The sequence below is a fragment of the Croceicoccus sp. BE223 genome (genome assembly GCF_031457155.1).
Classification (GTDB): Bacteria; Pseudomonadota; Alphaproteobacteria; order Sphingomonadales; family Sphingomonadaceae; genus Croceicoccus.
This window is the reverse complement of sequence record NZ_JAVDWB010000007.1, coordinates 115,076-167,266: the sequence shown is the minus strand read 5'-3', so window position 1 is coordinate 167,266 and position 52,191 is coordinate 115,076. Positions and strand designations below refer to the sequence as shown.

The following is a 52,191-nucleotide window of genomic DNA, read 5'->3' as shown; positions in this document are numbered from 1 at the left end:
CGATGCCTGTGTCATGCGTCAAGGGTTGAGACGTTGTTTTCTGACAACGTGCGCGGCAGGCGCAGCATCAGCACGAGGCTCCAGACGCTGAACAGCGCGCAAGCGCAGAAAACCGCGATATAGGCCGACGGCCCAGGGAACGTAGTCCCTTCGCTTCCTATCACCTGCGAACTGGCCATGCCCAGCGCGATCACCTGTAAGCCCACCGCCTTGCCGAACGCACGCACTACCTGCGTCAGGCCCGTTGCCTCGCTCGTCCTGTCTTCGGGGACGGCACCGATGACAAGTTGCGGGGTGAGCACCAGCAAAACCGATCCGCTAGGAACGATCAGCACCACGATCATTACGACGCTGGGCCAGAAATGATCGGAGACAAGCGCAAGACCTGCCCATCCCGAGACGCTGGCCGCCGAACTCGCGATCATCAGTGTGCGCACCGGTATCTGCTTGCTCAGCGCGCCGCTGCCCAAGGCGGCGACGCTGGCCAGGACATTAGCTGGAATCTTGATGACCGCGGCAAAAGTCGCGCTGATGCCAAAACCGATCCCGGTCCAAATCGGTTGCTGCAGGAAAGGAAGGAAGATGGCAGGGCCAAGCAGCGGCCCCAGCGAGATGGCAAGAATGTTGAGATTGGCGAGCCGCACCTGACGCCGGCCCAACAGCCGGATGTCGATGAGGGGATTGGGATGGCGTAGTTCGTACCAAGCCCAAACCGCCATCAACCCTATCCCCGCAGCGATCAGCGATAGGATGAACGGTGTCCAGCCGTTACCCGCTCCTTCGGTCAGGCCATAAAGCGTCGCCGCAATGGCGGGTGCGAAAAGTATCCCGCCGATGATGTCTAGACTAGTACGATCCGTCGCAGGCCGGGAGCGAGGGATGATGGCGAGGACGAGGACGATGGCCAAGGCTGCCATTCCCGCACTGATGACAAATAGGCCCTGCCAGTGCCAGTTGTCCACCACAAGGCCGCCGACGATGACGCCGATCCCGGCTCCCACCGTGTACGTCGCGCCGATGATGCTGATCCCAAGGCCGAGATGTCGTTCTTCCACCGTCTCGCGCAAAATACCGAAGCCGAGCGGCAGGATCGCCATCGAGACACCTTGGATCGCACGCCCGGCAATGATCCAGTCAAGATCGGAATGCAGTGCGCTCAGCATCGAGCCGGAAAACGCGATGACCAGCATCCAGACCATGACACGTCGCCTGCCGTACAGGTCGCCGAGGCGCCCCGAAAGCGCCGCACTGGCCGCGGCCGTCAGGGTAAAGGCGGTCAGCAGCCATCCCACCGCGACCGGATCGCCATACTCCTCGTACAGCCCGGAAATCGCGACGTAGATCATGCCGGATTCCAGCGAACAAACCAGTTCGGCGATGACCAGAGCCGTGAAAAGCAGCCAGAGGGGCGGCCGGACCGGATCGGTTTGTTTTGTCATTGCCATTTCCCATGTCGACCGCAAGACGCCTGCTGGTCCATGCCGGTGTCGGCTGAAAGCTAGGGCCGGGCGGAGGGATCGAATAAGACGAATTGGCCAGAACGGACGCGAATATTCCATAATCGCACGACGGTAGCGCATCCGCAGGCCATGGGCGTTGCTGATCGGCGCGGCGGATCTGCGTGAGCCATTGAGGCTGCTTGCCCCGCAATCGGCGCAATCGAATGGCTTTGATGCGGACTGGCTGACGATAAATTGAACTGCAACGAGCGGGACCGGGGCAGTTGCGTCTCGTTCCGGGAGGCGTTTGGCAATGAGGTTGCGGAAATGTGGCACCGGCGGGACGGCTGTCTGGATCTTGGGGTCCTGGTCATGCAAAAGGCCTGCGCGGATCCGGCCGCGCGTCCGGATTTGCACTTCCTGCTGCGGATCCTGACCCGATCGACAAGGGGCTGCCGATGACCGCGCCGGGGTGTCTGGCAGAACGCATTCATCACGCTCTGACCACTGGAAATGGCCCTGCCTTGCGATTGGGCGCGCAATGCATCGACTGGCCCGGCCTCTCGGCGCGCATTGCGCTGATCGACGATGCGCTGCACGCATCCGGCATCGGCCAGGGGGCGACGGTCGCGGTGCTGGGTCGCAACGACCTGCCGAGCGCGGTGGCCATCCTGACACTGGTAGCGACGGGTCGCTGCGCGGCAATCGTCAATCCCTTCCGTTCGGGCGAGGCGGTGCTGGATTCCGCCCGCCGCACGTCGGCTGCCGCAATGATCCTTGCCGAGGACGAGCCTACTCTCCGATGCGCCGAAGGATCCGACACTATACTGGTCCTTTCGGACGACGGTTCCTTCAGGGGCGATGCGCGCATCGCTGGCAGGGGCACGCTTCTTCGCGGACCGCACGACGGGATCATGATTTCGACCAGTGGCACTACGGGCGTGCCCAAGTCCCATCACATACCGCTGACGACCCTCTCGCGCGCCTTAGTCGAGATCGAGGCGTTCAACGCGGGGTTCGGCGATCGCCGCAAGGGTGATGGGCAATGGCCTTCGCTGATCCAGTATTCGTCGCTGTCGCACATTGCCGGCGCCCTGACCTTGCTGCGCGGTGCGGCGCAGGGGCGCCAGACTATCGTCATGCGCAAGTTCGATGCGGAGGTCTGGGCCTCCATCGTCGAGGAATGGCAACCTTACACCACGGGCCTTCCGCCCAGCATGATGCGCATGGTCCTGGAGGCCGACATCGCGTCCGAACGGCTGTCCTCACTCGTCAGCGTCTGGTCGGGCAGCGCCCCGGTGCGGGCTGAGGACCGCGAGGGGTTTACTGCGCGCTACGGCCTGCCGGTACTCGGCAATTACGGAGCGACCGAATTTTGCGGGGCCATCGCGGCATGGTCGCTGGACGACTATCGCGAATTCGGCCGGACCCGCTCCATGGCCGTGGGCCGGATCGACCGGCGCAATACCGAGGTGCGGGTGATCGGCGCGGACGGAACGCCCTGTACCGGTTTTGACCACGCGGGCGTTCTGGAATTCCGCCTCGCGAGGATCGGCAACCAGTGGATCAGGACCAGCGATATCGGCAGTATCGACCGCGATGATTTTCTCACGCTGCATGGCCGCAAGGACGATGCGATCCTTCGCGGCGGCTTCAAGTTGTCGCCCGGGATCATCGCCGACATGATCCGCAGCCATCCGCTCGTGCGCGATGTCGCGGTGGTCGGCCTGCCCGACAGCCGCCTGGGCGAGGTGCCGGTGGCCGCGCTGGAACTGCATGAGAGTGCCGCCCTCTCGCAGGAGGAAGTCCGGGATTATGTGCGCAGCCGCCTTCCGGCCTATTTCGTGCCCGCCAAGGTCCGCACCGTTGCGGCACTGCCGCGCAATGCCGCGATGAAGCTTGACCGGCGCGCCATCGTCGAATTGTTCGAGGACTGATCCGCTCAATCCGGCATGGTGATCCGGCGCACCGCATCGACGATGGCGGCGCGGACGGCGTCGTGCTTGGCGTTGGAGAGGTTGCCTTCGGGTGGATCGGTGCTTGCCACGGAAAGCCGCAGGACCAGCAACAGCACCAGGTCCGGCGCGATCCCCGGCCTTATCTTGCCCCGCGCCTGCGCGCTCGCGATCGCGCTCAACTTCGCCTCAGTCGCAAGGCGCACGGCATTGTCGATCTCTCGGTTATCCTTGGGCCTTTCGAGGGAATACCAGAAGTGCAGCCGCAGGACGCTCTGATCGTTGGCAAAGTAATCGTAGAGCTGGCCTGCATATCCGGGCATGTCGTCGGCATCGATGGGCACAGCTTCTACCGTGTCGCTGATCATCCGGGAATAGACCGAGTTCCAGAGCGCTTCCTTGTCGCCGAGATAGGCATAGATCGCCTGCTTGTTGCAATTCGCCGCCGCGGCGATGCGATCGACGCGCGCTCCTGCAAAACCATGCTCGGCGAACTCGCTGCGTGCGGCCGCCAAGATCCGTTCAGTGGTTGCTTCACGTTTTCCCATGCGCCCGGCTCATATCAGTCTGGAACTGCTACGCCACCTTGACACGTCGGATTTGTCGCGTCAAAAAGAAACCAACCAGTTAGTTTAAGGAGTGATTCATGGATCGGGACGATATTTTTATTGGCGGCAGGTGGTGCCGGCCCAGTACCGACCAGCGCTGCGACGTCTTTTTTTCGTTCGATAACTCGCGCGTCGGATCGGTTCCATTCGCCTCCTTTGGCGACATTGATCGGGCGGTCGAAGCCGCGCGTCGCGCTTTCGACAGCGGGCCGTGGCCGCGAATGACGCCCGAGGATCGGATCGCGGTCCTGTCGCGCTTCGCCGAACTGCACGCGGAACGTTGTGACGAGTTCGCTCGCTTCATTTCGGGCGAGAACGCCTCGCCCCTATGGTTCACGCGCGCCGTGCAGCAGGGGGTCGCGGTGCAGAACGCGGCCTATCTTGCGGCGGCGCGGGAATACCCTTGGGAACTCCGCCGTCCTTCCTTTGGCGGGCATGGCGAAACCGTCTGGCGGCGCGAACCGGTCGGCGTGGTCGCGGCCATTATCCCGTGGAATGCACCGCACCAGTCCGCGCTGACGAAGCTGTTCCCTGCGCTCCTGGCAGGCTGTCCGGTCATCCTCAAACTTGCCCCGGAAACCGCGCTCGACGCGCAGGACCTTGGCGAGATGATGATGGAGGCGGGCCTTCCCGAAGACGTGCTGAGCATCCTCGTCGCCGACCGAGAGGTCAGCGAATATCTTGCTGTCCATCCCGGGGTCGACAAGATAGCGTTCACCGGCTCGACCGGCGCGGGGCAGCGTATCGCTGAACTGGCTGGTAAGCAGCTGAAGCGGGTCGGGCTCGAACTCGGCGGCAAGTCGGCGACCGTGCTCCTGCCGGATGCGGACTTGCCCGCCGTTGCCAAATCGATTCGCTATTCGGCGATGATAAACACCGGGCAGTCCTGCGTCGCGCAGACCCGCGTGCTGGTGCCGCGCGGGCGTCAGGCAGAGCTTGTCGAGGCGCTTGTCGCCGACATCGGGTCGGCGACAATCGGCGATCCGCGCCACGACAGCGCGTTCTTCGGCCCCCTGGTGGCCGAACGCCAACGTGAGCGTGTTGCCCGCCATATCGAGAAGGGCATCGCCGAGGGGGCGAAAGTCGCCCTGGGCGGATCGGGCATGCCTGCGGGCATCGAGCACGGCGCCTTTGTGCGGCCCACCATCTTCCACGACGTCGACAATGCCATGTCCATTGCCCAGGAAGAAATTTTCGGTCCTGTCCTTTGCGTTATCCCATACGACAGCGAGGACGACGCCGCCCGGATCGCGAACGACACACCTTACGGGCTTGGCGGCGCGGTATGGTCGGCCGAGCCCGAGCGCGCGCTGGGCTTTGCGAGGCGGATCCGCACCGGCACGATCTCGATCAATGGCGCCCATCCCGATTTCTCGGCACCGTTTGGCGGCTTCGGGCATAGCGGGATCGGCCGCGAATTCGGCAGCGCGGGCCTCGACGCCTACGTCGAGCACAAGGCGATCACGATCTAGCACGGGGCTCTCGTTCCGCCGGTTGGCGAGGATCATCCAACCTGAAACCAAACCAATACAGCATGGCCTGATGCGCGTGCAAACAGGATAGTGCCCTCTCGTGCAAGAACCCGGTGCGTCAATCTAGCGCAGGATACGGGCCATGTCGGAGAGGTCGCATGTTGTCTTTTGCCTTCGCACTAGCCGCCGCGGCAATGCAGCCCATTGCCGCGGCTCCGTGCGCGGCATCTGAGACTGGCATCGAAAAGATCTGTGGGATCCCGATCCCCGAAGACCTCGTGCAAGTTCCTGGCACCCGATGGGTTATCGCCACCAGCATGCCCCGGGACGGCACGGCGGGCGGCCTGTTCCTTGTGAATACGCGCACTAGGGAGGTCGAACCGCTGACGTGGGCACAGGGGAGGGGTGACTTCGCCTCGAACGCCAATGAGACCACCGGCGTGGCAGGATGCGCCGCGCCGAATCCGGCCCGGCTGATCGCCCACGGGATCGACATCGCCCCCGGCGTAGGCGGTTTGCATCGGCTCTACCTGGTCGCCCATGGCGGGCGCGAGTCGATCGAGTTGTTCGATATCGACGCGAACGGCGCCGTACCCAGTCTGCACTGGGCGGGGTGTGTCCCCATGCCCGAGGGGCTGGAGGCTAATTCCGTCGCCGCGCTTCCGGACGGAGGGTTGCTTTTCACCAGCCTCTACGACGAAGGTCCTGCGGACTGGCCGCGGCGCATGTCAGCCCTAGATGCGGCCAGGCCCGCGGGCGCGGTTTACGAATGGCACGCGGCGAAGGGCATTGCGAAGCTGCCTCTGCCGCGGATATCGGGGCCCAATGGCGTGGCGGTCAGCGCCGACGGCAAGGTGGTGTACGTCGCCGCCTGGGGCGAGCGTAGCGTTCGCCGCTTCGACCGCGCGGGAAACGAGACTGCCGCCCCGATCGCGCTGACCTTTTTGGTAGATAACCTGCGTTGGGCGCCTGACGGGACGCTTCTGGCAGCGGGGCAGGAAACAACTGTGGCACGCCTCTTCTCATGTAGTTCGAGGAAGGCGCAGCCCGCTTATTGCTCCACCCCTTGGGCGGCGGCGGGGATCGACCCGCACGAATTCACCTCCATCCGACAGTGGCGGGGCGAGGGAAATGCATTCGGCGACACGACCTCGGCGATCATGGTAGATGGCAGGCTCTGGCTTGGCTCACTCGGCTCGGATTGCATCGCCGTCCTCGATCCCGACGCGGGTCAGGCGCGATGACGCTCTTCGGGGTACGGGTCGTCGGACTCGACGATATCGGCGGCCCGATGGGTGCCAGCTTGCCCCTTGCTGACAAGGAATAGCGACTTGCACGCAACCCATCCTGGCGAATGGCGCCTCAATTGGCGGCTGGTCGCCGCAGGCGCCGTTGGCATGTTCGTGACGACCGTGCCGCCGGCATCCATCGGTGTCTTCATCGAACCGCTGGAACGCGATTTCGGGTGGAGCCGTACCGCAATCACCTCGGCGGCCGCGATGACGATGATCGTGGCGGCGTTCTTCTCGCCGCCGCTTGGGAGGGCGATCGATCGTTATGGCGCCCGCATGCTGGGCTTCATCGGCATGTTGATCACGCCGCTGGTCTTTGCGGCGGTCGCCTTGGTAACCAGCGATGTGTGGATGTACCTCGCGATTTGGTTCGTCATGTCGCTGGCCATCACGTTAGGCGGCGGACAGCCTTGGACGACCGCGGTATCCCGCGGCTTCGTAAAGGACCGCGGATTGGCGTTAGGCCTGACCATCGCGGGCGCAAGCATCGCTGGTGCGGCCACACCTCCCACCGCTGCGTGGCTAGTCGAGAATTTCGGCTGGCGCAGCGCTCATGCGATCATGGGCATCGCCTGCTTCATCGTTTTCGTGCCGATCTGCTTAGTGCTGATCCGGCACAAGGCCGTGCCGCTTGCCATGACCGAACAGTCCGGAGCGGACGGCAAGCCTGCAGAGCTCTCTGGCATGACTCCTCAGCGCGCCCTTCGCTCGCCCCTGTTCTGGCAAATGCAGATTGGCCTCGTGCTGGGCTGCCTCATCGTCAACGGCATCGCCGTCAATCTGATACCCATGCTCACTTCTCGCGGAATGACAACGATCGAGGCGGCCTCGGCGATGGGCCTGCTGGGCGTGGGCGCGTTCATCGGCAAGTTCATCGTGGGATGGCTGATGGACCGTTTTTATCCGCCTGTCGTCGTCGGCGTCACGCGCCTGCTGGGCGCGGTGGCGGCGTTGCTGCTGTTCTTTTCGGGCGATGCCATCGGCACGGGCGAGGCCTACCTCGTCGCCTTCATCGCCGGCACTGCCGTGGGCGGTGAAATCCCGATTACCGCCTTCCTCAGCGCACGCGCTTTCGGCATGGCGCATTTCGCCAGCCTTTACGCATGGACGTTCGCGGCCAACCGACTTGCCAGCGGCCTGGGACCGATGCTGCTCGCGTTTCTCTACGACCTTCGCGGCGACTACCAGATGGCCCTGATCGCATCGACCGTGCTGCTGGTGGCCAGTGCGCTACTCATCTTCACCTTGGATGCCTTCGCCAGTCGGGAAAGGCGGCTTGTGGAGGCCCCGGCGCACGGAACCTGAAGCAACGGGATTGCAGAAGATTCGCAAGTGACGGCTCGATCGCGCTTCATGCGTTCATCAGTCGTGTCGCGCGCGGAGATCTGACCAGAATAGCCTTCGGCATTCAATTCGGCCGCAGTTCGAACCCCGGCGTCGACCGAGGCACGATCCCAGCTGATCGCGCAATTCTACACGCGCGACATGTTGCGCGGGCAGCTCGGCTGCGATGGCGCGCTGCCTTATAGCTCGAGCGGGCTCGGACCGCCTAAGCCAACAAGTTTGTTCCGTGATGGGCCGGCCCGGTCGATGCATCGGGGCCGGAACGCGGGCAAGATGAGGGCATGGTCGCCGGAGCCGACCTTACCCGCCGCGACGAAAAAGCCACGGACCGCGCAGGCGATCCGGGGCTCTCGATTGCCGCAAGGGCCGGGGGCTAGTCGATGGTCAGCGCGACATGATCGATCTTGCCGGTGAAGCGGCCCTGGAAGCTGTCGTAGTCAGTGACCGGCACGCCGGTATCGCGGCCGACGTCGAAATTCTCGCCAAGACCGGCCGTGCGAACGATGGTCTTGTCGATCCGCCCGCTGCCGATGACCTTGCCGTTGGCGGTGATCGTGACCGTGCCGCCCGATCGGACGCCTCCGTCTGACTTGAAGCCGAAGACGATCTTCGCCTTGCCCGCGGGAACGGCCTGGGTTGCAGCGATGCGGGTGATGTCGGAAGGTTTGGTCGAGAATGCGTGCACGACGGTCGGCACGCCATCGTCCATCAGGAAGCTCCAGCCCGCGAAGTGGCTGCCATCGGCCACGATCACGCCCGAAGTCTGGCCGGAGTCCAGCACGACATCGGCATCCACCGTAAAGCTGCGACCCGCATAGTTGGGCGACCCGTTGTAAGCGATATAGGTATCGGCGGCCCAGAAATCGTAGCGCTGGCTTTTCATCGAGCCGCGCTTGGACCAAGGCCTGCGCGCACCGCTGAAGCGGCTGTCGAGGGGGTAGACGTTGTTGGCCAGCGCCTCGCGGTGGAAGGTCGCCTTCAGCTCCTCAAGCTTTGCGGGATATTTTTCGGCAAGATTGGTTGCCTGCCCGAAGTCCTTGTCGAGATTGTAGAGTTCCCACTTGCCTTCGTAGCCTTCGGGCGGAACGTCGGCCCAGGGAACGCGGCCGTCGTCGCGATTGGCGAACCAGCCGTCTTGGTAAATGCCCAGCTTTCCGCCCATCTCGAAATACTGGGTTCGCGGGGCATTGCCGTTGCAGGTCTTGAGCGTGCTGAGCAGGCTCTGCCCGTTGATCGGCTTCTGATCGAACCCGTTCACCTGGGTGGGGGCAGGAATGCCGACGGCTTCATAGACAGTCGGTGCGATATCGACGAGGTGGCCGAAGCGATTGCAGATCGAACCCTCGTTCGCTTCGCGCCCGCGCCATGACATGACCATGCCGTTGCGCACGCCGCCAAGATACGAAGCATTCTGTTTGACCCAGCGCAGCGGCGTGACCATTGCCCAGGCCCAGCCGACCGGATAGTTCTCGTAGGTCTTGGGGCCGCCCATTTCGGGGATCTGGCTGTGCAGCCACTCGGCCCCTTCCTCGATCCTGTTGGCCAGCGAGCCGATCTCGCTGAGCGTGCCCTCGGGCCCGCCTTCGCCGCTCGCTCCATTATCGCCTTCGACGAAGATGATCAGAGTGTTGTCGAGCTGGCCCATGCGATCGAGTTCGTCGATGATCCGGCCGAACTGCGCGTCCTGGTAGGCCAGCGCGCCCGCCGCCACTTCCATCATGCGCGAGGCATATTCCTTTTGCCTCGGGTCCAGCGAATCCCAGGCCGGAATTTCCGCCGGGCGGGGTGTCAGCTTGGTACCTTTGGGGACAACGCCCTGGGCCAGCTGGCGGCGCAGGGTTTCCTCGCGCATCTTGTCCCAGCCCTGGTTGAACTGGCCCTTGTAGCGATCGATCCATGCGCGCGGCGCCTGGTGCGGCGCATGCAGCGTGCCGGGCGCATAATACATGAAGAACGGCTTGTCGGCGGCTGCGGCCTTCTGATTGTGGATCCAGCGGATCGCATCGTCGGCCAGGCGCTTGTCGGTGGGATCGGTGTCCCCTGCGGTCATCTCGAGCTGATCGGTGCCGCGGTACAGCGTCGGGGTATACTGGTCGGTGTCGCCGCCGACCCAGCCGTAGAAATACTGGAAGCCGAGGCCCGTGGGCCAATGGTCGAACGGTCCAGCGGCCGTCGCGTCTTCCTTCAGCGTATTATGGTGCTTCCCGAACATGGCGGTGGAAAAGCCGTTCATCGACAGGACGCGCGCCATGGTCGCGGTGTCGTTCGAAATTTCCCCGCGATAGCCGGGAAAGCCGGTGACGAGGTCCGAGAGGTAGCCGTTGCCGGTCGCATGGTGATTGCGCCCGGTCAGCAGCGCCGCGCGCGAGGGCGAGCAGATGCCTGTCGTGTGGAAGCGGTTGTAGCGGACGCCGTCTTTGGCCAGCCGATCCAGCACCGGCGTGGCGACCGGGCCGCCAAAGGCGCTGGCGGTGGCAAAGCCGACGTCATCGGTCATGACCACAATCACATTGGGTGCCCCTGCGGGAGCGGTGACCCGGAACGGTTCGTCGGGAACCGAATTCTCCACACGCTCCGCGATGGTCCCCTTATAATCACCGGCGCGGATGGGCAAAATCGTGCGATCGGGTGTCTGCGCCACGGCGGTCTGTGCAATCAGCAGGCTGGCGCACCCGGCGAGCAGGGTTCGTTTAAGCATCGGTCATCCTCGTCGTTGGCATTTTGAAATCGACCGGGCTGGACAGCACCCCGGTCGTCGTTACCCGGGCGCTGGCACTTGCGTCCGGTGATGAGAGCAGCACCGCGTGTGCGGCGAGCAAGGCGACATCGACCTTCGTTTCCCAGTCCGGATAGGGGGACCCGTCGCCGAAGCTCCCGACGGGGGGAGACATCAGCGCATTGAGATAGCAGAGCGTGGATTGCTGCATGCGATAGCGGAAGATCGCGGCGGGCATGCCGACCGCTTCCTGCAGCAATCCGGCGATGTACATCGTGATGGGCGCGACTTCGACGACGAGCGGGTGATACTTGTCGTAGCGATCGGCGGCCATGATCTGGTGCAGCAGCGAGGCATAGGCGAAGACGCCGGCATCGCCCTTGCGCGAGAGCGGGCGTAGGCAGATGTCGTGCAACCGGCGTGCGTCGGGCTCGCCGCCGCTTGCCATCAGTGCGGACATCGCCCTTGCGCGCTCCTGCTCGAATTCCAGCGCGCGCTTCCGGATGATGCCGCAGACAAGGCCATCCTTGTCGGCAAAGTGATACTGGACGGCGGAGCTGTTCGCCTGGCCGGCCTCCACCGCGATGCGGCGCAATGAAACGCGATCGATACCCGCTTCGGCAAAGAGCCTCTCGGCAATTTTGAGGATGGTGGCCCGCGTCTGCCGCGAATCGCGCCGTTCCCCGATACCCGGCGCGCCGTGGCGGCCGGTTCTATCTTTGATCACGCGCGGCAACGACTTTTGCATGCAGACGTCTTAAATCACGGCAGTGCCTTTGCCGAACTATTCGTCGAGTGAATTTGCGGCGGTTAAGTGGAAAGGCTCCTAAAACTTGGCGAGCGACAAAGGTTCAATTTAAGCCAGCTGGACGAAGTCTACCTCCACAACAGGTTTTTGCAGCAATGCTAATTTCGGTCGGACATACGGGAATATTCGCCGTCATATTGCCAGCCAACGGTTCGATTGCGGCAGGGCGAATTTTTATAAGCCTTTCGAACCAGTTACCCCAGACGGCTCGTAGAAATCCTGTAACGTTTCCAGCCTAAACTAGGAGCTACCGCGAGGTGCATTGCGGCCAATATCCCTTCAATCGTTCGTTTCAGGGATTGGTTCGCCGGTCGTGGTCGACCTAGCCTTCCTCAAAGCGTGCAAGGGAGCATGCTGACAGCAACCCATGAATCGGGTGCGTTAAAGGGAGGGAACATGCCTAGATCGACACCATCGCTGCGTTCGATTTTCATGGCCGGCACTGGCTGCGTAATGGCTATCGCTGCCAGTCCGGCTATTGCCCAGCAGGCCGGGACAACCGATCCGGAAGTAAGCGTAGAGCGCCCCGGAGCGCCGATCCAGCAGCAGGCTGAGGCGGAAGCCGGGAAAAATGTTGGCGGGCTCGAGGAAATCGTCGTGACCGCACGCCGTTCGGCCGAGCGCGCGCAAGACGTGCCGATCGCGATCACCACGGTCACCGCCAACGACCTGACCAAGCTGTCCGTGCGCGACGTGATCGAAATCCAGAAAATGACTCCCGGCCTTTACATGAATTCACAGAACAGTTCGGGCCGCGTGAAAATCACCATCCGCGGACAGAGTGAGGCGGACAACCGGCTGACGACGGACCCCTCGGTCGGCGTCTATATCGATGGGGTGAATTACGCCCGCACCTACGGCTTGCGCTCCGCCTTCGTCGACCTAGCGCAGGTCGAGGTTCTCAAGGGTCCGCAAGGCACCCTGTTCGGCAAGAACACGACCGGCGGCGCAATCAATATCACGACGCAGCACCCCAAGTACGAAGCGGGCGGCTATGTCGACATGCTTTACGGCAGCTACAACAATATGCAGGCGGTTGCCGTGCTGAACGTGCCGCTCGTAACTGACAAGCTGGCGATGCGTGCTGTCGGGCAGGTCGTTTCGCGCGACGGTTATGGTACGCAAGGCGATGGGCGTGACATCGGCGACGACAGGGTTGTGAATGGCCGCCTGTTGCTGCGCGCCGATCCGGCGGACAACGTGCGCATCCTTCTGTCGGGCGACTATGTCAGGCAGCGCAACAACGGCACCAACGTCATCCTGACTTATGATGCCATGCTGGCTAACGGCAATATTGCTGGCGGGGCGCTTGGCGAGGTTGCCTATGAACTCGGGCTCGACCCCGCTTCGGCCGCCGACCGCTTGGTCGCCTATGGCGTCTGGCGGAGCTATTTTGACGACTACCAGGGCAAGGATGGTCTTCACCAGAGCGGGTATGCGCGCGACCCCCGCGGCATTTACGACAATGTCGATCACTGGGGAACTTCGGCCGATATCGCCGTGGACATTGGCGATGTGACGGTGAAGTCGATCACTTCATATCGCGATCTCGACCGCAACTATGTCCAGGATCTCGACGGAACCCCCTTCCTGATCCTGCCCACCAACCTTGGCACCGAGGCCATCAATTTCAGCCAGGAGATCCAGGTCTCCGCCATTGATGGCGAAGGGATCGATTGGCAGGTCGGCGGTTATTACAACCGTGAGAGTGGGACCGAATTCTCGGCCTCCGAACCGAGCGCCAACGTTGGCCGCGGCCAATCCAGCATCGCGGAAACCTACAGCCTCAACAAGAGCCTTGCCGGGTATGGCCAGGTTGTGGTCAATTTCTCTGAGCGGTTCCGCATGACCGGCGGGCTTCGCTATACTGACGACTATCGCGGCATCGATTCGCGCAGTCGCCGTGATCCAACCCTTTCGATTGCCGACAACCCGGCCGCGACAGGCGTCTGTCGGCAGCTTGCAGTCGCGGCAGGCGGGCCCGTCTATCCGAACTGCACATACAAGACCGATGTCAGCTTTCAGGAACTCACTTGGCTTATCAGTGCTGACTTCAAGCCGACGCCGGACACGCTGATCTATGGGTCGGTCAACAAGGGCTATCGCGCGGGGGGCTTTACCGCGCAAGGTATTGCCGGACCCTACGCGACTCTCGCCGCGCTGGAGGCCGCGGCGACCCCGTTCGAGCCAGAGAAAGTTATTGCCTACGAGACGGGTTTCAAGGTCGATGTTCTGGGACGCAAACTTCGCGTCAACGGCGCTGCCTATTATCAAGACTATACCAACATCCAGCAGCAGATCCGCGACCTGATCCAGGGGCAGCCGGTCACGCTTATCCGCAATGCGGCAGCAGCTACGTTGTGGGGCGGCGAACTTGAAATCATTGCCGCGCCAACCCCGACGACCGACCTGAACTTCGGTCTGGCCTATCTCAATGCCAATTACGACGAGTACATCGCGCGTGATTCGAGCGGCAATGAGATCGATCTTTCCGGGCAGCCTTTCCCAGCACCGGAATGGACTTTCAACATTGGCGGTACGCAGTCGCTCGCCCTGGACGATGGCGAACTACGCCTGAGCGTCAACTACAGTTGGGCGGACGACGTGGCCTTCCGGACGGATGCGACCGACTTGGCAACGGTCAGTCAAAAAGCCTTCGGTCTGCTCGATGCGCGCCTGACCTGGGTCATCGATTCGCAGGACTTGGAAGTCTCGGTCTTCGGCAAAAACCTCACCAACGAGCGCTATCGCCAAGCCGCCACGAACCTCGAATCTCTGGGATACAACATAGCCTTCCCCGGCGATCCCCGGGTGTTTGGCATACAAGCCCGCAAGAATTTTTGACCGATTGGCTGGGGCGGCGCCGACGCGCCGTTACCAGCTTTTCGCACCCGGAGTTCGTGGCGTTTCAGTTACATACCGCGGTGCAGAATGAAATCTCCAGCAGTTTCTGGGTAAAATATAGCATTTTTTCAACAGGGTCTTGCCATATAACTGACGAACCATTATTTATTGCATCAAGGCGATAGGGCGATTCCGTTCGATGGTCGCCAAAGTTGCACCAGATCCCGAGGAGAGGATTCTTATGGCCATGAATATGGAAGACATGATCATCGCGAGCGTCGACGATCACGTCATCGAACCGCCCACTATGTTTGATCAGCACCTGCCCAAGGAGCTGCGTAAGTTTGCCCCCCAGTACGTAACCGACGAGCTCGGCAACGCTTCCTGGTACTGGGAGCACGAGGACAAGCGTACTTTCGCTGTCGGCCTCAATGCCGTCGTCGGCCGCCCGAAGGAAGAGTACGGGATGGAGCCGATGAACATCGACCAGATGCGCAAGGGCGTCTGGGATGCCGATGCGCACATCGACGATATGAACGCCATGGGCCAGATGACCGCCCTCATGTTCCCGACTTTCGCCGGTTTCGACGGCGGATGGTTCTGGGACGCGAAGGACAAGGAAAACTGCAAGCGCGTGATGAGCGCCTACAACGACTGGCACATCGATGAGTGGTGCGGGCCGCACAAGGGTCGCTATTTCCGCGGTGCGATCCTGCCGTTGTGGGATATGGAAGCTACGATCACCGAAGCCAGGCGGGTCATCGCCAAGGGTGTCGAAACCTTTTTCTTCCCCGCCAATCCGGCAGCGCGAAATCGCCTGCCTTCCGTGCACAACGAATACTTCGAGCCGTTGTGGAAATTGTGCGACGAGCATGGTATTCCGCTGTCGTGTCATATCGGCACCGGTGCCGCGCCCGAGGCGAATTCCGATGAATCGCCGATCTCGGCATGGATCACGGCAATGCCGATCGCGATCGCCACAGACGCATCGGACCTGCTGCACCTTAACGCGCTGCAGCGTTATCCCAACCTCAAAATCGCCCTTTCCGAAGGCGGTATCGGCTGGGTGCCCTATATGCTCGAGCGCGCGGACTTTACCCACAAGCATCACGGCCCGTGGGTGCGCATGGATTTCGGCGGCAAGCTTCCCTCCGAGATTTTCCGCGAGCACTTCCTGACCTGCTTCATCGACGACCGTTTCGGTTGCGAAAACTACAAGGCCGTGGGCGAGGACATTATCGCATATGAATGCGACTATCCGCACTCCGACTGCACTTGGCCTTTCGTCCCCGAGGATCTGTGGGACAACGTCAAGGACATGCCGGCCAATGTGATCGACAAGGTCACTCACGCAAACGCGTACCGCTTCTACAACATGGATCCTGTGGCAATGTTCGGCCGCGAAAACTGCACCGTAGGTGCCCTGCGGGCGAAGGCCGGCCATGTTGACGTCGGCGCTGTTTCATTAGGCGGCAAAGACGCCCGCGAACATGGCGAGGACGGCCGCGCCATCACCTCAGGCCAAGTTGCCAAGACCTTCGTTCCGCGCACCGCCGGTGAGGTCAACGAGAGCCGCCGCAGGCGCAAGGGTCTCGCCTGATAGGATCCGTCCCTCCTTAGGGCGGGACGAACCGGCAAACAAAAGGGCCCCTGGGGATTTCCGGGGGCCTTTTCATGCCTGACGTTCCTCCTGCCGGTCCCACGTCAATGCTGCCGCAAATGGGGCATGTCTGGGTGATTATGCGCTAATTCCCCCCTGCGCCATCGGTTCTGGTATGGGGTGGGCGATTGTCGGACGGAGGCGGGATGGCCAAGATAGAGTGCATGGATAGAACGCGCGGTTGCCCGGCATGACCCTGGATGAACTGAAAGCCCGGCTGCGCCTGCCGGTCGTGTGTGCGCCAATGTTCCTCGTTTCCGGTCCGGAGCTGCTGATCGCGGCGTCGAGAGCCGGGATCCTTGGTTCGCTGCCTGCCGCCAACGCGCGGACCAGCGATGAGCTGGAGGAATGGCTGATCGCCATAGAGGAAGCCCTGGCCGATGGGGGCGACCGGCATCCCTATGCCATCAACCTCATCGTGCGCAGTGCCGATTCGCCCCGTTTCGCCGGCGAACTTGCACTGATCGAGCGATTTCGCCCGCCCGTCGTCATCACCTCGGTCGGCAAGCCCGGCGCGGTGGTGGAGCGGGTGCACACCTATGGTGGGCTGGTTTTCCACGATGTCGCGACCATGCGGCACGCCGAGAAGGCGATTGAAGGCGGCGTGGACGGCCTGGTCCTGCTGACGGCAGGGGCTGGGGGGCACACCGGCACGGCCAATCCCTTTGCCTTCGTCCCGCAGGTTCGGCGCATCTTCGATGGGGCGATTCTGCTGGCGGGCGGCATCGGCGACGGGCGTGCCGTACGTGCCGTCGAAGTGCTTGGCGCGGACTTCGCGTATGTTGGCACCCGTTTCGCTGCCAGCAAGGAATCGCGGGCAAGCGGGCAATACAAGGACCTGTTGGTCAGTCAGCAGATGGCCGACGTTATAACGACCGACCGGATTTCGGGCATGAGCGCGACTTTCCTGCGCGGCTCCATGGAAAGGGTGGGGCTCGACCCCGACGATCTTCCCCCGCGCGCGGGATTGCTGAAGCCGACGATCCCGGAAGATATCAAGGCATGGCGCGACGTTTGGAGCGGCGGCCACGGCACCGGCCTAATTGAAGACATACCCTCCGTGCCGCAGATCGTGCAGCGGATGGAGGCGGATTACCAGGCGGCGACAGGCATTGCCCGTACCCGGGCACAGGACCAAAGATGACGAACGAACAAGTGCTCGAACGCCACGTTGGGCGAGAGGCAATTTTGGCTGACGTGGTCGATCCCGAACGCATGGAGCGCCTTGCCGCCCTGCTCGACAAACGTTGGACCTCGGCCGATCCGATCCCGCCGCTCGGCCATTTCCTGCTGTTTCGTCCCGCCGAGCTCCAGTCGCGCATCGGACCGGACGGGCACCCCTTGCGCGATCCGGAAGGCATGCTTCCTGCCATCGATCTCCCGCGCCGGATGTGGGCGGGCAGCCGCATCCGCTTCGTCGGCGACATGTGCCCGGGCACGGTGGTCACGCGCAAGTCCAGGCTGCAATCGGCGGTGCCCAAGTTTGGCAAGACCGGATCGATGGTGTTCTGCACCGTCACGCACGAGATCCGCGACGAGGCCGGCAACCTGCTTATCGCCGAGGAACAGGACATCGTCTACCGCGAGGCTCATGCGGGGCCTGATCTCGCGGCCCGTCCCACCGTGCCCGCCAACTTCGTGCCTTCGCATACCGCGACCATCATGGCCGATCCGGTCATGTTGTTTCGCTACAGCGGGCTGACCTTCAATTCGCACCGCATCCATTACGATCGGGAATATGCCGCCCGGGAAGAGGGCTATCAGGGGCTCGTCGTGCACGGGCCTTACCTCGCCACGATGCTGTTCGATCACTTGCGCAAAGTCGCGGGCGGGCGTCGCATCGCCGAATTCGCCTTTCGGGCGGTTTCGCCCAGCTTCGATGGCGAGGAACTGACGCTCGGTGCCCTTGTCGATGGCGACCGCGTAAATCTCTCGATCGCCAATCCGTCGGGATTGGGCATGACCGGAAGCGCGAAGCTCGCCGACTGACCGGGCGTTTTGGGGGATGCGGCCTCAATCGCTGCATTGCGGTAATTGTGGCCGCGCCCGCGCCTGCCCAAGCCATGCACATCCATAACGGGAGACAGGCAGTGACAGACCGCACGAACCGGATCGAAGCCGGCAGCGTCGCGTTAGTGACGGGGGCCAGCCAGGGCATCGGCGAAGCGATCGGACGGCGTCTTGCCCGCGACGGCTGGCATGTCATCCTGACGGCGCGACGCAAGGAAAAGCTCGACGCCGTGGTCGCCGCGATCGAGGACGAGGGCGGCACTGCCGAGGCGGTCGTCCTCGACATCCGCGATGCAGACGCCATCCACGAAACCGTCACTGAGGCCGGCAGCCGCCATGGCCGGCTCGACGGGCTGGTCAACAATGCGGGGCGCTTTTCGGGGCGCGACATCCTTAGCACCTCGCTCGAGGAGTTCCGTCTCAACTTCACCATGAACGTCGAGGCGCCATTCCTGGCAATGAAGGCCGCGCTTCCTTTCATGATCGCACGTGGCGCTGGTTCCATCGTCAATATCGGCTCGGTCTCGGGGCTGCGTGCGACGGAGAACACCAGCGGCTACGGTTCTTCCAAGGCCGGCCTGTTCCATCTTGGCGCGATCGCCGCGATGGAAGTGGGCAAGCACGGGATCCGCGTAAACACCGTGACGCCCGGCAGCACGTGGTCACCAAGTTTCGCAAAATCGGTGGAAGGCAGGAGCGAGGACGAGTTGGCGGCGATGCAGAAATCGGGAACGATCCTGGGACGCTTCGGCATGCCCGAAGAGATCGCCGATGCAGTAGCGTTCCTGCTTTCGGACGAGGGCCGCTTCGTCACCGGCGCGAACCTTCCGGTCGACGGCGGGGCCTACTGGTTCCGCGGCGGCAACCGCATGGTCGGCAAGCGGGTCTGAGGAGAAGGAATATGCCGAGCAGATTCGAAGACGAGATGGCAATCCGCGCGCTTGTTTCTGCCTATGCCGACGCGGTGAACAGGCGCGATGCTGAAGGCATGGCCGCGGTACTCGCTTCTGACGGCATCATTGAGAAGCCAGGCTACGGCGATCCGGTGCAGGGGCGCGACAAGATATTGAAGCGCTATCGCCGGCTGCAGCGGGAGCGCGAATTTCTGTGTCAGCAGATCCACAGCGGTGTGGTCCACGTCGACGGCGACAGGGCGAGCGCGCGCTGGTGGTTTTCGGAAACCAAGCTCGCTGTCGGCGGCGAAAACTGGCTGACGATGGTCGGCGTCTATCAGGACGAGTGTGTGCGCCTGCCGGAAGGCTGGCGTTTCTCGCGCCGCGTGCAGACCACGGTTATGGAGCGTATCCTGGTTGGCGGAATGCAGGTGACCATCCACGATCTTCCCGAATTCGCGAACATGCCGGGGCTGCCCGCGCTATGACTGCCGCGCAAGTTCCCGCATCGCCGGACTGGTTTGCCCGGGCCCTGGCGCACGAACCCGAAGGCGGGTTCGTCACCGTGGAAAATGCAAGGGTGGAATGGGCCGCGTGGGGTGAGCGCGGCAAGCCGGGCCTGCTCCTCCTCATCGGCAACGGTGCGCATATTGGCTGGTACCGACATATCGCGCCGATCCTGGCTGACGACTACCGCGTCGCGACTTTTGCGTGGACGGGCATGGGCCGGTCCGACCGCCGCGAACGATATGTCCCCGACACGCTGGTGGCCGAGGCGCTGGCCGTGGCAGAAGTGGCCGGGCTCTACGAAGCGGCCATGCTGCCTTTCATGGCGGCACACAGTTTCGGCGGCTTTGTCGGCATGCATGTCCTCTCGCGTCACGGAGAGCGTTTTTCAGGCGGTGTTTTGGTCGATTCGCGGCTGCGCGTGCGCCAGTCTTGGGGCGGCGATGCCGAGCAGGTTGGGCCGTTTCACGTACACCCCACGCGAGAACAGGCGATCGCCCGCTTCCGCCTGAAGCCGGATCAGCCGGAGATGCACCCCTTCATACTGACCATGCTGGCCGAGGAATCGGTCGTGCAAGTAACCGACGGCTGGCACTTCCGGCAGGATCCCGACATGCGTCGCAAGACGCCGATCGGCGACAACCTCTTGCCGCTGATCGCCAAGGCGAAATGCCCGCTGGCCTTCATGCGGGGCGAATGTTCGGTCAGCGTCAACGACGAGATATGGGCCGAGCAGAAAGCTTATGCACCGCACGGCACTCCTTTTCTGGAAGTGCCCGATGCGCATCATCACCTGATGCTGGACCAGCCCATCGCTTTCATCACCGGCCTTCGCGCCTTGCTGCTGGGCTTTCGGGGCCGCTGAATTGATCGTCGCATGGCCGCTTGCGACATGCACTGCACCCTGCTGGCGCGGCCCTGTTCCCGATCTAGGGAAGATGGCCTTTTATTGGCGCGGTTCGGAATTGGATGCCGGTGCGGCCCTCGTTCAAGGAAGGGTTCATGACTGAACACACCGAAGAGACGCTCGCCCAACGGATTGAGGCGGTCCTCGCGCTCGACCCCGCTGCAACCGCTGTCGAATACCAGGGCAGCGCGATCAGCTGGGCCGAACTCGAGGCCGCCGCCGACGATGTCGAGCGCCTTCTCGAGGAAGCCGGTGTCGAGCGCGAGGCGCCTGTCGGATGGGCGGCGCGCAATCGACCCACCGCCGTTGCCACGTTCATCGCGCTCGTGCGCGCCGGGCGCATGGTCGTGCCGCTTCGCCCGGCTTATAACGTCGCCAGTTTCCGCGAAGACATCCTCGCACAGAAGCTGAAAGCCGTGATCGGCGATCCAGACGACTGGTCGGACGAAGGCGTTGTGGAGGCCGCCAAGACAGCAGGCAGCGTCGGCGTAGAGGTGTCGCACTATCCATTCAAAGTCCGTCTGGTTCCCGGGCTGGAAAGGCCCGGATCGGGTCCGCACCGCGATCCCATGCCCGACTACGTGCTCGAGCGCCTGACCAGCGGCACGACCGGCGCGCCGAAGCGCATCCCGGTCAAGCAGGACATCCTGATCCCCTCCCTTTCGGCGGGAGACCAGAACAAGCAGGATGAATCGAAGGAGCTGACCCTCAAGACGTCGCCCGCGCTGCTGTTCAAGCCGTTCAGCCACGCAGGCGGCCTGTTCGGCCTACTGTTCTCGCTTTACCAAGCGCGTCCGATCGTCCTTTTTGAGAAGTTCAACGTTCCCGAATGGGTCGACGCAGTGGCTAAGTACAGGCCCAAGGCGGCCAGCCTCGTGCCCGCGATGATCCGCATGGTCCTTGACGCCGACGTGCCGCCCGAAAAGCTCGACAGCCTGATCGCCATTCGATCAGGCACCGCCCCACTCGAAATCGACGTGCAGGAACGTTTCGAAAGCCGTTTCGATTGCGCGATCCTCGTCGACTATGGCGCGGCGGAATTCATCGGCGGCCTGGCCGGCTGGACGCTGAAGGACCACAAGCAGTATTCCAAGGACAAGCGCGGAAGTGTCGGTCGGGCCAAGAGCGACGTGAAGATCCGCGTGGTCGACCAGCAGAGCTTCGAGCCATGTCATGCCGATGAGATCGGCATCGTCGAAGTCAAGTCGGAGCGCTACGGGCCGGACTGGATCCGCACCAACGACCTAGCCCGTATCGATGCCGACGGCTTCATCTTCCTAGAGGGCCGAGCCGACGACGCGATCAACCGTGGCGGCTTCAAGGTTCTGCCCGAGGAGGTGGCGCAGGTTCTGCGCAAGCATCCAGGCATCGCCGACGCCGCCGTCGTCGGGATGAAGGACGAACGTCTCGGCCAGGTTCCCATCGCCGCCATCGAACTGGCCGAGGGCAGGACTGAAGCGCCGGCTAAGGAGGAACTGGACGCGTTCCTCAAGCAAACGCTGCCGTCGTACATGGTCCCCGTCGAATATCGCGTGCTCGACGAACTGCCGCGCACCATCTCGATGAAGGTCAGTCGGCCCGAGCTGAAGGCTCTGCTCGGCATCTGATCGGCATTCCTGAGGACGGAGGGGCTGACTTGCCTGATGGCGCGGACAAGGGGGGGGGGCCTTCGCGCGCGCGGGGCAGGCTCTTTTCGTCCGATCGTCTGATCCCGGTCGTCATTGCCAGCGCGCTGTTTATGGACCTCATGGACACGGCATCGCTGGCGCTGGCGCTGCCGACCATCGCTCGCGATTTCGCGATTTCAACGACGGACCTGCGCATCGCGCTCACCGTCTATGCGATGACGGTGGCGGTAATCGTTCCGGCATCGGCCTGGGTCGCGGGGCGGTTCGGCGCGCGGCGGGTATTCGTTTGCGCGATGATCGTCTTCGTGACGGGATCAATACTCTGCGGGCTATCGGACAACCTCGAACAAATGGTTGCAGCGCGCGTGCTGCAGGGCATGGGCGGCGCCATGATGACCCCTGTGGGCCGCGCTATTATGGTGGGATCGATCGACCGATCATCGATGGTCAAGGCGATGGCGTGGTTTACCATGCCCGCGATCCTCGCGCCGATGCTCGGCCCTCCCCTTGCCGGCGTCCTGATCGAGACAGCAAGTTGGCGATGGATCTTCTTCATCAACCTGCCCGTTGGCTTGCTCGGCATCGTCGCAATTCTGCGCTTCGTACCCAGTGTTGCACCCGAACCGCGCCGCAATTTCGATTTGCTGGGCTTTGTGCTTTGTGCAGGCAGCGTGCTGGCCATCCTGGGCGTGCTTGAAAGCGGCCTCTTGTCCGGCCATTCGCTGCCGGTGCGCATCGCGGGCGTGTTGGGGGCGGTGACGCTCGTCGTCGTCTATGTCCGGCAGGCGCTGCGCTCGCACCATCCGCTGATCGACCTGCGCGTGCTGCGACACAGGACGCTGGGCCTCAACCTCGCGTCGGGCGGACTTCAGCGCGTCGGTATCGGGGCAATCACGATCATGCTGCCGATGCAGCTTCAGGTGGCGCTTGGCTTCTCTCCCTTGGCGGCGAGCCAGGTTCCCGCTGCGGGTGCGATCGGATCACTGTTTTCGCGCTTTGCCTGCCCGCCGGTTCTCCGCCTCATCGGCTTCAAACCGACCATGGTGGCGAGCGCATTGGTCCTTGGCGCCTTGACCTTGGTGCCGATCGCGTTTCGGTCGGAAACGCCGCTCGTGGTGATGTCGGTATTCATGATCGGCTTCGCCGTGGTGCGCGCATCCTTCTTTATGTCGGGCAATTCGTTGTCCTACGCCGATGTCGAGGGGGCAGAGATCGGCCACGCATCAGTGCTGTTTTCGATCACGCAGCAGGTGACGCTGGGCCTTGGCTATACGCTGGGTGGCGCGTTGATCGCGGGCGCCGGCGGGGCGCGGGAAATCGGTTCGTACGCCGTTGGCTACGGGGCGATGGCTTTCGTCTCGATTGTCGCGGCTCTCATCGTCATGCGCCTGCCCCGCAACGTGGGCGAGGACATGCGACGCGAGGCTTCGGCATGAAGCCCATCGCCATTTCTTCCCGTTCAGGCAGCATCTGTGGCATGCGCGTCGGCAAATTCTAGGAGTAGACAATGTCCGATCTGATCAAACTCGAAAAGGAGGGCACTATCGCTGTTCTCACCCTGACGCGCCCCGATGCGATGAACGCGCTGGGGGAAGAAGGCGACGGCGAGGCGGTGGCCGCCGTCTGTGCCGAACTGGTGGCGGACCGCACGATCCGCGCCGCGATCCTGACGGGCGAGGGCCGGGCTTTTTCCGCCGGCGGCAACGTCAAGGCGATGCTGGCGGGCGAGGGCAACTTCGCGGGCAATCCCGCCATGGTGCGCGAAGGCTATCGCGGCAACATCCACAAGGCGCTGCGGGCGCTTTACGCGCTCGACATTCCGCTGATCGCGGCCGTCAATGGCCCGGCGATCGGCCTCGGCTGCGATCTTGCCTGCCTTGCCGACATCCGCCTCGCATCGACTAGGTCGTCGTTCGGCGTGACCTTCCTCAAGGTCGGTATAATTCCAGGCGATGGCGGGACATGGATTTTGCCGCGTATCATCGGGATGAGCCGGGCGGCAGAGCTGTTCTACACCGGCCGGGTGATCAAGCCCGAACAGGCGATGGAATGGGGCCTCGTGTCGCGCGTGGTTGAACCTGAAGTGTTGATGGACGAGGCGCGGTCATTAGCCACCGAGATCGCCGCGCAGCCGCCCTACCAGCTTCGCGCCACTAAGACGCTGCTGCGCCAGGGGCAGAGCATCAGCTACGACACCGCGCTGGAAATGGCGGCATCGACGCAGGGCCTGATGCACCATACCCAGGATCACAAGGAAGGTGCGCGCGCTGTTCTCGAGAGGCGCGCGGCGAAATTCACGGGCGAATGAAATCCGTCGCGGTGGGGCAAATCAGGGCGGTATCCGCCACGGTGCTCCGTTCCGATCAGAATCAGACGGGCGGCACCAGGCGATAGCCGCCACTCGCCTCGATCCACTGGCCGGTCACCCACTCTGCTTCAGGTGAAGCGAGATAGCAGGCGAGGCTGGCGATATCCTCGGGCTGGCCGAACCGCTTCATCGCGGTCAGCTCGCTGACGCGGGCGGCGAATTCGGGGACGGTCAGCATGTGCGCCGTGTTGTCGGTGCGGGTATAGCCCGGTGAAACGACATTGGCGGTAATGCCGTACTGGCCCAGTTCCACGGCGAGCGAGCGGGTCATCGCCAGCAGCGCAGCCTTCGACATGGCGTATGCGCCGTTGAGCGCCCCCGGACGGTCTGCCGCGCTCGATCCGATCGAGACGATCCGCCCGCCCTGCGTCATCCGCTTGGCCCCTTCGGCGGCGGCGAACAGCGCGCCCTTGGCATTGATGGCCATGACGCGGTCGTAGGCATGCTCGAAGATCTCGGTCAGCGGTGCGGCGGACGTGACGCCCGCATTGTTGATCAGCACATCCAGCCGGTTGTCCCCGAGCAGTTCTTCGCTCGTCACGTCCCACGCCTTCCACATGGCGTCGATATCCGACGTTTCGGCAAGATCTGCCTGGATGGTGAAGGCGATCCCGCCCTTGTCGACGATCTCGCTGGCGACCTCCTGCGCATCATGGCTGCGGTTGCGATAGACGATGGCGACGGTCGCCCCCTCCGCGCCGAGGCGGCGGGCGATGGCGGCACCGATGCCGCGGCTGGCCCCGGTGACGAGGGCGCGCCTGCCTTCGAACCGGCCGGGAATGATAGTGTTGGATCCGTTGTTCATTGCATGTCTCCGAATACGGGGACGGGTCTAGCGCATCCGATCCGAACAGCGCCCATACGGACGCTGCGCGATCAGGCCCGCGATCACCGGAATGCAGGCTGTCGCCGGCTAGAGGCGTCCCCCGTCAATCCGCAGGTTGGCGCCCGTGGTGAAGGCGGAATAGTCGCTGGCGTAATACAGCGCGGCAGTCACGATCTCGCGCGGGTCCGCGACGCGACCCATTGCGGCGCGCTTGCGCACCTTTTCCGGGTCCGACCAGTGGCGCGAGATGTCGGTGGCAAAGGCGCCTGGCGCAATCACGTTCACGCGAACGCCTTGAGCGGCATATTCCATCGCCACTCCGACGCTGATCGCATTGAGCGCCGCCTTCGCGCCCGCATAGGCGGAAACGGACGGCTGGGGGCGTATGGCCGAAAGGCTGGAGACGTTGATGATGCTGCCCCCGCCTGCGTCGGCCATGGCCTTTGCAACCAGTGCGGTAAGGCGGAAAGGCCCTTTGAAATTGACGTCGACGACCTTGTCGAACAACCCTTCCTCGAGGTCTGCCGAGCATGGCGAGGCGGGCGACATTCCCGCGTTGTTGATCAGAACGTCGATCCGGCCGAATTCGGCCATTGCAGAGCTTACCAAGCTATCGATTTCGTCCCAGTTGCCGACATGGCAAGCGATCGCCATCGCGCGGCGGCCCATGGCGCGGATCATGTGCGCCACTTCCTCGCAGACCTCGATCTTGCGACTGGCCACGATCACGTCTGCACCGGCTGCCGCGAATGCCAGGCTCATGGCGCGACCCATGCCGCGGCTGCCGCCCGTGACCAGTACCACCTTGCCGGTCATGTCGAACAATTCGGATGGTGCGGGCATTGTGTCCGCGTCCATCCCGGCAAAAGGGTTGTCGCTGGTATCGACAGGCGGGGTCACGCCAAAGCCTCTTCGTCCAATTCCAGGTAGACGCGCAACTTCTGCATCGCGGCGCCCTTGCGGCCGGGAATATGTGCCGTCGGGAAGAGACCGTCTGCCGGTTTCACGCCCTTCAGCAGCCGCTTGGCGAGCTTTATCTCGTGAACCTCGGTCGGTCCGTCGACTAACCCCTGCGCCGCAGCTTTTATCCAGTACTGACCCAGCGGAAGTTCGTTCGAAATGCCCAGTGATCCGTGCAACTGAATCGCGCGACCGACGATGTCGCGCAGGATCTTGGGGCTCATGATCTTTGCCGATCCGATGCCGATCTGGCCGGCCTCCTTGTCGCCTTGATCGATCGACCATGCCGCGTGAAGGACCAGCAGACGGAACTGCAAAAGCTCGACGTAGGTATTGGCGATCGACTGCATGGTCGACTGCTTCTTCGCCAGAAGCGATCCCTGCGTATGTCGGCTGACGGCACGTTCTTTCATCATCTCGTAGGCCTTGGTCGCCGCCCCCAGGGTGCGCATCGCATGGTGGATGCGCCCGCCGCCCAAGCGAACCTGGGACACCTCGAACGCCTTACCTTCGTCGCCAAGCATGTTTTCAGCCGGGACGCGGACGTTGTCGTAGTGGATGAAGGCATGCGCACCGTCCTCAGGTCTTTCGCCAGCAAGGCCGGTGTTGCGGACGATCTTGAAGCCGGGCGTTCCTTGCGGCACGAGAAACATCGAGAAGCGGTCCGATGCCGGGGCATCGGGCGCGGTCACGGCCATCACTATCATGAATGATGCCCATCGCGCCTGCGAACTGTACCATTTGTAGCCGTTGATGACCCAGTCGTCGCCATCCTTGACCGCGGTGGTTGCGAACACGCGCGGGTCCGATCCGCCTTGCGGCTCGGTCATCGAATAGCACGAGGTTATATCGCCCTGCAGCAGCGGCTGGAGATACTTCGCCTTCTGTTCCTCCGTCCCGAAATGCGCGAGGATTTCGGCATTGCCGCTGTCGGGTGCCTGGCATCCGAAAACGCGCGGGCCCCAGTTCGTGCCGCCCAGAATTTCGTTCATCAGCGCAAGCTTCACCTGACCGTAGCCCTGGCCGCCCAGATCGGGGGTCAGATGGCATGCCCACAGGCCCTGTTCCTTGACCCGCTGCTGCAACGGCCGCACCGCAGCCATGGCGCGCCTGTCGGTCACATTGTGATGGTGGCCCGGTTCGTCAAAGACAAGGTCGAGCGGCTCGACTTCCTCGGCAACGAATTGCTTCATCCAGTCCAGCTTGTCCTGGAACTCGGGCTCGGTCGAAAAATCCCACATTTGGACGCTTTCCTCTCTCGCTTTTTCTGGTCACCCCTCGCGGTCGATCAGCCGCACCGCCTGCGTAAGCAGTTCCGGAACGCGCGTCCGGAACGCACCATGTCTTTCGTTGTCTGATTGCCCACGCACGTGTCGCGCAAAGCTGCCTTCCAGGATCACGGCAAGGCGGAAGAGCGCCAATGCCATGTAAAAGGGAAGTGCCGACACGTCGCGCCCGCTGGCCATGGCGTAGCGCTCTGCCGCATCGGCCCGGCTGCGCATGGCTGTCCAGTCAATGTAAGACGCCCATGTCGGGCCGCTCGTCTCGTCCTCCCAGCTGGACAGCAGGTGGCCGAGGTCCAGCAGCGGATCGCCGATGGTGGCCAGTTCCCAATCGATCACGGCCGCAACGCGCGCCGGCACGTCCGGCGCGATCATGACATTGGCGAAACTGTAGTCGCCGTGCATGAGACCGGGCGTCGAAACCGAAGGCCGGTTGGCGCGCAGCCATGGCACAAGCTGATCGAGATCGGGCAAGTCGCGTACGCGGTTGCGCTCAAACTGGGAAAGCCAACGATCCACCTGCCGGTCGATAAAGCCCTCCGGCTTGCCAAAATCGCTAAGCCCCGCTTCGTGCCAGTCCACCCGCGCAATGCTTGCCAGCGCATCTATCACCGCATCGCCCAATGCGCGACGATTGGCAGGATCGTTCGCAAAGGGACCAGGCATCGGGTCTCGCGGGGTGAACCCGCTGATCCATTGCATGACGAGGAACGGCCCGCCGATAACGTCAGAATCCATCGTGCCCTCGATCAGCCGCGCGCATGGCACGTCGGTCTGTTTGAGAGCGCGCATCAGCCTCAGTTCACGCGCGAGATCATGCGACGTCCTGTCGTTGGAAACAGCCGGCGGGCGGCGCAAGGCGAACTGCCTGTCTCCGCGCGTCACGCGCATAAGGCTGTTGCTTGCCCCGCCCGAAACCCGTTCCAGCGTGAGGGACAGCGACGGCCCGCCCAGCTCCCGGTCGAACCACGAACGCAGGGGCTCTGGGTCGGCAACCAGCGCCTCGTCGCTCAGCCGGGTCGAAACGATCACGCCGCGTGGAACGAGATTGCGTTGGCGTTGGTGAACTCGATCAGGCCTTCGATGCCGTTTTCGCGGCCAAAGCCCGAACGGAGGTTGCCGCCGAACGGTTCGTCAGAAAGCTGGGTGCCAGCACCTCCGTTGATTGCGCAGCGGCCGGTGTGGATCTGCTGGGCCATTTCATAGGCGCGGCCCACGTCCTTCGAATGGAAATAGCAGGCCAGCGCGAACTCGCTATCGTTGGCAAGCTCGATCGCTTCCTCATCGGTATCGTAGCCGATGACGCAGGCGATCGGGCCGAAAATCTCCTCCTGCGCAATCTGCGACTTGTTGTCGACGTCGTCGAAGAAGGTCGGTTCGAAATAGAAGCCTTTGTCGAGATGGGCAGGCTTCTTGCCGCCCGACATCAGCTTGGCGCCGGAATCGATGCCGATCTGGGTGTACTTCTCGGCGCGCTCCTGCGCGACCTTGCGGATCATCGGGCCCATTTCGGTGGAAGCATCGGCGGGGTTGCCGATGACGACTTTTGCTGCCTCTTCCTTGAGACGCGCGACATATTCGCCACGGATCGAGTTGTGGACCAGCTGACGGGTGTTGAGCGCGCAGCCCTGGCCGCAGTGCGAGGTAAAGCCGCGCAGGCCCTGGTTGACCGCGGCGTCGAGGTTGGCATCAGGTCGAACAATCATCGCCGACTTGCCACCCAGTTCAAGGATGAGGCGCTTCAGCGTCGGCGCGGCCTGTTGCATGATTGCAGCGCCGACCGTGTCCGAACCGGTGAAGGTGATCAGGTTGATGCGCTTGTCCGAGGTGAGGAACTGGCTGACTTCGAGCCCGCCGGTCATGACATTGAACACACCCTTGGGCAGCCCGGCTTCGTGGGCGATGTCGCCGAACAGCGTGGCCGCGAACGGAGTATATGGCGAGGGCTTGAGGATGACCGTGTTGCCCATCAGCAAGGCCGGCACCGACTTTACTAGGTTCAGCATGAAAGGGTAGTTGTAGGGGGTGATCACGCTGACCACGCCCACAGGGTCATAGCGCACGACGCTGGTGCCCAGGATCGATCCGGTCACTTCGGGCCGGCTCATCTTGGTGAGATCCTCTGCCGCACGCTCCGTGTAATAGCGGAAGTGCTTCATGCCGGTCTGCCACTGGGCGCCGTTGGCAAGCGAATAAGTCGCGCCTGCTTCGGCGATGAGGAGCGGCACGATCTGGTCCTTGCGTGCTTCGAGCGCGGCGTAGAACTTCTTCATGTAGTCGATCCGCTCGTAGCGGGTCAGCTTGGGCCAGGGGCCGTGGCGAAACGCATCGTAGGCTGCCGCAACCGCGTCTTCCGCATTCTCCATCGAACCGAGCGGAGCCTTGCCGATGATTTCCTCGGTCGCGGGATTGATGACGTCTTCGGTACCCGCGCCGCCATCGACGAACTCGCCGCCGATATAAAGCCTGGTCTGGAGATTGAGGGTCATGAGATTTGTCCTTCTTTTCGATGTTCTGGCAGGGCTGTGGGCGATCAGACCTTCGAGGGGTCTGCCGCCATCCGGGCTGCGATCGTTTCGCTGGTTGGCTGTGCGCCGCGCAGTTCGATGAGGTCGATTTGCGCCTCGCGGGCGAGCGTGATGACGTTGAGAATGGTCTCGGCTGGGATCTCGGGTTCGATCTGAGCGCCTGACTGGCCGTAGAAGCCTGCATCCCGCGCTGCCGCACGGGCGCGGGTGCGCGCCTCGTCCGACCAGCCCCGGCTGAAGGTGCCGCGAACGTTGCCCGATCGATAGGTCGTAACCCGGATGCGATCGTCCGCAAGTTCGGCGCGCAGCACGACCGACAGCGTCTCCAGCGCCGATTTCGTCGCCGCGTAGAGCCCCAGGTGTGGATAGGGGTGATTGACGGATTCGGAGCTGATATTGACGATGTCGCCCCCGCCGCGCGCGCGCATCAGCGGGATGGACTCGCGGCAGCAGTAAAGTGGGCCGAGGATGTTTACTGCGACTTCCTTCTGGACGTCTGCGTCAAGGGCATCGACGATGGGATTGGGCGTTGCCAGTGCGGCATTGTTGACTAGAATATCGAGCCCGCCAAACCGCTTGGCGATGTCGGTGAATATGGTGCGAAGGGCATCCGGATCGCCGATGTCGGCGGCATAGGGCAGTGCGCGCGAACCGATTTGCGAGGCCGCCTTGTCCAGTTCTTCCCGGCCGCGTGCCAGCATCACGACATGCGCGCCTTCGTCTGCGAAGCGTTTCGTGATCGCGTAACCCATCCCGCGTGATGCGCCGGTCACGACAGCCACCTTGCCTTCCAACCTCATTATGCTTCCACTCCTTGAGGTTCGCGCAGGATGCCCGCATCCTCGAACCGCCTGATGTCTGATGATGTAAAACCGATTTCGCCGAGGATCTCGTCGCGGTGCTGGTCGATCGCGGGCGGTGCGCGGCGCGGGGCAACAGGCGTCTCGCCCATCGACCAGAACGCGCCGGGGTGCCGCAGTTCGCCGTAGACCGGATGCTGGTAACGCGCGACTAGACCGCGTTCTTTCAACGCGCCGTCGTGTAGGAACGCCTGTCCGGCCCCTGTCGGCACGCGCACCGCGGCAAAGCCCTCCGCACGCAGCGCGGCCAGCGCATCCTCGCACCTCGTGTCGGCCAAGGAACCGGGCGCGGGGGCCGATGCGTCCGGCCCCGTATGCGCGATCCAGCCGTCGGCGCATCGCGCCAGGCGGCGCCCTGGCGCAAAACCGGTCTGTTCGGGATCAAGGTCGGGAATTTGCGCGGTCAGCGAGCCATCGGGGCGCATGGCGACATCGGACATCGTCAGCACGCTTGCTCCCAGCAGCGACGCGGCGACCGGACTGCCCACGCCGGTGCGTTCGCGGCGATAAAGCGCGGCCATCATCCCGAACGCGAGCGAGGCGGCGCACATGTGGTCCATCATGCCGAAGCGCAGCCACGCCGGACGGTTGCCAGCCCCGGCGTGGGCGCGTTCCCAGCCGGCAGAGGCCTGGAACAGCTGGTCGTAACCGGGCCAGAAGCGTCGCTCGCCCTCAGGGCCATAGGCGCTGACATGTCCGAACACGACGCGTGGGTTGATGGCCGACAGATCGGCCCAAGTGAGGCCGAACCTGCGCGCGGTGGGCAGGCGGATGTTGTGGTGGACGATGTCCGCCCCTTGCACGAGGCGGGCGATGATCTCGCGCGCCGCGGGATTGCGCAGGTCGACCGCAAGCGAGCGCTTGCCCCTCTGGCAGCCGAGAAACGCCGATTCGTTGGCCCGCATCGGATCGCCGGTCGGCGGCTCCACCTTGATGACATCGGCGCCAAGGTCGGCAAGCAGCATCGTCGCCAGCGGCCCGGCGAGGTAGTTGCCGAAATCGATGACGCGCAAGCCTTCCAGCAGGGGCGCGGCCGCCGATTTGACGGGGTCGGGAAATTCGACCGGGCAGCGCGGTTGCAGCACCCGCGCACGATCGGCATCTGGGCGCGAGACGGGGCGGCCCGCGTCGGCGGGCGGCGTGATCGTGACGGGTGCGCCGGGCGCGCGGATCGTGCCCACGTCGGGGTCGTCGAATTCCACGACGTAGCGGTTGGCTGCAGCCTGCGCATCGGCATAGAGCTCGCCCATCGGCATCGCCGGCTGGGCCGGGATGTCGGATGCCCACAGATCCTCCAGCCATTCCGCGCTGGGCCTGCTCCGGAATGCGCGGACGTTCGCGCCCCAGTTCCGGTAACGGAAATGGGCAGGCCACTTCGCGTTCTCGGCGGCCACCGTATCGGGCCCCATCTCGTCCATCAACCGCTTCATGAGGGGCGTCTGGTCGGCGTTCTTCATGATGTGCAGCCACACGCCGTCGCCGCATTCGAAGATCGAGGGAAGCATACGCTTGTCGATCCGCCCGGTCAGCCCCTCCGTCGGCCTTTCGGCATCGCGCCACAGCATCATCGAGGGCAGCAGCGCGCCTTGCATGATCGTGGTGTCGGCAGGCCCCGCGGGCATCCCGCGCAGGCGCGCCACCAGTCTGGCCGCGATCCCCGTGGCGGCCAACCATGCCGCGCAATAGCTGCCGAAGGGCAGGCGCACGAAGGCAGGTCCGTCGCGGTGCGTCGCTGGCTGTTCGTCGAGCAGGCCGATCGCTGCCATGACCAGGAAATCGTCTGCCGGCAGATCGTCGTGGCCGATACCCGTTGGCGCGGCGGCAATGCAGCACGTGACGAGGTGCGGGGCCATGGTATCGATAGCGAGACCGGGTTCGCGGATCAGCACGTCGGCGCCCGCCAGCAGGCCGGACAGGCGATCGCCCTCTATCTCCGGGTCCAGCGCGATGCTGCGCTTGCCCTGGTTGCGCGCGGCAAAACCGGCGCTGCCCCGCTCGGCCGATCCGCCGGCGGGCTCCACCTTCACCACCTCGGCGCCCATCTGACCCAGCATCATCGCCGCCACCGATCCGGCGATACCGCTGGCGCACTCAATGACGCGAAGGCCGACGAACGGCAGGGTCTGCGCCGGAACGGTCATTGTGCCCGCCACGCCGGTTCGCGCTTTGCGGCAAAGGCGCGCGCGCCTTCCAGCGCCTCGTCGCTCGCGCGCCAGCGCTGCATCGCGGGCGCCTGTTCCTGGCGGGCCAAGGCCTCCGGGAGCGATGGGTAGTCCAGCGAGGTTTCAACCATCTGCATCGTCGTGGCGAGCGCACCCGGCCCGCAGCGCAGCAGCGTGCGGGCAAGTTCGCGCGCCGCGTCGTCCAGCGCATCGATACCCACGACCCGGTTGACGAGGCCGAAATCCAGCGCCTCTGCGGCGGTAAGGCGGCGACCCGTCAGTGCGATGTCCATCGCCCGCTTGGCCCCCACCGCTCGGATCAGCCGATGCGGACCGCCGCCGATCGCGACCATGCCGAAGCCCGGTTCGGGCAGCGACAGGCGGGCGGTATCGACCATGACGACAAGGTCGCAGGCCAAGGCCAGTTCCAGACCGCCGCCATAGGCATCGCCGTTGATCGCGGCGATCAGCGGCTTCGTCCTGCCGAATCGGCTGGCGATCCCGCCATAGCCGCCCGGCGGCAGCGCCAGCGGGCCTTCCCCGCGCGAGCGCCGCTCTGCCGCGGCCTTGAGGTCCGATCCGACGCAGAAGGCCCGGCCCGTCGCGGTGAGGATTGCCACCCGCAGGCTTTCGTCCGCCTCGAACCTATCGAAGGCATCCTGCATCGCGAGGTGCATCTCGGGCGAGATGGCGTTCAGGCGGGCAGGGCGGGCAAGAGCGACAGTCAGGATCGGTCCGTCCACCGAAACCTCTATTCCGGCGGGATCATCCCCCATGCCCGAGGCGGCATTCACTTGCCCTTCCACTGCGGCTTGCGTTTCTCGGCAAAGGCGCGCGGGCCTTCGAGGAAATCGTCGGATGCGCGCAGCGCGTCGCGACCGGGGAAGGAATGGTCGATGACCTCGCTGAGCGGGCGGGCGAGGCCGCACATCGCGGTTTCCTTGGTGGCCCGAACGGCCAGCGGCGAATTCTCCACGATCTCGCTGGCCCAGCGGCGCGCAGCCGACATCAGTTCGGAATGGGGCACGACTTCGTTCACGAAACCGTAGTTCGCGGCTTCCTGCGCGGCCATGCTGCGACCCGTAAGAAGCAGGCCCATCGCCTGTTGCCAGGGCAAGGCGCGGGGGACGCGATGCGCGCCGCCTGCGCCGGCAAGCTGGCCGAACTTCACTTCGGGCAGGCCGAACCGGGCATGGTCTGCCGCGATCACGATATCGCAGGCGAGCAGGATCTCGAAGCCGCCGCCCAGTGCCGAGCCGTTGGCCGCGCCGATCACCGGCTTGAACAGGTCGTGCCGCTTGGCCAGACCGCCGAATCCGCCCGACCACTTGTCCTGCGTCAACTGGTCACCGCGGGCACGCGCCTTCATGTCGTTGCCGGCGCAGAATGCCTTGTCACCCTCGCCGGTAATGATGGCGACCCACGCATCGTCGTCGCTGGCGAAATGGTCAAAGGCCTTGCCCAGTTCGATATTGGCAAGGTTGTCGAGCGCGTTGCGCGCCTCGGCCCGGCGTATTGTCACGATCGCGACATGGCCTTCCATCTCGTAGCTGATGCGTTCGAAATCGTTCACGAGTAACCTCTCTACCTTTCTGCACACTATTACGAACTGACGCTCCGTCAACTGGCGGACACAACGTCGCCGAGCCCGCCTAAAATTACGAAAGCCCCGGAATTGCAGGCTTTCGCCGCCGGGTAAGGTGACTGATTACATAGTGCCGCCTAACCCGAATGCTTTGCTCGGCGCACGCCTGGCTAGTCTGCGCATCAATCGAGAATGGACAAGGAGAAGGCATGCCGGGCCGCTGCATCAGGACCGACACCGTGCGCGCGATCGAGGCCTACAGGATCGTCGAGCAGGCCGTGCCCGAGCCGGGAGCGGGCGAGGTGCGGTTGCGCATCGCCGCATGCGGAGTCGGCCATGTCGATGCTCTGCACGCGACAGGCCGCTACCAGATGGCGGCGACGGTGCCTTTCGTGCCCGGAGTCGAAGTCGCAGGCATCGTCGATGCATTGGGGCCGGATGTGGAGGGTCTGGCCGTGGGCGAACGGGTGCTCTCGATGGTGACAGTGAAGGATGGCTTCTCGGATTACACGCTTGTGCCAGCGCGGCATCTTGCAAAGCTTCCGGCCAGCATGGGCCTTGCCGAGGCGGCGAGCATCAGGGTCAACGCGCTGACCGCGCTCTATGCTCTCAAGGACAGGGGCCAGGTCCGGGTCGGGGAGACGGTGCTGGTCTTCGGTGCGGCCGGGGGGGTGGGAAGCGCGGCGGTGACGATCGCGCAGATCCTTGGTGCGAGAGTCATCGCCGCGGCGTCGACGGAAGAAAAGCGCCTTTATGCGCGGGCGCTGGGCTCTGCGGCGTGCGTCGATACCGCTCCCGAGGGCTGGCGCGACAGGCTGGCCGATGCCGCGGCAAGGGTGTCCGGCGAAGCGAACGGGCGCGGGCAGTTGGATGTAGTGTTCGATCCCGTTTGCGGACCACTGTTCGGTCCGGCGTTCCGCTCGCTCGGCTGGAAGGGTCGCCATCTCGTCATCGGTTTCGTTGCCGGCAAGATACCCTATCTGAAAGCCAACCTTCCGCTGCTGAAAGGTGCATCTCTCGTCGGCGTCGACATTCGCAATTTCAATCTGCGCGAGGCCGATGCCGCCGAAGCGAACCGCGATCTCCTGCGCCAATGGCTTGCCGACGGAACGTTTCCCCCGCCGCCCGTGCAGACATTCGCGTTCGAACGTTTCCGCGAGGCGCTGCTGAATGCCGCCTCCGGCAAGACGCCAGGCAAGACCGTGCTCGTGATGGACTGATCGGCCGGGCGCAGCCACAGGGCTGCGCACGTCGCAACCCTCAGTCGCGGCGCAACAGGATAGATCCGGCCAGCGGACCGCCGCCAGCAGCCGCCACGCCGACATTGACGTTGCCCGGCACCTGCCGTTCGCCGCCTTCGCCCCACATCTGGATGCAGGTTTCCCAAAGCAGGCCAAATCCGTGCATGCGTCCGCCCGAAAGCTGGCCGCCGCCAGTGTTGACGGGAAGTTCTCCGTCCAGTGCGATGCGATGGCCGCCATCGACGAAAGCCCCGCTTTCGCCGTGGCCGCAGAAACCCAGCGCCTCGAGCCAGATCAGCGTCTGGGGGCTGAACCCGTCATAGAGATTGGCGACCCGCACGTCCTTGGGTTTGAAGTCGGTTTTCGTCCACAAGTGGGGCCCGTTCTCGAGCGCCATCATGCCCCACTTGGGCTCGAACTGGTCCCAGCTGTAGTGGTTGCCCACCCGTCCGGAAATGCTCTCGATGATTAGCGGTTTCTTGCGTGTGTCCCTCGCCGCATCGAGGCGCGAGACGATAATTACCGTCGACGAGTCGAGCAGCGCATCGCAATCGTACAGGCCCAGCGGGTCGCAGATCATGCGCGCGTTCAGATAATCTTCCATTGTCATCGGATCGCGATAGATGGCGCGCGGGTTCCTGGCCGCGTTCTTGCGCGTATTGAGAACCAGGTGGCCAAGCTGTTCCTTCGTCGTGCCGAATTCGTGCATGTGACGGCGGAACATCATGGCCGTGCAAGCTACGGGCGAAACGACGTCAAACGGGCGGTGGTACATCCACTTGCCACTGACGCGCTCGTACCCGTCAGAAGGTTTGCGCGGGTGGGCACGGTCGTGAAGCTGCTGGGTATACTGGGCAAGGGTGCGATAGCACAACACGTGCCGTGCCTGCCCCGACATCACCGCGCCCACCGCGTCGAAAATAGAGGTGAACTGCGCTGGCCCTTCCACGCCGCCCGAGAAGAAATTGAGGTCGATGCCCAGCGTTTCCTTCAGCTCGGTCACGTCGATCGGGGAATCGTTCTTGGTGGAGGCCCGCAGCGGGAATGTGGCGATGCCGTCGATGTCCTTGAGCGTCAGGCCGGCATCGGCCAGTGCCTCGTCGATTGCATCGAGCATGACGTCCATGATCGGGCGCGCGTTGTCGCGGCCCGGGGCGCAAAGTCCGACGCCGGTGATTGCTGCCTCTATCCGGCCGTTAGCGATTGGCATCAGTATTCCTCATCGGACGTGTGCTTGGGGTCTGTGCCCTACTTTCAGATATGGCGGCACAAGGACCATATGTATTGCACGAGATATCGGTGCATCTCTCCATTTCCGGGGCACAGAAGGCGGATTTGCGGGGTTTGGGCGAGATCGGGCCTGAACCACGTCGGTTGCACTGTGGCGCGCTATGGAGTTAGCAACCGGCCCGACGATACAGGATCCCGACGCCATGACACAGACACTGCGCAATTCCCCGCCCCGACGCTACCTCCCCGTTATCGAGGAGGGTGCGCGCGGCGAATTCTGGCGGTGCGGCGCGGACGGCGTGCTTCGCATCACGCGCTGCCAGTCCTGCGGCCACTATATTCACCCGCACCGCGACGCATGTCCGCAGTGTCACTCGCGTGACGTAACGCCCGAGGCCGTGTCGGGCAAGGGCACGCTGGAGACCTGGACGGTGAACCGGCAAAAGTGGTTCCGCGGGCTGGACGAGCCCTTCGCCGTGGGCGCTGTCACCTTGGACGAGCAGGCGGGTCTCAACCTCACTACCAACATAGTCAACTGCGATCTCGACGCCCTTAGCATCGGCATGAAGGTGCGCGTCGTTTTCGAGAACATCGAGGATACGTGGCTGGCGCTTTTCGAGCCCGATACGGCAAAGCAATAATTCCTGAATGGGCGCGATCACGTAGTAGTGCCAGCCGCTTTGAGTGATAGGCCTTGCTTCATGTTTGAACAGAACGACTACACCAACATCCTCGTCGACCTCGCGGACGGCGTGCTGACCGTGACCCTGAACCGCCCGGAAAAGGCGAACAGCTTCAATAACGACACTATCCGCGATTTCGAGCGGTTGTGGAACGAGTCGCGCCGTGCGGAGGAAGTGCGCTGCATCGTCTTGCGCGCTGCTGAGGGAAAGGCGTTCTGCACCGGGGTGGATATCCGGACCGGCTGGCGGGCCGAGGACGAGATGCCTGCTCCGTTCGACTATGACGATCCGGGTGACTGGCTGGGCCCGAAGACCAACCGCGTCTGGAAGCCGTTCGTCGTCGCCGTGCACGGCATGGCCGCCGGCGGCGCGTTCTACTGGCTGAACGAGGCGGACATCGCCATCTGTTCCGAAGACGCGACCTTCTTCGACCCTCACCTGAAATTCGGCAAGCTGTCGTCGGTGGAGCCGATCGGCATGCTGGGCCGCATCCCCTATCAGGAAATCAGCCGCATGGTGCTGATGGCTGACGAGGAGCGCATCGGCGCCGAAACCGCCATGCGCATCAGCTTGGTGACCGAGGTGGTGAAGCGTGAGGATCTGTGGGATCGCGCGAACGAGATCGCGCGGAGCATCGCCGCGCGCGATCCTGTCCCGACACAAGGCAGCATCAAGGCGTTGTGGCTGGCGCAGAGCCTGCCCCGGGACCAGGCGATCGCGGGCGCCGTGCAGTACGTGCAAGTCAGCAAGGGGGCCGTGGGCGTGAAAGCTGCGGGCAAGTCGATTTCCCAGTCCAAGCCGTGGAAAGTGCGGTGAGCGCGGCGGACAGCGGCGGACTCCTGGTTCGCGACGAGGGGCGGCTGCGGATCATCATGCTGAACCGCCCCGACCGGATGAACGCGCTGACCGCCGACCTGCATCACCGACTGCAGGAGGCGGTCGTGGCCGCGGGCAACGATCCCGATGTCGGCGCGGTGGCGCTGACCGGGGCGGGCAGGGCCTTCTGTTCGGGCGGCGACGTGCGCAAGAGCAGCGAAGATGCGGCCAATGCTTCGCGAGCCGAGACAATAGAGGAACGCGCCGACACGATCATCGCGCATGGCCGCACGGCGATTGCGCTGCACCGCATGGGCAAGCCGACGATCGCGCTGGTCAACGGTGCGGCGGCAGGATCGGGCATGGCGCTGGCGCTGGCCTGCGACCTTCGCGTGATGGCAAGCGATGCGGTCATGCGCACTGCCTATGCCCGCATCGGACTGAGCGGAGACTTGGGCCTCACCTATTTCCTGCATCGGCTGGCGGGCCCCGCACGGGCGGTGGAACTGATGATGCTGAACGAGAAGTTGGACGCGGCGCGGTGCGAGGCAATTGGCCTCGCCAACCTCGTTCTTCCTGCGGAAGGCTTTGCTGAGGCGGCAGAGGCCTTTGCCGCGACGCTTGCCGCAGGGCCGACGGTTGCGTTTCGATGCATGAAGCAGAACCTGCACACCGCCGCGGCAGGTAATCTCGAACACACGATCGAGCGTGAGGCCTACAACACCGCACGCTGCGTCCGCACAAAGGACGTGAAAGAAGCCAGCCTTGCTTTCCGCGAGAAGCGCGACCCGGTCTTCACCGGGACCTGAGGAGCACGGCGCGCCGCATGCCGGCCATGGCAGTTTGCGCTGGCTGTGGCCTTGGCTAGCCCCCTTCCGCTGTTCAGGGTAGCCTTGCTCAACGAGATGGAGGCGCGCGCTCCGGGCTCGATCTGGGGGCTGGCCGTGGCCTATCTGATGCGCGATCCCCTGCCGTCAAGTTTTTCGCAACTTGGTGCTGGCGTGGCTCTCGCTGGTCGCTTGCCAACTGCTCCGCGATGACGCTTTCCTTGTGCCGTGGTCAGCGTACTCGCGCTCGGCCTGCTGACCGTTTTCGTAGTGCCCTGTGCCGGTATAGGCGCGACGGACCGCTGGGGCTGTTGTTGTTTGTCGTTACCGAAGCGGTTGCCCTCTATCCGCTCGGCGGAGTCAATGCGGTTCCGCTCCGCTCGCTATTCATTAGACTGGGCGGGATCGGGCCGTGACGGGCGGCATGGCCACTTTCGCCTACATGTTGCGCCATCACGCCCTCCAAAGGGCAAAACGCTGCTCCTTCGCCGGTTCGCCAGAGGTGCGAGTCAAGGCGGCGATCACCGTATCCATAATTGCCGTTCGATTTCGGTGGCGATAATCGCCGCGCGGGACAAGCCGTACTGGTTGGCTTTCAGTTGCCTTTCCATGCCGATCTTCACGACCCCGCCCCACCGGCTAGATGCCTGCGTAGTGCACACGGGCCTGCCCGCCTTTTCATGTCGTCGGCTGAGGGTAAGGTGCCTGGCGCATCGTGCGGAATGAGGATCGTTCCGAGCCAGTCCAACTAAGGCGGCCGCCCGCGCCAAGCCTGATTGTCAGTTAGCGATGACGCGACGAGCCGTGTTCCAGAATCGGTTCAGCGTCCCGCGGTTCTCGCCCGAAAGGCGGGCAAGCACGAAGGATACCGGCTGCAGGCCGTTGAGCGCACGGCGCACGAAACCGTCGGGCGCAGGATTATCTCGGGGCCGGAGGCTGATCATCGCCAACCGATCGGCCGCGGCATGAAAAACGACGGCGGCCGCACCTTCGCTGACATGAACCGGATCGACTCCGCCCGAAAGGATCGGGCCGTAGACCTTGTCGAAATCCTCATGGTCGCGGTGGGGGCGGAAGGTGGCTACGCGAAGGCCGACAAGGTCGGCCGGATCGAGTGAGGCTCTTTTCGCAAGGGGATGTTCGGCGGGCAGGATCAGGTGGGGGCGTACATTCATCAGGGGCAAGACATCATGGGCCGGCCCGGTGCATCCGGCAATAACAAGCGCTGCATCCAGCGTGCGCGCGCCGAGCCGGGCAAGGTTGCGGGCGCTATCCCCGCTTGTCGTTGTAACAACTCCGCGCCCTGCTGTGCAGAACCTGTCGAGTAGGTTGCGGACCTGCGGCGACCAGTAGACGAAGGGATGCATGCCGAAACGGACCCGTGCGTCGTTCTCGCTCGACAGCAGGTCCACCATCCGCTGCGCTGCGTCCATTGCATCCGCCAGGGCGATCGCCTCGGGCAATAGCGCTTCGCCCTCAGGCGTCAGGCGGACAGCGCGGGTTGTACGCACGAAAAGTGCGAAGCCCAGTTCCCGTTCCAATAGTCGGACCTGACGTGACAGGGTCGCCTGGTCCACGCCAAGCGTGCGGGCTGCAGCGCTGAACGACAGCTGTTGCGCAACCTTGGCAAAACGACAGAGGTGAAGCGGGTTCATGATCCATGGCCATATAAATTTATGCTAGAACGTCAACAATCGTATGCTCAAATGCCCTTTGTTTCGGCCCAGTCCCGCACGATATCATGGACGGTGAAGGAGAGGACGACATGACGACGACTGAACTCGAACGGCAGATGGCCAAGCCGGGGCTTGAGGTCCGCCCCATCGGCGGATTCATCGGCGGCGAAGTGCGTGGGATCGACCTGTCGTGCCCGCTGTCGGCGCAGACCTGCCGAGAATTGCGCGCTGCCCTTTCGCGCTACGGGGTCCTCGTCATCCCTGACCAAGAATTGACGATGGAGCAGTATGTCCGCCTGGGTGAGGCTTTCGGGGAGCTTGAGCCGAACGACACGCTCGCCCATCCCGATGGCTTCCCGCAGGTCGGATCGCTTATCAAGGAAGCGGATCACGTCACCAGTATCGGCGACATGTGGCATACCGATCATACCTATCTCGAACGCCCAATGGCCTATACCATGCTGCGCGCGGTTGACCTGCCGCCCCATGGCGGCGACACTCTCTTCCTCAGTGCCAAAGCCGCCTTTGCCGCCTTGCCGGATGCGGTCAAGGAAACGCTGCGCACGCTCAAGGGGCTGCATTCGCGGTCCTACCTGATCCGCGACGGCAAGTACGCCGCTCAGTTCCTTGCCGAACGTCCGCCGCAGGGCGGCAAGATTGGTCCGAACAAGACCGCGGTTCACCCCGTCGTCACCACCCTTCCCGAAACGGGCGAGGAAGTGCTGTTCATCAATCCCGGCTATGTCGTGAAATTCGACGGCTGGTCGGCAAAGTTGTCACAGGGCCTGCTCGACTCGCTGTTCGAGCATTGCCTTCAGCCCGAGTTCCAGTTCCGCCTGCGTTGGCGCGAAAATACGATCGCGATCTGGGACAACCGCCAGACCTGGCACTTCGCGGTCAATGACTACCAGGGCCATCGCCGTTCCATGCAGCGGCTGGTCATAGACAAGCGTGGCGACGACTGAGCGGAACTAAGCCATAATCCACCTGTCTCGCCGCCCATTCGTACGCGAAGGATGGGATGGCTCGTGTAAATTCGATGCCAGAACATGGCCGCTCGTGTGCGGTGAGCAAGCAGAGGAAGCTTATGTCCGAGCCCGCGACGATCGAACGACAAGTTCCGATCGAAGACCCAAATTTCTACCTCGACGATCCGTGGCCGACATTCGAATGGATGCAGCGGGAAGCGCCGTTCTACATGTACGAGCCGCTGAGGACCTATGTCATCACACGGCATAGGGACATCATGGCCATCGCGCCCCGCGCGGATGTGTTCAGCAACGCGCGCGGCATCTTCCTTAACGAGATCAAGTACCGCGAACAGGCCGGGGATGCGAATTTCTCCGAAGGTTTCTGGCCCGAAGGCGGGGAGCAAATCGGCAACACGGATCCGCCCCGGCATCAGGAATTGCGCCGGGTAAGCCAAGGCGCCTTCACCGTTCCGGCCATCCAGGCGGTGCAGGAAAAGGTTGCCGCGCATGTCGACCGGATGATGGATGAGATGGGCGACAAGGGCGAGGTCGACTATTGGGATTTTGCTGCAGGCCTTCCGATCGAGGCGGCATGCCACCTCATCGGCTTGCCGGCGACGGATCGGGCTCGCGTCCAGCATTGGAGCGACGAGCTGGAGAAGCTGGGTGCCGACATTCCCTTCCAGGAACTGATGGCCGCTGTCGCGGGCTTCGACACGCTCAAGGATTACATCACCGAAAACGTGGAGCGCTGCAAGGCGGAGCGCGCGGAGGGTAATGTGCACGGCCTTTCTCTGATCGACGTCCTGCTTGACGCGGAACTCGATGGCATCAAGGGCGTCAAATTACCCAATGTGATCACCTTCGCCATGACCGCCATGGCAGCGGGTGCCGACACCACGCGGGCGCTGCTGCTGGGCCTACCTTACTACCTTGCCAAGAACCCTGACCAGTGGCAGCGGCTGAAGCAGGATCGCTCGCTGGTGAAGACCGCGATCGAGGAGACACTGCGCCTCGTCTCTCCGGCCCGGGCATTCCTGCGCTATGTGCACCAGGACGTCGAGATCAACGGCCAGCAGATGAAGGAAGGCGAGCATGTCTACCTGATGTACTGGGCCGCCAACCGCGATCCCGAGGTGTTCGCCGACCCGCACAAGTTCGACGCGGGCCGCGCGAACGCGTCGCGCCACCTCGCGTTCGGAGCGGGGCCGCATGTCTGCCTCGGTTCGCGCCTCGCGAGGATGGAAGGGATCATCACGCTCAACGCGATGCTCGACAAATTCGAGCGCATCGAACTGACCGCCGAGCCGAAGCCGGTCGTCCACATCATCCGCAACAGCTGGGAAAACATGCCGCTGCGCTTCGTGCGCTGACCGGCCTTGCCCGGATGCGAAAAGGGCCGCCGCCCCGGCTGGGACGGCGGCCCTTTTCATGGGCGTTGTGCGTCAGGCTTCAGGCTTTTTCGAGAACGTGCACCGCACAGGCGCTGCCGAGGCCGACGACGTGGGTCAGGCCGATTCTCGCGCCTTCGACCTGGCGTGCGCCGGCCTCGCCCCGAAGATGCTGCGCTATCTCGTAGATATTGGCGATGCCGGTGGCGCCCAAGGGATGCCCCTTGGAGAGCAGCCCGCCCGACACGTTGACCGGAACTTTGCCGCCATGGGTCGTCGCCCCGCTGTCGAGGAAGGCGCCGCCTTCGCCCTCGGCACACAGGCCCAGGTTCTCGTAGTGCGGGATTTCGGCCGTGGCGAAGCAGTCGTGCAGTTCGACCAGGTTGACGTCTTCGGGCCCGACGCCGGCCATCTCATAGGCGCGCCTCGCTGCAAGCTGGGTGACGGTGTTAACGTCCTGCATAACGAGGTTGCGGTCGGTGAAGGGATCGCTGGCAAGTCCCGATCCGCGCACGCGGATGGCGCGGCCCATCAGACCCAGTTCCCTTGTGCGCTTCTCGCTCATCAGCACGGCGGCCGCCGAACCGTCGACGTTGACCGAGCACATCAGCTTGGTGAGCGGGTAGGCGATCATCTCGGCCGCCATCACCATGTCGAGGGGCGTTTCCTTCTGATACATCGCCTTGGGGTTGAGCACCGAATGCTTGTGGTTCTTTTCGGACACGCGGGCGAATTGTTCGAACGTGGTGCCATGCTTGCGGGTGTGTTCCATGCCCATTTGCGCGAAGACGGCAGGCATCACGCCCGAACCCAGCAGCCCTTCGGTGGGGATGGCCGTGCCGCCGCTGTTCTTGGGCACCAGCATGCCCTTGCCCATCTTTTCCGAGCCCACGGCCAGGCAGATGTCGTACATCCCGGCCTTGATCGCGATGAAAGCCTCCCGGAAGGCGGTTGCGCCGGTGGCACAGGCATTGGTGACGTTGACGACCGGCGCGCCGGTCTGGCCGATGTAGTGCAGCATGCGCTGGCCCATCATCGTGCCGTTGCAGGTGCCGGCATAGATGGCCTGCATGTCCTCGATCTTCAGGCCGCAATCGTCCAACGCCATTAGGGCAGCCTGGGCAGCCAGCGTCTCGGGCTTAGCATCGTCAAAGCGGCCGAACTTGATCATGTCGATGCCTACCACATAGACGTCGTTGCTCATCGTGCGGCCTCCTGTGCTGGAACGAAGAAGTGGGCAAGATAGCCTTCGCCATTGGCAACGGCGGTCGAGGCGGAGCGGAAGACGACATCGACGGGCATGCCGAACTTCACGTGCTCGGGGTCGGGCTCGATATCGAGCAGGTTGCCGCGCACCGTGCCGCCGCCGTCAAGATCGACCGTCGCCGACACGAAGGGTACTTTCACGCCCGGCAGGCTGCGATGGACGATCGTGTAGTTGTAGAGCGTGCCATGATTGGCAAGCCTGAGCTCGGTCATCTGGCCGCGTGCGCCACATTTCGGGCAATTCTCGAATTCGCCGAGGTGGGTCTGCGCACAGGCACCGCAGCGGCTTCCGACAAGATAGGGATCACCGGCCTCGTCAATCTTGGTATAGGGCGCGACAGGCTGTTCTGTCGTTGCGGCTTTTGTCATTCGCATCACCTTGTCACATCAGGAGCTAGGCCGTGGCCGACCGGCAAAATATGCCTGAAGCCAGTCTTCGCCGCTCGATCTATGCCTACCGGATATCGCAAACGGAAACGCAGACGGGTTTGCCAAAAATTAGGAGCAAGACTGTCCGGCGCGGCGCATTTCGCTGTCTGCTTCAAATGGCGCCCTCAGAGCACGTTGACTAGATTAGTCGGAGGGATAGGAAGAGGGAATGAATCTACGCTGGATCACACTTTTCGCCACGATCGCCGAGGAAGGCTCCTTCACCCGCGCCGCGACGAAGCTCAACATTGCACAGCCTTGGCTGTCGGCGCAGCTGCGCAAGCTTGAATACGAACTTGGCGTGCAGTTGCTGATCCGTGAGAACGTGGGCGTACGCGTGTCGGAAGCCGGCGAACTCCTGCTGCCTCATGCCCGGCAGATCGCGGAATCGGCACGGCTGTTCCGCGAAACCGCGCGCAGCTTGTCGCAGTCCCGCAGCCAGATGGTGAAGCTGGGTTGCTATGTCCCCATCATCGACGTCCCCGCGCTTAAGGCGACGACGCTGGATTTTGCAAATCGTTACTTCAACTTCGAGTTGGATACCGAAATGAACTATCCGGCGGACCTGGTGAAGTCGCTCGACGAGTGGAGCCTGGATCTGGCGCTGCTCCCGCGGGAGTGGGCTGAGAGCGCTCCCGAGATGGACGCGCTCTCCTTCGGATCGCCAGGCATTTACGTTCTGGTCCCCGCGAAAAAAGCCAGGAAGTTGGAGGACATTAGAGGCGCGACAGTCGGCGTGCCGCCCAAGGAATGGGGCAATGCCCTCGATTCGAGCCTGCGCGAAAGGTTCAAGGCCGAAGGTATCGCCACCAGCGAGGTGCCCGAATTCGATCGTCGCGCTATCGAGCATTCGGTCACCAGCCGCGGCGCGATGGTGGCCATGGCACTCGACGAGAAGGCTCTTGCCGCGCTCGATCCGCACGTGCGCGCGATTCCGGTCGACGGACTGGGTGTCGAGCATGTGCTGTGCCGCGTGCGGGGCCGGGAACTAGGCCGCGCCGCCGAACGATTCTGGACCATGTGCGAACGTATGCTGATCGAAAGCGGTTCCGGGGACGGGGCTGCACCCTAACTACCTAAATGCCATGAATCGCGTTTTGGAATCCGGGACGCGGGCTGGCTAGACCCGCTGCAACGCCAAACACGGGGCAGTTGATTCATGGATCTCAAATTTTCCGCCGAGGATCAGAAATTCCGCGAGGAAGCGCGCGAATGGCTGAACGCGAATGTCTTCAAGGAACGTCGTCCCCACGGCGGCGAGGAAATGCGCGAATACGACATGGCCTGGCAGAAATGCCAGTACGATGGCGGCTGGGCCGGCGTTTCGTGGCCCAAAGAATACGGCGGCATGGGCCTTGGCCTGACGCGCCAGCTCATCTGGTACGAGGAGTACGCCCGCGCCAACGCGCCGGACAACCACCTGTGCTTCGTCGGCCTCAATCACGGCGGGCCAACGATTATCGCCCGCGGTGACGAAGACCAGAAGAAGCAACACCTGCGTCCGATCCTATCGGGCGAGAAAATCTGGTGCCAAGGCTTCTCCGAACCGAACGCGGGGTCCGACCTCGCTTCGCTAAAGACCCGCGCCTATGTCGATGGCGACGAACTTGTCGTTACCGGGTCCAAGATCTGGACCAGCCACGGGCACCTTGCCGACATGCAGGAACTGCTGGTGCGCACCGATCCCGATGCGGCCAAGCACCGGGGCATCAGCTGGGTCATCTTCGATATGAACACGCCGGGCCTCGAACTGCGGCCGATCGAGATCATGACCGCCCCGAACCACACGCACTTCGTGCAATGCTTCTACGATGAAGCGCGCGTGCCGCTGAAGAACGTGGTGGGCGGGCTCAACAACGGCTGGTCAGTCGCCATGTCCACCCTCGGGTTCGAGCGCGGGACCGCGCAGATCAAGGACCAGATCCGCTATGCCTTCCTCGTGGAGGAAATGATCAAGCGCGCCCGCGACCGGTACGGCGAGGAATTCATCGACAACGACGAATTCGGATCGCGTCTGGCGCAGCTTCGCGCCGACATGGCAGCCGCCCGCGCGATGACCTACATGGTCGTAAGCAGGGCCCAGCACGATGTCAGCCCCGCGATGGCTTCGCTCATGCGCGCCATGGTGGGCCAGGTGCAGCAGCGCGTTCGCCGCCTCGCCTTCGACATCATCGGCACCGACGGGCTGGAAAACCCGGAAGACGACGACTGGGTGTACTTCTACCTGCGGACCTACGCGACGACGATCGCCGCAGGTACGTCGCAGATCCAGCGCAACATCATTGGCGAGCGCGTTCTCGGCTTGCCGCGCAGCCGCTGATTTTCAGGAGACTAGAGCGTGGACCTGCTTCCTTCCGATGATCAGCAGCAGATCGTCGACACCATCAAGGACTTCCTCCGAAACGAAGCGCCGGTCGACCGCCTGCGCGAGTTCGGGGCCATCGGCAACCCCGACGCCAGGCTCTGGCCGCAGCTGGGCGAGCTCGGCTTCTTTGCCCTCGGGCTGCCCGAGGACAAGGGCGGTGTGGGTTTCAGTGCCGCCGAGGAGATGCTGGCCTTCCAGCAGTTCGGCTATCACCTCGTCTCGCCCGTGATCTTCGGCTTGGTGCTGGGCGCACGCATTGCCGCGTTCGCAGGCGACGAGGACTTGCGTGACGAATTGCTGGCAGGCGGACTCAAAGTCGGCCTCGCCAACTCGCGCGGGGCTGCGGCAGGGCCGAAAGACTACCATCTGTTGGAGGCCGAGGACGCCGACTGGATCCTGTTCGTCACCGAAGCCGAAGCAGGGCTCTATCCGCGCGACGCCTTCGACGGGATCACGAGGGTCGATTCGACGGACAGTGTCCTCATCCTCGAGCGTGCGAAGCTGGTCGGCTCGCCGCGCGTCTCGATCCCTGCCGACGTCGACAACATCCATGACCGTGCCTTGATGCTGATCGGCGCCTACGCCGTGGGCATTGGCGAAGGGGCGCGCGACCTTGCGGTCGATTATGCGGGCATTCGCGAACAGTTCGGCCAGCCGATCGGCGCGTTCCAGTCGATCAAGCATATCTGCGCCGACATGGCTATCCGTTCGGAGGCGGCGCTTTGCCAGGCATCGTTTGCCGCGCTGGTGATGGACGAGGGTTCGCCCGACACGCCGTTCCACGCCACGGCCAGCAAGATCGTGGCCTGCGAAACCGCGGTCAGGAACGCGGCCGACTGCATCCAGGTCCACGGCGCATTCGGCTTCACGTCCGAGGCCAACGTGCATCACTATCTCAAGCGCGCGCATTTTGCCGACATGATGTGGGGTGCTCTTCGCGAACAGCGCAAGCGCATTCTCGCCTTCCCGACACCAGCCTGAGGCCGATGACAGCATGGCATACGAGACGATCATCCTCGACGTTGCAGGCGGTGCCTATCGCCTGACGCTCAACCGGCCCGACAAGCTTAACAGTTTCAATGCGAGGATGCACGAAGAAGTGCGTGACGCGCTGACCCGGATCGAGGACGACGCCGGTGCGCGCGTCCTCCTCGTTACCGGGGCGGGCAGGGGCTTCTGCGCCGGCCAGGATCTGGGCGACCGTGATGTGAATGCAGGGCCGCTCGACCTCTCGCAAGGGCCGCAGAACGACTACAACCCACTGGTGCGCCGGTTGGTCGCGCTGCCGCTGCCGGTGATCTGCGCCGTCAACGGCGTGGCCGCAGGGGCCGGGGTCAACATCGCGGCCGCCTGCGACATCGTGGTCGCCAAGGCTTCGGCCAAGTTTGCCCAGGCCTTCTCGGCGATCGGGCTTGTCCCGGATTCGGGCGGCACCTATCTTTTGCCCAAGGCTATGGGTCAGGCCCGCGCCATGGCCTTCACCCTGCTCAACGAGCGTCTCACCGCGCAACAGGCGGCCGAATTCGGCATGATCTGGAAAGCGATCCCGGACGAGGATTTCGATGCCGAGGTCGATGCCATGTTGGCCAAGCTCGCCAATGCGCCGACGTTCGGGCTTGCTTCAGCCAAGCGCGCGATCCGCGAAAGCTGGTCGTCGACGCTCGACGATGCGCTGGATCGCGAGCGCGATATGCAGAAGCAATGCGGCCTCTCGCCCGATTATAAGGAAGGCGTGAATGCCTTCAAGGAAAAGCGGGCGCCGCAATTCTCCGGAGCGCGACCGGCATGACCAGGTTAAGGACACGGTTCACCGAGGTCTTCGGGGTCGATCATCCGATCGCGCAGGGCGGAATGCAGTGGGTCGGCCGCGCCGAGCTGACATCCGCGGTCGCCAACGCGGGTGCGCTCGGCTTCCTGACCGCGCTGACCCAGCCCACGCCCGATGACCTGATGAAGGAAATCGAGCGTTGTCGCGGCCTGACCGACCGGCCGTTCGGCGTGAACCTCACGATCCTGCCCTCCATCAATCCTCCACCCTATGCGGAGTATCGACAGGCGATCATCGAGGGTGGCGTCAAGATCGTGGAAACCGCCGGCTACAGGCCGCAGGAGCATGTCGACGAGCTCAAGAAGCACGGCGTAAAGGTCATCCACAAGTGTACGGCCGTCCGGCATGCGCTATCGGCAGAACGCATGGGCGTGGATGCGATCTCGATCGACGGATTCGAGTGCGCGGGTCATCCGGGCGAGGACGACATTCCGGGCCTCGTGCTGATCCCGGCGGCGGCCAACGTAGTCACGGTGCCCATGCTCGCCTCGGGCGGCTTTGGCGACGCACGCGGCCTGGTGGCGGCGCTCGCGCTGGGGGCGGACGGCATCAACATGGGCACACGTTTCTGCGCGACCGAAGAGGCGCCGATCCACCGTAATTTCAAGCAGGCGCTGGTCGACGGGGACGAGCGGGCGACGGCCCTGATCTTCCGCACCTATCGCAACACGGCGCGGGTGGCGAAAAACGCGATCAGTGAAAAGGTCATTGCGATCGAGGCCGAGGGGAAGCCGTTCGAGGAAGTGGCCGCCTTGGTCAAAGGCGCGAAGGGCCGCGAAGGGCTGGAGAGCGGCAATACCGAACACGGCATCTGGACTGCGGGCATGGTGCAGGGAATCATCAACGACATCCCGACCGTTCGCGAACTGGTCGAAACCATCGTCGGCGAAGCTGTCGACATCATCGGCGGAAGGCTGGCGGATGCCATCGCTCGCGAGGAGGAACACGCATGACTGTCAAGATCCGCACCGACGTCGAACGCTGCGTCGGCCACGCCCGCTGTGCCGCCGTTGCCCCCGAGGTCTATGACCTCGACGACAACGGGTTCAACACCACCCCTTACAAGGAAGTGGACGAAAGCCTTCGCAAGCAGGCGATCCGCGGCATGCGCGCGTGTCCGGAAAAGGTCATCACCATCGAAGATGGAGAAGACTGCTGATGATCGGCTATGCGGTCATCGGTTCGAATGACGTCGAGAAAGCGAAACGCTTCTACGATCCGCTCGTCGAACTTCTGGGGGGCACCCAGGTGCACAGCTTTGTGCGCGGCGTGTTCTACGGCGATGGCCGCATCGAGCTGGCGGTAGTGACCCCGTTCGACGAAAAGCCCGCACAAGTCGGCAACGGCCAGATGGTCGCGCTCGCGGCCTCCGGCCGTGCCGCGGTCGACAGGGCCCACGCCCTCGCTCTCGAGCTAGGCGGCAGCGACGAGGGTGCGCCGGGCGTCCGCAGCAAGGATCCCGATGGCTTCTACGGCGCCTACTTCCGCGACCCGGAAGGCAACAAGCTCTGTGTCTACTGCTGGGGTCCTGCCTGATCGCTCTGCGAAACCGGGCGGGACGGAGAAACCATGAACTTCGATTTTTCCGATGACCAGGAAGTGCTGCGCAGCGAAGCACGCAAGTTCCTCGACGCGCGCTGTCCGCCAAGCAGGGTGCGAGCCATCCTGGACGATCCCGGTCGGGGCCATGACGCCGAACTCTGGCAGGAACTGGCCGAGCAGGGCTGGACCGCGCTGACCATCCCGGAGGAGCACGGCGGCCTCGGGATGAGCCGGACGGACCTTTGCGTACTTGCCGAGGAACTGGGCCGCGTCCTCGCCCCGGTACCATTCGCATCCACCGTGTTCGTCCTTGCCGAGGCGCTGATGCTGGCGGGCACCGAGAAGCAGCGCGAACGCCTGGCCGATATCGCGACGGGCGAATGCATCGGCTGCCTCGCCGTTCACGAAGGTCCGGGTGAGCCCTCCCGCGCGAAAGTGAACGCACGGGTGGAGAATGGACTGCTGACCGGCGTCAAGGAACCGGTGATCGACGGCATGTGCGCCACCGATGCGCTCGTCTGGGCGCGGGACGATAACGACGTTCCCCGGCTCTACCTCGTCTCGCTTGCGCACCAGGGCGTGAGCCGCACCCCGCTCGCAACGCTAGACCCTTCGCGCGGGATCTCCCGCATCGAATTCCGCAACGTCCCGGCCGAACCCATCGGCGAACCCGAACTGCTCGATCGCCTGCTGGACGGCGCGGCCGTGTTGCTGGCATTTGAACAGGTGGGCGGCGCGGACCGCGCGCTGGAACAAGCGGTTCAATTCGCGAAGGAGCGCACGGCCTTCGGGCGGGAGATCGGCAGCTACCAAGCCATCAAACACAAGCTGGCGGACGCCTATGTGAACAACCAGATCGCCCGTTCGAACGCCTATTACGGCATCTGGGCACTGGATTCGGACAGCGCGGAACTGCCCCAGGCCGCCGCCGCCGCGCGCGTCGCGGCTTGCCAGGCGATGTGGTACGCGGCGCGTGAATCCATCCAGACCCACGGCGGCATCGGATTCACGTGGGAGGCGGATCAGCATCTCTTCTACCGCCGCGCGCTTCACCTCGACATGGCGCTCGGCTCACCGCGCGTGTGGCGCGACCGCCTTTTCGCCGCCCTCGAAATGCACGGAACGGAAGCGGCCTGATGGACTTTTCGGACACCCCGCAAGAAGCCGATTACCGCGCCCGCGCGCAGGCTTTCCTCGATGCGCACGCGATCGATCTCCCCTCGCTGTCGGGCACCGAGGACGAGCGCCTGGAGCGCCAGCGCAAGTGGCAG

46 protein-coding genes (1 of these 46 running past the window's edge) are annotated in these 52,191 nt (G+C 63.6%); 29 read left to right on the top strand and 17 right to left on the bottom strand.

Going from position 1 to position 52,191, the window contains the following annotated elements; all coding sequences use genetic code 11:
* Positions 1–11: 11 nt before the first annotated feature.
* Entirely contained in the window at positions 12–1,439 is a 1,428-nt protein-coding gene (locus J2X37_RS14465) for an MFS transporter (RefSeq protein ID WP_310022598.1), read from the bottom strand.
* 530 nt (positions 1,440–1,969) lie between these two features.
* Between J2X37_RS14465 and J2X37_RS14460 the strand changes: the two genes are divergently transcribed.
* The gene (locus tag J2X37_RS14460; protein ID WP_310022596.1) at positions 1,970–3,376 is read left to right on the top strand and encodes a fatty acid--CoA ligase family protein; all 1,407 of its coding nucleotides are present in this window, start codon (positions 1,970–1,972) and stop codon (positions 3,374–3,376) included.
* A 5-nt stretch (positions 3,377–3,381) separates the two neighbouring features.
* On the opposite strand, the gene J2X37_RS14455 is transcribed toward J2X37_RS14460, so the two are convergent.
* The gene (locus J2X37_RS14455; protein ID WP_310022593.1) at positions 3,382–3,909 is read right to left on the bottom strand and encodes a TetR family transcriptional regulator; all 528 of its coding nucleotides are present in this window, start codon (positions 3,907–3,909) and stop codon (positions 3,382–3,384) included.
* Between the two features lie 131 nt (positions 3,910–4,040).
* Here J2X37_RS14455 and J2X37_RS14450 point away from each other — a divergent pair, with 131 nt between their 5' ends.
* From J2X37_RS14450 to J2X37_RS14440, 3 genes are all read left to right on the top strand, one after another.
* A complete protein-coding gene (locus tag J2X37_RS14450; protein WP_310022591.1) occupies positions 4,041–5,474 on the top strand; it encodes an aldehyde dehydrogenase in 1,434 nt (477 codons plus the stop codon).
* A gap of 194 nt (positions 5,475–5,668) precedes the next feature.
* Positions 5,669–6,718: an SMP-30/gluconolactonase/LRE family protein gene (locus tag J2X37_RS14445; protein ID WP_310022589.1), complete on the top strand. Its 1,050-nt coding sequence runs from the start codon at positions 5,669–5,671 to the stop codon at positions 6,716–6,718.
* A gap of 87 nt (positions 6,719–6,805) precedes the next feature.
* Positions 6,806–8,071 (top strand): MFS transporter, encoded by a 1,266-nt coding sequence (locus tag J2X37_RS14440; RefSeq protein ID WP_310022587.1) that lies wholly within the window; start codon positions 6,806–6,808, stop codon positions 8,069–8,071.
* Positions 8,072–8,483: 412 nt separating this feature from the next.
* On the opposite strand, the gene J2X37_RS14435 is transcribed toward J2X37_RS14440, so the two are convergent.
* Together J2X37_RS14435 and J2X37_RS14430 are read right to left on the bottom strand one after the other, a co-directional pair.
* Complete coding sequence (locus J2X37_RS14435) at positions 8,484–10,808, bottom strand: arylsulfatase (RefSeq protein WP_310022585.1); 2,325 nt, start codon at positions 10,806–10,808, stop codon at positions 8,484–8,486.
* Positions 10,801–11,553: a helix-turn-helix domain-containing protein gene (locus J2X37_RS14430; protein ID WP_310022583.1), complete on the bottom strand. Its 753-nt coding sequence runs from the start codon at positions 11,551–11,553 to the stop codon at positions 10,801–10,803. The genes J2X37_RS14435 and J2X37_RS14430 overlap by 8 nt, the downstream gene beginning before the upstream one ends.
* Positions 11,554–11,985: 432 nt before the next feature.
* Between J2X37_RS14430 and J2X37_RS14425 the strand changes: the two genes are divergently transcribed.
* The 10 genes from J2X37_RS14425 to J2X37_RS14380 all read left to right on the top strand — a co-directional run bounded on the left by J2X37_RS14425 (position 11,986) and on the right by J2X37_RS14380 (position 24,391).
* Positions 11,986–14,478 (top strand): TonB-dependent receptor domain-containing protein, encoded by a 2,493-nt coding sequence (locus J2X37_RS14425; RefSeq protein ID WP_310022581.1) that lies wholly within the window; start codon positions 11,986–11,988, stop codon positions 14,476–14,478.
* A 247-nt stretch (positions 14,479–14,725) separates the two neighbouring features.
* Positions 14,726–16,078 (top strand): amidohydrolase family protein, encoded by a 1,353-nt coding sequence (locus J2X37_RS14420; protein ID WP_310022579.1) that lies wholly within the window; start codon positions 14,726–14,728, stop codon positions 16,076–16,078.
* 250 nt (positions 16,079–16,328) lie between these two features.
* Positions 16,329–17,282: a nitronate monooxygenase gene (locus tag J2X37_RS14415; RefSeq protein WP_310022576.1), complete on the top strand. Its 954-nt coding sequence runs from the start codon at positions 16,329–16,331 to the stop codon at positions 17,280–17,282.
* Complete coding sequence (locus tag J2X37_RS14410) at positions 17,279–18,127, top strand: MaoC family dehydratase N-terminal domain-containing protein (RefSeq protein ID WP_310022574.1); 849 nt, start codon at positions 17,279–17,281, stop codon at positions 18,125–18,127. Before J2X37_RS14415 ends, J2X37_RS14410 begins: the two co-directional genes overlap by 4 nt.
* A gap of 47 nt (positions 18,128–18,174) precedes the next feature.
* Positions 18,175–19,038, top strand: coding sequence for an SDR family oxidoreductase (locus J2X37_RS14405; protein WP_310022572.1), 864 nt, complete (start codon positions 18,175–18,177; stop codon positions 19,036–19,038).
* An 11-nt stretch (positions 19,039–19,049) separates the two neighbouring features.
* Positions 19,050–19,529, top strand: a complete 480-nt coding sequence (locus J2X37_RS14400; RefSeq protein ID WP_310022570.1) for a nuclear transport factor 2 family protein — start codon at positions 19,050–19,052, stop codon at positions 19,527–19,529.
* Complete coding sequence (locus J2X37_RS14395; RefSeq protein ID WP_310022568.1) at positions 19,526–20,413, top strand: alpha/beta hydrolase; 888 nt, start codon at positions 19,526–19,528, stop codon at positions 20,411–20,413. The genes J2X37_RS14400 and J2X37_RS14395 overlap by 4 nt, the downstream gene beginning before the upstream one ends.
* A 137-nt stretch (positions 20,414–20,550) precedes the next feature.
* On the top strand, positions 20,551–22,062 hold the full coding sequence (locus tag J2X37_RS14390) for a class I adenylate-forming enzyme family protein (protein ID WP_310022566.1): 1,512 nt from the start codon (positions 20,551–20,553) through the stop codon (positions 22,060–22,062).
* Positions 22,063–22,091: 29 nt separating this feature from the next.
* Positions 22,092–23,519: an MFS transporter gene (locus tag J2X37_RS14385; protein WP_310022564.1), complete on the top strand. Its 1,428-nt coding sequence runs from the start codon at positions 22,092–22,094 to the stop codon at positions 23,517–23,519.
* Between the two features lie 71 nt (positions 23,520–23,590).
* The gene (locus tag J2X37_RS14380; protein ID WP_310022562.1) at positions 23,591–24,391 is read left to right on the top strand and encodes a crotonase/enoyl-CoA hydratase family protein; all 801 of its coding nucleotides are present in this window, start codon (positions 23,591–23,593) and stop codon (positions 24,389–24,391) included.
* A gap of 61 nt (positions 24,392–24,452) precedes the next feature.
* On the opposite strand, the gene J2X37_RS14375 is transcribed toward J2X37_RS14380, so the two are convergent.
* The 9 genes from J2X37_RS14375 to J2X37_RS14335 form a co-directional block, all read right to left on the bottom strand.
* On the bottom strand, positions 24,453–25,256 hold the full coding sequence (locus J2X37_RS14375) for an SDR family oxidoreductase (RefSeq protein WP_310022561.1): 804 nt from the start codon (positions 25,254–25,256) through the stop codon (positions 24,453–24,455).
* Positions 25,257–25,364: 108 nt separating this feature from the next.
* Positions 25,365–26,120, bottom strand: a complete 756-nt coding sequence (locus J2X37_RS14370) for a glucose 1-dehydrogenase (RefSeq protein WP_310022559.1) — start codon at positions 26,118–26,120, stop codon at positions 25,365–25,367.
* A 53-nt stretch (positions 26,121–26,173) separates the two neighbouring features.
* Positions 26,174–27,478 carry an acyl-CoA dehydrogenase family protein gene (locus tag J2X37_RS14365; protein ID WP_310022557.1) on the bottom strand — a complete coding sequence of 435 codons (1,305 nt, stop codon included), beginning with the start codon at positions 27,476–27,478 and terminating at the stop codon, positions 26,174–26,176.
* A 30-nt stretch (positions 27,479–27,508) separates the two neighbouring features.
* Positions 27,509–28,552, bottom strand: a complete 1,044-nt coding sequence (locus J2X37_RS14360) for a phosphotransferase family protein (RefSeq protein ID WP_310022555.1) — start codon at positions 28,550–28,552, stop codon at positions 27,509–27,511.
* Positions 28,549–30,009 carry an aldehyde dehydrogenase family protein gene (locus J2X37_RS14355; RefSeq protein ID WP_310022553.1) on the bottom strand — a complete coding sequence of 487 codons (1,461 nt, stop codon included), beginning with the start codon at positions 30,007–30,009 and terminating at the stop codon, positions 28,549–28,551. The genes J2X37_RS14360 and J2X37_RS14355 overlap by 4 nt, the downstream gene beginning before the upstream one ends.
* A 44-nt stretch (positions 30,010–30,053) precedes the next feature.
* Positions 30,054–30,848 (bottom strand): SDR family oxidoreductase, encoded by a 795-nt coding sequence (locus J2X37_RS14350; protein ID WP_310022551.1) that lies wholly within the window; start codon positions 30,846–30,848, stop codon positions 30,054–30,056.
* Positions 30,848–33,049 (bottom strand): CoA transferase, encoded by a 2,202-nt coding sequence (locus J2X37_RS14345; protein ID WP_310022548.1) that lies wholly within the window; start codon positions 33,047–33,049, stop codon positions 30,848–30,850. Before J2X37_RS14345 ends, J2X37_RS14350 begins: the two co-directional genes overlap by 1 nt.
* Positions 33,046–33,864 (bottom strand): enoyl-CoA hydratase-related protein, encoded by an 819-nt coding sequence (locus tag J2X37_RS14340; protein WP_310022546.1) that lies wholly within the window; start codon positions 33,862–33,864, stop codon positions 33,046–33,048. The genes J2X37_RS14345 and J2X37_RS14340 overlap by 4 nt, the downstream gene beginning before the upstream one ends.
* Positions 33,861–34,643, bottom strand: a complete 783-nt coding sequence (locus J2X37_RS14335) for an enoyl-CoA hydratase-related protein (protein WP_310022544.1) — start codon at positions 34,641–34,643, stop codon at positions 33,861–33,863. Before J2X37_RS14335 ends, J2X37_RS14340 begins: the two co-directional genes overlap by 4 nt.
* A 221-nt stretch (positions 34,644–34,864) precedes the next feature.
* Here J2X37_RS14335 and J2X37_RS14330 point away from each other — a divergent pair, with 221 nt between their 5' ends.
* Positions 34,865–35,875 carry an NADPH:quinone oxidoreductase family protein gene (locus J2X37_RS14330; protein WP_310022542.1) on the top strand — a complete coding sequence of 337 codons (1,011 nt, stop codon included), beginning with the start codon at positions 34,865–34,867 and terminating at the stop codon, positions 35,873–35,875.
* 40 nt (positions 35,876–35,915) lie between these two features.
* Here J2X37_RS14330 and J2X37_RS14325 read toward each other — a convergent pair whose 3' ends face one another.
* Entirely contained in the window at positions 35,916–37,106 is a 1,191-nt protein-coding gene (locus tag J2X37_RS14325; RefSeq protein ID WP_310022540.1) for a thiolase family protein, read from the bottom strand.
* Between the two features lie 223 nt (positions 37,107–37,329).
* Between J2X37_RS14325 and J2X37_RS14320 the strand changes: the two genes are divergently transcribed.
* The 3 genes from J2X37_RS14320 to J2X37_RS14310 are packed head-to-tail and all read left to right on the top strand — an operon-like array spanning position 37,330 to position 39,434.
* Positions 37,330–37,767: a Zn-ribbon domain-containing OB-fold protein gene (locus tag J2X37_RS14320; RefSeq protein ID WP_310022538.1), complete on the top strand. Its 438-nt coding sequence runs from the start codon at positions 37,330–37,332 to the stop codon at positions 37,765–37,767.
* Between the two features lie 60 nt (positions 37,768–37,827).
* A complete protein-coding gene (locus tag J2X37_RS14315) occupies positions 37,828–38,625 on the top strand; it encodes an enoyl-CoA hydratase/isomerase family protein (RefSeq protein ID WP_310022536.1) in 798 nt (265 codons plus the stop codon).
* On the top strand, positions 38,622–39,434 hold the full coding sequence (locus J2X37_RS14310) for an enoyl-CoA hydratase-related protein (protein ID WP_310022534.1): 813 nt from the start codon (positions 38,622–38,624) through the stop codon (positions 39,432–39,434). Before J2X37_RS14315 ends, J2X37_RS14310 begins: the two co-directional genes overlap by 4 nt.
* 797 nt (positions 39,435–40,231) lie before the next feature.
* Here J2X37_RS14310 and J2X37_RS14305 read toward each other — a convergent pair.
* The gene (locus J2X37_RS14305) at positions 40,232–41,107 is read right to left on the bottom strand and encodes a LysR family transcriptional regulator (RefSeq protein ID WP_310022532.1); all 876 of its coding nucleotides are present in this window, start codon (positions 41,105–41,107) and stop codon (positions 40,232–40,234) included.
* A 137-nt stretch (positions 41,108–41,244) separates the two neighbouring features.
* Here J2X37_RS14305 and J2X37_RS14300 point away from each other — a divergent pair, with 137 nt between their 5' ends.
* Both J2X37_RS14300 and J2X37_RS14295 read left to right on the top strand, forming a co-directional pair.
* Entirely contained in the window at positions 41,245–42,093 is an 849-nt protein-coding gene (locus J2X37_RS14300) for a TauD/TfdA family dioxygenase (RefSeq protein WP_310022530.1), read from the top strand.
* A 122-nt stretch (positions 42,094–42,215) separates the two neighbouring features.
* Positions 42,216–43,472 carry a cytochrome P450 gene (locus J2X37_RS14295; RefSeq protein WP_310022528.1) on the top strand — a complete coding sequence of 419 codons (1,257 nt, stop codon included), beginning with the start codon at positions 42,216–42,218 and terminating at the stop codon, positions 43,470–43,472.
* A 79-nt stretch (positions 43,473–43,551) separates the two neighbouring features.
* Here J2X37_RS14295 and J2X37_RS14290 read toward each other — a convergent pair whose 3' ends face one another.
* Both J2X37_RS14290 and J2X37_RS14285 read right to left on the bottom strand, forming a co-directional pair.
* Positions 43,552–44,694 carry a thiolase family protein gene (locus J2X37_RS14290; protein WP_310022526.1) on the bottom strand — a complete coding sequence of 381 codons (1,143 nt, stop codon included), beginning with the start codon at positions 44,692–44,694 and terminating at the stop codon, positions 43,552–43,554.
* Positions 44,691–45,125: an OB-fold domain-containing protein gene (locus tag J2X37_RS14285; RefSeq protein WP_310022523.1), complete on the bottom strand. Its 435-nt coding sequence runs from the start codon at positions 45,123–45,125 to the stop codon at positions 44,691–44,693. Before J2X37_RS14285 ends, J2X37_RS14290 begins: the two co-directional genes overlap by 4 nt.
* 229 nt (positions 45,126–45,354) lie before the next feature.
* Between J2X37_RS14285 and J2X37_RS14280 the strand changes: the two genes are divergently transcribed.
* The 9 genes from J2X37_RS14280 to J2X37_RS14240 form a co-directional block, all read left to right on the top strand.
* Positions 45,355–46,257 carry a LysR family transcriptional regulator gene (locus J2X37_RS14280; protein ID WP_310022521.1) on the top strand — a complete coding sequence of 301 codons (903 nt, stop codon included), beginning with the start codon at positions 45,355–45,357 and terminating at the stop codon, positions 46,255–46,257.
* Positions 46,258–46,344: 87 nt separating this feature from the next.
* The gene (locus J2X37_RS14275) at positions 46,345–47,505 is read left to right on the top strand and encodes an acyl-CoA dehydrogenase family protein (protein WP_310022520.1); all 1,161 of its coding nucleotides are present in this window, start codon (positions 46,345–46,347) and stop codon (positions 47,503–47,505) included.
* 18 nt (positions 47,506–47,523) lie between these two features.
* The gene (locus J2X37_RS14270; RefSeq protein ID WP_310022518.1) at positions 47,524–48,531 is read left to right on the top strand and encodes an acyl-CoA dehydrogenase family protein; all 1,008 of its coding nucleotides are present in this window, start codon (positions 47,524–47,526) and stop codon (positions 48,529–48,531) included.
* Between the two features lie 13 nt (positions 48,532–48,544).
* Complete coding sequence (paaG, locus tag J2X37_RS14265) at positions 48,545–49,339, top strand: 2-(1,2-epoxy-1,2-dihydrophenyl)acetyl-CoA isomerase PaaG (protein ID WP_310022516.1); 795 nt, start codon at positions 48,545–48,547, stop codon at positions 49,337–49,339.
* Entirely contained in the window at positions 49,336–50,331 is a 996-nt protein-coding gene (locus tag J2X37_RS14260) for a nitronate monooxygenase family protein (protein WP_310022513.1), read from the top strand. The genes paaG and J2X37_RS14260 overlap by 4 nt, the downstream gene beginning before the upstream one ends.
* Complete coding sequence (locus J2X37_RS14255) at positions 50,328–50,537, top strand: ferredoxin (RefSeq protein WP_310022511.1); 210 nt, start codon at positions 50,328–50,330, stop codon at positions 50,535–50,537. The genes J2X37_RS14260 and J2X37_RS14255 overlap by 4 nt, the downstream gene beginning before the upstream one ends.
* Positions 50,537–50,914 (top strand): VOC family protein, encoded by a 378-nt coding sequence (locus J2X37_RS14250; RefSeq protein WP_310022507.1) that lies wholly within the window; start codon positions 50,537–50,539, stop codon positions 50,912–50,914. The genes J2X37_RS14255 and J2X37_RS14250 overlap by 1 nt, the downstream gene beginning before the upstream one ends.
* Positions 50,915–50,947: 33 nt before the next feature.
* The gene (locus J2X37_RS14245) at positions 50,948–52,057 is read left to right on the top strand and encodes an acyl-CoA dehydrogenase family protein (protein WP_310022505.1); all 1,110 of its coding nucleotides are present in this window, start codon (positions 50,948–50,950) and stop codon (positions 52,055–52,057) included.
* Positions 52,057–52,191, top strand: the start of a protein-coding gene (locus tag J2X37_RS14240; protein WP_310022503.1) for an acyl-CoA dehydrogenase family protein. It continues 1,068 nt past the right edge of the window; only the first 135 of its 1,203 coding nucleotides appear in the window; the start codon lies at positions 52,057–52,059; its stop codon lies beyond the right edge, outside the window. The genes J2X37_RS14245 and J2X37_RS14240 overlap by 1 nt, the downstream gene beginning before the upstream one ends.

Excerpts from the sequence above, each read along its gene's own strand:
- J2X37_RS14465 (WP_310022598.1), bottom strand. The coding sequence starts at position 1,439 with ATGACAAAACAAACCGATCCGGTCCGGCCGCCCCTCTGGCTGCTTTTC.
- J2X37_RS14450 (WP_310022591.1), top strand. The coding sequence starts at position 4,041 with ATGGATCGGGACGATATTTTTATTGGCGGCAGGTGGTGCCGGCCCAGT.
- J2X37_RS14445 (WP_310022589.1), top strand. The coding sequence starts at position 5,669 with ATGCAGCCCATTGCCGCGGCTCCGTGCGCGGCATCTGAGACTGGCATC.
- J2X37_RS14435 (WP_310022585.1), bottom strand. The coding sequence starts at position 10,808 with ATGCTTAAACGAACCCTGCTCGCCGGGTGCGCCAGCCTGCTGATTGCA.
- J2X37_RS14425 (WP_310022581.1), top strand. The coding sequence starts at position 11,986 with ATGCTGACAGCAACCCATGAATCGGGTGCGTTAAAGGGAGGGAACATG.
- J2X37_RS14420 (WP_310022579.1), top strand. The coding sequence starts at position 14,726 with ATGAATATGGAAGACATGATCATCGCGAGCGTCGACGATCACGTCATC.
- J2X37_RS14415 (WP_310022576.1), top strand. The coding sequence starts at position 16,329 with ATGACCCTGGATGAACTGAAAGCCCGGCTGCGCCTGCCGGTCGTGTGT.
- J2X37_RS14410 (WP_310022574.1), top strand. The coding sequence starts at position 17,279 with ATGACGAACGAACAAGTGCTCGAACGCCACGTTGGGCGAGAGGCAATT.
- J2X37_RS14400 (WP_310022570.1), top strand. The coding sequence starts at position 19,050 with ATGCCGAGCAGATTCGAAGACGAGATGGCAATCCGCGCGCTTGTTTCT.
- J2X37_RS14395 (WP_310022568.1), top strand. The coding sequence starts at position 19,526 with ATGACTGCCGCGCAAGTTCCCGCATCGCCGGACTGGTTTGCCCGGGCC.
- J2X37_RS14390 (WP_310022566.1), top strand. The coding sequence starts at position 20,551 with ATGACTGAACACACCGAAGAGACGCTCGCCCAACGGATTGAGGCGGTC.
- J2X37_RS14380 (WP_310022562.1), top strand. The coding sequence starts at position 23,591 with ATGTCCGATCTGATCAAACTCGAAAAGGAGGGCACTATCGCTGTTCTC.
- J2X37_RS14375 (WP_310022561.1), bottom strand. The coding sequence starts at position 25,256 with ATGAACAACGGATCCAACACTATCATTCCCGGCCGGTTCGAAGGCAGG.
- J2X37_RS14370 (WP_310022559.1), bottom strand. The coding sequence starts at position 26,120 with ATGCCCGCACCATCCGAATTGTTCGACATGACCGGCAAGGTGGTACTG.
- J2X37_RS14365 (WP_310022557.1), bottom strand. The coding sequence starts at position 27,478 with ATGTGGGATTTTTCGACCGAGCCCGAGTTCCAGGACAAGCTGGACTGG.
- J2X37_RS14355 (WP_310022553.1), bottom strand. The coding sequence starts at position 30,009 with ATGACCCTCAATCTCCAGACCAGGCTTTATATCGGCGGCGAGTTCGTC.
- J2X37_RS14350 (WP_310022551.1), bottom strand. The coding sequence starts at position 30,848 with ATGAGGTTGGAAGGCAAGGTGGCTGTCGTGACCGGCGCATCACGCGGG.
- J2X37_RS14345 (WP_310022548.1), bottom strand. The coding sequence starts at position 33,049 with ATGACCGTTCCGGCGCAGACCCTGCCGTTCGTCGGCCTTCGCGTCATT.
- J2X37_RS14330 (WP_310022542.1), top strand. The coding sequence starts at position 34,865 with ATGCCGGGCCGCTGCATCAGGACCGACACCGTGCGCGCGATCGAGGCC.
- J2X37_RS14325 (WP_310022540.1), bottom strand. The coding sequence starts at position 37,106 with ATGCCAATCGCTAACGGCCGGATAGAGGCAGCAATCACCGGCGTCGGA.
- J2X37_RS14320 (WP_310022538.1), top strand. The coding sequence starts at position 37,330 with ATGACACAGACACTGCGCAATTCCCCGCCCCGACGCTACCTCCCCGTT.
- J2X37_RS14315 (WP_310022536.1), top strand. The coding sequence starts at position 37,828 with ATGTTTGAACAGAACGACTACACCAACATCCTCGTCGACCTCGCGGAC.
- J2X37_RS14305 (WP_310022532.1), bottom strand. The coding sequence starts at position 41,107 with ATGAACCCGCTTCACCTCTGTCGTTTTGCCAAGGTTGCGCAACAGCTG.
- J2X37_RS14300 (WP_310022530.1), top strand. The coding sequence starts at position 41,245 with ATGGCCAAGCCGGGGCTTGAGGTCCGCCCCATCGGCGGATTCATCGGC.
- J2X37_RS14295 (WP_310022528.1), top strand. The coding sequence starts at position 42,216 with ATGTCCGAGCCCGCGACGATCGAACGACAAGTTCCGATCGAAGACCCA.
- J2X37_RS14290 (WP_310022526.1), bottom strand. The coding sequence starts at position 44,694 with ATGAGCAACGACGTCTATGTGGTAGGCATCGACATGATCAAGTTCGGC.
- J2X37_RS14285 (WP_310022523.1), bottom strand. The coding sequence starts at position 45,125 with ATGACAAAAGCCGCAACGACAGAACAGCCTGTCGCGCCCTATACCAAG.
- J2X37_RS14280 (WP_310022521.1), top strand. The coding sequence starts at position 45,355 with ATGAATCTACGCTGGATCACACTTTTCGCCACGATCGCCGAGGAAGGC.
- J2X37_RS14275 (WP_310022520.1), top strand. The coding sequence starts at position 46,345 with ATGGATCTCAAATTTTCCGCCGAGGATCAGAAATTCCGCGAGGAAGCG.
- paaG (WP_310022516.1), top strand. The coding sequence starts at position 48,545 with ATGGCATACGAGACGATCATCCTCGACGTTGCAGGCGGTGCCTATCGC.
- J2X37_RS14260 (WP_310022513.1), top strand. The coding sequence starts at position 49,336 with ATGACCAGGTTAAGGACACGGTTCACCGAGGTCTTCGGGGTCGATCAT.
- J2X37_RS14255 (WP_310022511.1), top strand. The coding sequence starts at position 50,328 with ATGACTGTCAAGATCCGCACCGACGTCGAACGCTGCGTCGGCCACGCC.
- J2X37_RS14250 (WP_310022507.1), top strand. The coding sequence starts at position 50,537 with ATGATCGGCTATGCGGTCATCGGTTCGAATGACGTCGAGAAAGCGAAA.
- J2X37_RS14245 (WP_310022505.1), top strand. The coding sequence starts at position 50,948 with ATGAACTTCGATTTTTCCGATGACCAGGAAGTGCTGCGCAGCGAAGCA.